Annotated in this window: 42 protein-coding genes and 1 pseudogene (1 of these 43 cut by a window edge); 21 read left to right on the top strand and 22 right to left on the bottom strand. The window is 66.5% G+C overall.

What is annotated here, in order from left to right:
- The 4 genes in view from QFZ23_RS02615 to QFZ23_RS02600 are tightly spaced (at most 32 nt apart) and all read left to right on the top strand, a layout consistent with a single transcriptional unit that may run on beyond the window.
- Nucleotides 1-1,057 carry the 3' portion of a Gfo/Idh/MocA family protein gene (locus QFZ23_RS02615; protein WP_306920388.1) on the top strand. Its footprint begins 137 nt before the window's first position, so 1,057 of the gene's 1,194 nt are visible here — the last part of the coding sequence; its start codon lies beyond the left edge, outside the window; the stop codon is at nucleotides 1,055-1,057.
- 29 nt (nucleotides 1,058-1,086) lie between these two features.
- Complete coding sequence (locus QFZ23_RS02610) at nucleotides 1,087-2,091, top strand: sugar phosphate isomerase/epimerase family protein (protein WP_306926623.1); 1,005 nt, start codon at nucleotides 1,087-1,089, stop codon at nucleotides 2,089-2,091.
- Nucleotides 2,092-2,123: 32 nt separating this feature from the next.
- A complete protein-coding gene (locus tag QFZ23_RS02605; RefSeq protein ID WP_306920387.1) occupies nucleotides 2,124-2,822 on the top strand; it encodes a ThuA domain-containing protein in 699 nt (232 codons plus the stop codon).
- Nucleotides 2,807-3,937: a Gfo/Idh/MocA family protein gene (locus QFZ23_RS02600; RefSeq protein ID WP_306920386.1), complete on the top strand. Its 1,131-nt coding sequence runs from the start codon at nucleotides 2,807-2,809 to the stop codon at nucleotides 3,935-3,937. The genes QFZ23_RS02605 and QFZ23_RS02600 overlap by 16 nt, the downstream gene beginning before the upstream one ends.
- Nucleotides 3,938-4,094: 157 nt before the next feature.
- Here QFZ23_RS02600 and QFZ23_RS02595 read toward each other — a convergent pair whose 3' ends face one another.
- The 4 genes from QFZ23_RS02595 to xylA all read right to left on the bottom strand — a co-directional run bounded on the left by QFZ23_RS02595 (nucleotide 4,095) and on the right by xylA (nucleotide 8,863).
- Complete coding sequence (locus tag QFZ23_RS02595; RefSeq protein WP_306920385.1) at nucleotides 4,095-5,810, bottom strand: HNH endonuclease; 1,716 nt, start codon at nucleotides 5,808-5,810, stop codon at nucleotides 4,095-4,097.
- A 146-nt stretch (nucleotides 5,811-5,956) separates the two neighbouring features.
- The gene (locus QFZ23_RS02590; protein ID WP_306920384.1) at nucleotides 5,957-6,115 is read right to left on the bottom strand and encodes a hypothetical protein; all 159 of its coding nucleotides are present in this window, start codon (nucleotides 6,113-6,115) and stop codon (nucleotides 5,957-5,959) included.
- Nucleotides 6,112-7,653: a xylulokinase gene (locus QFZ23_RS02585; protein WP_306920383.1), complete on the bottom strand. Its 1,542-nt coding sequence runs from the start codon at nucleotides 7,651-7,653 to the stop codon at nucleotides 6,112-6,114. The genes QFZ23_RS02590 and QFZ23_RS02585 overlap by 4 nt, the downstream gene beginning before the upstream one ends.
- 19 nt (nucleotides 7,654-7,672) lie before the next feature.
- Entirely contained in the window at nucleotides 7,673-8,863 is a 1,191-nt protein-coding gene (gene xylA, locus QFZ23_RS02580; protein ID WP_306920382.1) for a xylose isomerase, read from the bottom strand.
- 196 nt (nucleotides 8,864-9,059) lie between these two features.
- Here xylA and QFZ23_RS02575 point away from each other — a divergent pair, with 196 nt between their 5' ends.
- Together QFZ23_RS02575 and QFZ23_RS02570 are read left to right on the top strand one after the other, a co-directional pair.
- Nucleotides 9,060-10,346 (top strand): FAD-binding protein, encoded by a 1,287-nt coding sequence (locus QFZ23_RS02575; RefSeq protein WP_306920381.1) that lies wholly within the window; start codon nucleotides 9,060-9,062, stop codon nucleotides 10,344-10,346.
- 10 nt (nucleotides 10,347-10,356) lie between these two features.
- The gene (locus QFZ23_RS02570) at nucleotides 10,357-11,568 is read left to right on the top strand and encodes an ROK family protein (protein WP_306920380.1); all 1,212 of its coding nucleotides are present in this window, start codon (nucleotides 10,357-10,359) and stop codon (nucleotides 11,566-11,568) included.
- Nucleotides 11,569-11,588: 20 nt separating this feature from the next.
- Here QFZ23_RS02570 and QFZ23_RS02565 read toward each other — a convergent pair whose 3' ends face one another.
- From QFZ23_RS02565 to QFZ23_RS02545, 5 genes are all read right to left on the bottom strand, one after another.
- Nucleotides 11,589-14,819, bottom strand: a complete 3,231-nt coding sequence (locus QFZ23_RS02565) for a glycoside hydrolase (RefSeq protein ID WP_306920379.1) — start codon at nucleotides 14,817-14,819, stop codon at nucleotides 11,589-11,591.
- A 49-nt stretch (nucleotides 14,820-14,868) separates the two neighbouring features.
- Nucleotides 14,869-16,896 (bottom strand): beta-galactosidase, encoded by a 2,028-nt coding sequence (locus tag QFZ23_RS02560; RefSeq protein ID WP_306920378.1) that lies wholly within the window; start codon nucleotides 16,894-16,896, stop codon nucleotides 14,869-14,871.
- Between the two features lie 91 nt (nucleotides 16,897-16,987).
- Nucleotides 16,988-18,331, bottom strand: a complete 1,344-nt coding sequence (locus QFZ23_RS02555; RefSeq protein WP_306920377.1) for an ABC transporter substrate-binding protein — start codon at nucleotides 18,329-18,331, stop codon at nucleotides 16,988-16,990.
- A gap of 42 nt (nucleotides 18,332-18,373) precedes the next feature.
- Nucleotides 18,374-19,324, bottom strand: coding sequence for a carbohydrate ABC transporter permease (locus tag QFZ23_RS02550; protein ID WP_306920376.1), 951 nt, complete (start codon nucleotides 19,322-19,324; stop codon nucleotides 18,374-18,376).
- Between the two features lie 2 nt (nucleotides 19,325-19,326).
- Entirely contained in the window at nucleotides 19,327-20,259 is a 933-nt protein-coding gene (locus QFZ23_RS02545; protein ID WP_306920375.1) for a carbohydrate ABC transporter permease, read from the bottom strand.
- Between the two features lie 124 nt (nucleotides 20,260-20,383).
- Here QFZ23_RS02545 and QFZ23_RS02540 point away from each other — a divergent pair, with 124 nt between their 5' ends.
- From QFZ23_RS02540 to QFZ23_RS02530, 3 genes are all read left to right on the top strand, one after another.
- Nucleotides 20,384-21,466 carry a LacI family DNA-binding transcriptional regulator gene (locus QFZ23_RS02540; RefSeq protein WP_306920374.1) on the top strand — a complete coding sequence of 361 codons (1,083 nt, stop codon included), beginning with the start codon at nucleotides 20,384-20,386 and terminating at the stop codon, nucleotides 21,464-21,466.
- 102 nt (nucleotides 21,467-21,568) lie between these two features.
- Nucleotides 21,569-22,030, top strand: coding sequence for a MarR family winged helix-turn-helix transcriptional regulator (locus QFZ23_RS02535; RefSeq protein WP_306920373.1), 462 nt, complete (start codon nucleotides 21,569-21,571; stop codon nucleotides 22,028-22,030).
- Complete coding sequence (locus QFZ23_RS02530; protein ID WP_306920372.1) at nucleotides 22,027-23,313, top strand: MFS transporter; 1,287 nt, start codon at nucleotides 22,027-22,029, stop codon at nucleotides 23,311-23,313. The genes QFZ23_RS02535 and QFZ23_RS02530 overlap by 4 nt, the downstream gene beginning before the upstream one ends.
- A 20-nt stretch (nucleotides 23,314-23,333) precedes the next feature.
- Here QFZ23_RS02530 and QFZ23_RS02525 read toward each other — a convergent pair.
- The 5 genes and pseudogenes from QFZ23_RS02525 to QFZ23_RS02505 all read right to left on the bottom strand — a co-directional run.
- A pseudogene (locus tag QFZ23_RS02525) lies at nucleotides 23,334-23,729 on the bottom strand (GNAT family N-acetyltransferase); the annotation flags it as partial.
- 170 nt (nucleotides 23,730-23,899) lie between these two features.
- Nucleotides 23,900-26,155, bottom strand: a complete 2,256-nt coding sequence (locus QFZ23_RS02520) for an immunoglobulin-like domain-containing protein (RefSeq protein WP_306920371.1) — start codon at nucleotides 26,153-26,155, stop codon at nucleotides 23,900-23,902.
- Between the two features lie 96 nt (nucleotides 26,156-26,251).
- On the bottom strand, nucleotides 26,252-29,164 hold the full coding sequence (locus tag QFZ23_RS02515; protein ID WP_306920370.1) for a beta-L-arabinofuranosidase domain-containing protein: 2,913 nt from the start codon (nucleotides 29,162-29,164) through the stop codon (nucleotides 26,252-26,254).
- Nucleotides 29,161-29,328: a hypothetical protein gene (locus tag QFZ23_RS02510; RefSeq protein WP_306920369.1), complete on the bottom strand. Its 168-nt coding sequence runs from the start codon at nucleotides 29,326-29,328 to the stop codon at nucleotides 29,161-29,163. The genes QFZ23_RS02515 and QFZ23_RS02510 overlap by 4 nt, the downstream gene beginning before the upstream one ends.
- Before the next feature lie 104 nt (nucleotides 29,329-29,432).
- On the bottom strand, nucleotides 29,433-31,976 hold the full coding sequence (locus QFZ23_RS02505) for an alpha-L-arabinofuranosidase C-terminal domain-containing protein (RefSeq protein WP_306920368.1): 2,544 nt from the start codon (nucleotides 31,974-31,976) through the stop codon (nucleotides 29,433-29,435).
- Nucleotides 31,977-32,307: 331 nt separating this feature from the next.
- Between QFZ23_RS02505 and QFZ23_RS02500 the strand changes: the two genes are divergently transcribed.
- The 5 genes from QFZ23_RS02500 (at nucleotide 32,308) to QFZ23_RS02480 (ending at nucleotide 38,448) form a co-directional block, all read left to right on the top strand.
- The gene (locus tag QFZ23_RS02500) at nucleotides 32,308-33,291 is read left to right on the top strand and encodes an ABC transporter substrate-binding protein (protein ID WP_306920367.1); all 984 of its coding nucleotides are present in this window, start codon (nucleotides 32,308-32,310) and stop codon (nucleotides 33,289-33,291) included.
- A 79-nt stretch (nucleotides 33,292-33,370) separates the two neighbouring features.
- Entirely contained in the window at nucleotides 33,371-34,897 is a 1,527-nt protein-coding gene (locus QFZ23_RS02495) for a sugar ABC transporter ATP-binding protein (protein WP_306920366.1), read from the top strand.
- Nucleotides 34,894-35,925: an ABC transporter permease gene (locus QFZ23_RS02490; RefSeq protein ID WP_306920365.1), complete on the top strand. Its 1,032-nt coding sequence runs from the start codon at nucleotides 34,894-34,896 to the stop codon at nucleotides 35,923-35,925. The genes QFZ23_RS02495 and QFZ23_RS02490 overlap by 4 nt, the downstream gene beginning before the upstream one ends.
- Nucleotides 35,925-36,941 (top strand): galactofuranose ABC transporter, permease protein YjfF, encoded by a 1,017-nt coding sequence (gene yjfF, locus QFZ23_RS02485; RefSeq protein ID WP_306920364.1) that lies wholly within the window; start codon nucleotides 35,925-35,927, stop codon nucleotides 36,939-36,941. The genes QFZ23_RS02490 and yjfF overlap by 1 nt, the downstream gene beginning before the upstream one ends.
- Nucleotides 36,942-36,993: 52 nt before the next feature.
- On the top strand, nucleotides 36,994-38,448 hold the full coding sequence (locus QFZ23_RS02480) for a family 43 glycosylhydrolase (RefSeq protein ID WP_306920363.1): 1,455 nt from the start codon (nucleotides 36,994-36,996) through the stop codon (nucleotides 38,446-38,448).
- A gap of 52 nt (nucleotides 38,449-38,500) precedes the next feature.
- On the opposite strand, the gene QFZ23_RS02475 is transcribed toward QFZ23_RS02480, so the two are convergent.
- Nucleotides 38,501-39,559 carry a DMT family transporter gene (locus QFZ23_RS02475; RefSeq protein WP_306920362.1) on the bottom strand — a complete coding sequence of 353 codons (1,059 nt, stop codon included), beginning with the start codon at nucleotides 39,557-39,559 and terminating at the stop codon, nucleotides 38,501-38,503.
- On the bottom strand, nucleotides 39,556-40,149 hold the full coding sequence (locus QFZ23_RS02470) for a TetR/AcrR family transcriptional regulator (RefSeq protein ID WP_306920361.1): 594 nt from the start codon (nucleotides 40,147-40,149) through the stop codon (nucleotides 39,556-39,558). Before QFZ23_RS02470 ends, QFZ23_RS02475 begins: the two co-directional genes overlap by 4 nt.
- A 364-nt stretch (nucleotides 40,150-40,513) precedes the next feature.
- Here QFZ23_RS02470 and chvE point away from each other — a divergent pair, with 364 nt between their 5' ends.
- From chvE to QFZ23_RS02450, 4 genes are all read left to right on the top strand, one after another.
- Entirely contained in the window at nucleotides 40,514-41,638 is a 1,125-nt protein-coding gene (chvE, locus tag QFZ23_RS02465; RefSeq protein WP_306920360.1) for a multiple monosaccharide ABC transporter substrate-binding protein, read from the top strand.
- Nucleotides 41,639-41,723: 85 nt separating this feature from the next.
- Entirely contained in the window at nucleotides 41,724-43,253 is a 1,530-nt protein-coding gene (gene mmsA / locus QFZ23_RS02460; RefSeq protein WP_306920359.1) for a multiple monosaccharide ABC transporter ATP-binding protein, read from the top strand.
- Between the two features lie 6 nt (nucleotides 43,254-43,259).
- The gene (mmsB, locus tag QFZ23_RS02455) at nucleotides 43,260-44,594 is read left to right on the top strand and encodes a multiple monosaccharide ABC transporter permease (protein WP_306920358.1); all 1,335 of its coding nucleotides are present in this window, start codon (nucleotides 43,260-43,262) and stop codon (nucleotides 44,592-44,594) included.
- A gap of 33 nt (nucleotides 44,595-44,627) precedes the next feature.
- Nucleotides 44,628-44,837, top strand: coding sequence for a hypothetical protein (locus QFZ23_RS02450; RefSeq protein ID WP_306920357.1), 210 nt, complete (start codon nucleotides 44,628-44,630; stop codon nucleotides 44,835-44,837).
- Between the two features lie 225 nt (nucleotides 44,838-45,062).
- Here QFZ23_RS02450 and QFZ23_RS02445 read toward each other — a convergent pair whose 3' ends face one another.
- The 6 genes from QFZ23_RS02445 to QFZ23_RS02420 form a co-directional block, all read right to left on the bottom strand.
- On the bottom strand, nucleotides 45,063-46,076 hold the full coding sequence (locus QFZ23_RS02445) for a LacI family DNA-binding transcriptional regulator (protein WP_306920356.1): 1,014 nt from the start codon (nucleotides 46,074-46,076) through the stop codon (nucleotides 45,063-45,065).
- A 13-nt stretch (nucleotides 46,077-46,089) separates the two neighbouring features.
- Nucleotides 46,090-47,004 (bottom strand): aldose 1-epimerase family protein, encoded by a 915-nt coding sequence (locus tag QFZ23_RS02440; RefSeq protein WP_306920355.1) that lies wholly within the window; start codon nucleotides 47,002-47,004, stop codon nucleotides 46,090-46,092.
- Nucleotides 47,001-48,521: an L-arabinose isomerase gene (gene araA, locus QFZ23_RS02435; protein WP_306920354.1), complete on the bottom strand. Its 1,521-nt coding sequence runs from the start codon at nucleotides 48,519-48,521 to the stop codon at nucleotides 47,001-47,003. The genes QFZ23_RS02440 and araA overlap by 4 nt, the downstream gene beginning before the upstream one ends.
- A gap of 45 nt (nucleotides 48,522-48,566) precedes the next feature.
- A complete protein-coding gene (locus tag QFZ23_RS02430; protein WP_306920353.1) occupies nucleotides 48,567-49,277 on the bottom strand; it encodes an L-ribulose-5-phosphate 4-epimerase in 711 nt (236 codons plus the stop codon).
- Entirely contained in the window at nucleotides 49,274-51,028 is a 1,755-nt protein-coding gene (araB, locus tag QFZ23_RS02425) for a ribulokinase (protein WP_306920352.1), read from the bottom strand. The genes QFZ23_RS02430 and araB overlap by 4 nt, the downstream gene beginning before the upstream one ends.
- Nucleotides 51,029-51,134: 106 nt before the next feature.
- The gene (locus QFZ23_RS02420; RefSeq protein WP_306920351.1) at nucleotides 51,135-52,145 is read right to left on the bottom strand and encodes a LacI family DNA-binding transcriptional regulator; all 1,011 of its coding nucleotides are present in this window, start codon (nucleotides 52,143-52,145) and stop codon (nucleotides 51,135-51,137) included.
- An 83-nt stretch (nucleotides 52,146-52,228) separates the two neighbouring features.
- Here QFZ23_RS02420 and QFZ23_RS02415 point away from each other — a divergent pair, with 83 nt between their 5' ends.
- The 3 genes from QFZ23_RS02415 to QFZ23_RS02405 all read left to right on the top strand — a co-directional run bounded on the left by QFZ23_RS02415 (nucleotide 52,229) and on the right by QFZ23_RS02405 (nucleotide 57,510).
- Complete coding sequence (locus QFZ23_RS02415) at nucleotides 52,229-53,842, top strand: FG-GAP-like repeat-containing protein (protein WP_306920350.1); 1,614 nt, start codon at nucleotides 52,229-52,231, stop codon at nucleotides 53,840-53,842.
- A 300-nt stretch (nucleotides 53,843-54,142) separates the two neighbouring features.
- On the top strand, nucleotides 54,143-56,350 hold the full coding sequence (locus QFZ23_RS02410; protein ID WP_306920349.1) for a multicopper oxidase family protein: 2,208 nt from the start codon (nucleotides 54,143-54,145) through the stop codon (nucleotides 56,348-56,350).
- Nucleotides 56,347-57,510 carry a hypothetical protein gene (locus QFZ23_RS02405; RefSeq protein ID WP_306920348.1) on the top strand — a complete coding sequence of 388 codons (1,164 nt, stop codon included), beginning with the start codon at nucleotides 56,347-56,349 and terminating at the stop codon, nucleotides 57,508-57,510. Before QFZ23_RS02410 ends, QFZ23_RS02405 begins: the two co-directional genes overlap by 4 nt.
- Nucleotides 57,511-57,671 lie beyond the last annotated feature (161 nt).

Raw genomic sequence — 57,671 nt, 5'->3', positions numbered from 1 at the left:
GAATGCCAGCGGCGTCAGGGCAGCCGCGGACAAGCTCGGCTGGGAGTCGACTGAAACGGACTGGCACCGGCTGATTGAACGCGACGACGTCGATCTGATCGACATCTGCACCCCCGGCAACACCCACGCCGAGATCGCGGCCGCCGCCCTCGAGGCCGGCAAGCACGTGCTGTGCGAGAAGCCGCTGGCCAACTCCGTCGAGGAGGCGGAGCGGATGACCGTTGTAGCAGAGGCGGCAGCGAAGCGGGGTGTCTTTGCGATGTGCGGGTTCAGCTACCGCCGCACGCCGGCCTTGGCACTTGCCAAGCGCATGGTGGACGAAGGCCGGCTGGGCACCATCCGCCATGTCCGCGCGCAGTACCTTCAGGACTGGCTGTCCGATGCGAACGCCCCCATGACCTGGCGGCTGGACAAGAGCAAGTCCGGATCCGGATCCCTGGGGGACATCGGAGCGCACAGCATCGACGCGGCCCAGTGGATCACCGGGCAGAAGATCACCGGAGTCTCCGCGCTTCTGGAGACGTTCGTTCCCGAGCGGCCCCTGGCCGGAGACCTGGTGGGCCTGGGCGGACACGGCGACGTCGGCCAGGACGCTCCCCGCGGGGCCGTCACCGTTGATGACGCCGCAATCTTCAGCGCCCGGTTCGACGGCGGCGCTGCCGCAGGGGGCGCCGTCGGCGTCTTCGAGGCGACCCGCTACGCACTGGGGCGGAAGAACGCCATGCGGCTGGAACTAAACGGCACCAAGGCTTCCATCGCCTTCGACTTCGAGGACATGAACGCCCTCTCCTTCTACGATGCAGCCGAATCGCCCGACGCCGGCTTCCGCCGGATCTTCGTGACCGAACCTGAGCATCCGTACGTCGGCAACTGGTGGCCCACCGGGCACGGGCTCGGGTACGAGCACGGCTTCACCCACCAGGTGGTGGACCTCGTTCACGCGCTTGCACAGGGCAGTCAGCCGGAACCGTCCTTCGCGGATGCCCTGCAGGTCCAGCGCGTACTGGCCGCCGTGGAGGGCAGCGCAGCCAACTCCAGCCAGTGGCAGAAAGTCTGAAACCCATGACTGCAGAACAGGGAAACCCGATGACACGACCCATAACACTCTTCACCGGCCAGTGGGCCGATCTGCCCTTCGAGGAGGTGGCCCGGCTCGCCGGAGAGTGGGGTTTTGACGGCCTGGAGATCGCCTGCTGGGGCGATCACCTTGATCCGCGCCGCGCCGCAGAGGACGACTCTTATCTCCAGGGACGGCTGGACATCCTGGAGAAGAACAACCTCAAGGTCTTCGCCATCGCCAACCACCTCACGGGGCAGGCTGTTTGTGATGACCCGATCGACGAGCGCCACCAGGGCATCCTGACGTCCGAAGTTTGGGGCGACGGCGATCCGGAGGGCGTCCGCACCAGGGCGGCGCAGTCCATCATGGACACCGCCCGGGCCGCCGCCAGGCTTGGCGTGAAGACCGTGACCGGGTTCACCGGCTCCTCCATCTGGAAGGCCGTGGCGATGTTCCCGCCCGCTTCGGAGGCCATGATCGACGCCGGGTACCGGGACTTCGCTGACCGGTGGAACCCTATCCTCGACGTTTTTGACGAGGTGGGTGTCCGTTTCGCCCTCGAGGTGCATCCCTCCGAGATCGCCTACGACTACTGGACCACCAAGCGCACCCTGGAGGCCATCGGGCACCGGGCCGCCTTCGGCCTGAACTTCGACCCGTCCCACTTCATCTGGCAGGACCTGGACCCGGCGATGTTCCTGCAGGACTTCGCTGAGCACATCCTGCACGTGCATGTGAAGGAGTCCGTCCGCCAGCTTGACGGGCGCAACGGCCGGCTCGGCTCGCACCTGGCCTGGGCCGATCCGCGCCGTGGTTGGGACTTCGTCACAGCAGGGCACGGGGATGTGCAGTGGAACAGGATCTTCCGCACACTGAACGCCATCGGGTACGCCGGCCCCACCAGCATCGAATGGGAAGACGCCGGCATGGACCGGCTGACCGGTGCGCCGCAGGCACTGGCCCTGGTCAAGAACCTCGCGGCCATTGCCCCGCCCGCCGCGGCATTCGACGCCGCCTTCGCCACCCGCTGAACCACCAATCCTGTAACCAAAGGAGCTTTGTTATGACCGGAAACAAGTCCGCCCTGGTGGTGCGCGGCGGCTGGGACGGCCACCAGCCCTTCGAAGCCACCGAACTTTTCATCCCGTACCTGAAAAGCAACGGGTACGACGTGCGGATCGAGGAATCGCCCAAGGCCTACGCCGACACCGCCTACATGGCGGGAGTGGACCTGATTATGCAGTGCATGACCATGACCACGATTGAAAGGGACGAGTTCGAGGGACTGCGGGCCGCCGTCGAGAACGGCACGGGTCTGGCCGGCTGGCACGGCGGGATCGCGGACTCCTACCGCAACAACTCCGACTACCTGCACCTAATCGGCGGCCAGTTCGCGTGCCACCCCGGCAAGCATCCGGACGAACGCATCGGGGAGCAGTCCGACAACTACGTGCCGTACACCGTGAACATGCTCCCGGCCGCCGCCCACCATCCCATCACCGAAGGCATCTCCGACTTCGAACTTGTCACCGAACAGTACTGGGTGTTGGCCGACGACTACATCGACGTCCTCGCCACCACCACGCAGAAGGTCCGCGAGTGGGACCCGTGGCATCGCGAGGTGACCTCACCGGCCATCTGGACCCGCAAATGGGGCAAGGGCCGGATCTTCGTCACCACCCCCGGCCATCACGTCGACATCCTCCAGGACACCAATGTCCGCACCATCATCGAAAGGGGCCTGCTGTGGGCAAGTCGCTAGACACAGGAGAGCACACAAGAGTAGGAATCATTGGCTGCGGCGCCATCATCGCCCAGTACCTCGCGAATTTCCGCCGGCTGGACCAGATCGAATTGGTGGCGGTGGCCGACCTGGACCCCACGCGCGCCCAGGCTGTGGCGGACGACTACGACGGCGTCCGCGCACTTTCCGTGGAAGGCCTCCTGGCCGCGGGCGACGTCGACCTGGTCCTCAACCTGACCATCCCCGCGGCCCACGCCGACGTTGCCCTGAAGGCCATTGCCGCCGGAAAGAGCGTCTACGGGGAGAAGCCGCTCGCGGCGACCACCGCCGAGGCGCGGCAGGTGCTCGAGGCGGCACGCGTGGCGGGCGTCGTCGTCGGCTGCGCTCCCGACACGGTGCTCGGCACCGGGATCCAAACCGCCCGCAAGGCGATCGACGACGGCCTGATCGGCGCGCCGATCAGCGCAACAGCCACCATGGTGACGCCCGGCCATGAACGCTGGCATCCCAACCCGGACTTCTACTACCAGCCCGGCGGCGGACCCCTGCTGGACATGGGCCCGTACTACGTCAGCGCGCTGGTCACGCTGCTCGGCCCTGTGGTCTCCGTGGTCGGTGCCGCCAGCCACACCCGCAACGAGCGGACCATCGGCTCCGGGCCGCGCGCTGGCGAGACGGTGCCGGTGGCAGTCGACTCACATGTCACTGGGGTGCTCGTTCACGCTTCCGGTGCACTGTCCACGCTGCTCATGAGCTTCGACGCCGTGAAGTCCAAGTCGCCCAATATCGAAATCCACGGTGAACGCGGCTCCTTGGCGGTGCCCGACCCGAACCATTTCGACGGCGATGTCCAGGTCTTCCCGCTGGGCGCGGACGACTGGCAGAACTTGCCAGTCTCAGCGGGCTACGTCGACTCCGGACGCGGTTTCGGGATCGCCGACCTCGCCGCAACACCACAGGGCACCGAGCCGCGCGCCGGCGGCCAGCTGGCCTACCACGTCCTCGAGGTGATGGAGTCCATGCTGGCTTCGGCCCGGACGGGTTCCGCAGTGCAGATCAAGAGCATGGCGGCCCGTCCGGAACCGGTGGAACTGACGACGCTGGCCGCGCAGGTCGCCGAGGTCAGCTCGTAGGAGCCAACTCCTCCCCTAACCGGGTTCCGCGGCGGCGGTATTTCCGCCGCCGCTTCACCGGTTGCGGCTTCGCTTCTAGTGTTCCGGCTGGCTGGTTCCGGACAGGGTGGTTACGGGCAGGGTTGGTTTCACTCCTGCCGGTTTCGCGCGCCCAGGTTCAGGTCGGTCCAGCGCCGGGTAGCGGTGGTGCGGTGGAGTGGTAGGTGTGGCCGGTGGGTGTGGTGAGTTCGATGGTGTGCCGTGGGCCGGGTCTGGGTTGGGCTTTCCAGCCGGGCAGTTCCTTGGTGTGGTTGCACGCTTCGCAGAGCCCAGCGCCGTTGGCCAGGGACGTTGGGCCGTTCTCGTGCCAAGGGATGATGTGGTCGTGGTGGCGGATGGGTGCGTCGCAGTAGGGGGTCCGGCAGGTGTCGTCGCGTATTTGGATGAAGCGGCGCAGCTTTGGCGGGAAGAGCCGCCTTCGGGAGTCCATGGCCACCGGGTCGCCGGTCCCGGGGGCGGTGTAGAGCCGCCGGACCCAGGTTTTGAACTCCTTCATATCGGCGGTGGAGCCGCTCGCCGCGGGCTGGAGGCGATCCGGCCAGCCAGGATCCTGGAACTGGGTCGGATCTTGTCTCCGTCCCGCTCCCTGCTCCTGCGTTACCAGGGTCCGTGCCCAGGCGGCGGGGACGATGCCGTAGCCGGGTATCCGGGCGGGTTCGCTGTCGGCTTGGAGGAGGGTGCGGTCGGTCATGACGAGGCTGATCTCTACGCCTGCGATGCCGCCGGGGGTGCCGGTGGTCCGTTCGACGAGGGTGTCGGCCATGGCCTGGTTCCGGGAGCGCGCGTCACCGGCGGACTTGAGGGTGTCCGCTTGCCGGGTCAGGGCCGCGTAGACCGCGACGCCCTCATGGGCGGGCAGCAGCGCCGTCAAATAGGTCATGCAGTCCGGGGCCGGGCGCAGGCTCACGGACCGCTCCGACGCGGCATGGCTCGCGCGTTGGGTGACCGAGCGGGAGTCCCGCCGGATAGCGGCGGCCTTCACAGCGGCGATGACGGCCCGGGTTCCGGCGCCCGTGAAGGTTCCGGTGTCTGCGGCGAGCTCCTCATCGACGGCGGCCCGGTCATCCACCGACAGGCAGGCTGTCTCTTTCACGACATGCATGACGCGCTCTTCGTTCAGCTGTCCGGTGTCCAGAGCGCCCAGGGTGTGCGGCGGCATCTCGGTCACCAGTGCCTTCGCCGTGCCGAGCAGCCGGCCGCCGCGGTGCGGGGACTCGCCGCGGGCCAGGGCGATCTGCTCGGCTGCGCCCATGCTGTGGTCTTTGGGGCGTTTCTTGCCCAGGTCCTCGACCGACAGAGGGGTGAGGTTGGTCTGCGCCCCGTGTTCGGCGTGTTCCTGGCGGTGCCGGATCTCGAAGGCGACGGCAAGCCTCGCCTGTTGCCCGGCAATCAGGCACTTGATCTTCTCCCATGCCTGCATCTGGTCGATCAAGCCCGCACAGTCGGTGCTGAGGTCCGCCCGCAAAAGGACCCTTGCCGCAGCGACCCGGTCCCCGATATTCGGCCGGGGTGTACCCGCACCGGAGGCAGCGCCGTCGGGACTAGGGGCATCGGCGAACAGGACATTGGCAAACAGGGCCTCGGGAAACGGGTCCTCCGGAATAGATGCCGGATACGCGGCGTCGAGGTCATCGTCGTATGGAGCTCCGTCCTCCAGGAACTCGTCATCTGCGAATTCGTCGAAGGGAATAGCCTCGTCCGTGAACCAACCGTGGGGAATCGCGTCAAGGGGAAAAACTGCGTCCGGAAAAAGGGCGTCGGGAACCGCGGCAGCGTGCAGGGTGTCACCGTGCGGCGCTCCTGCTGTCAGTGCTGAATTCCCGATGCCTTCCATGAACACAGTCTGCCAAGGGGGTACGACATTAAAGCGCTGATCCGGCACCAACCGAGGTCGTGATCCAAAAGTTTCTTGAATCCACCCGAGAACGAAAACTAAGTAGCAGCTCACGGCCTTCCCGGCCCTGGGAACGCCCTGAAGTGCTACCCAGTTGGGCGCCCGGTCCCTGAGCCTGCGTCGGCGTCGGCTTCGACGTCGGCGTCGGCTTCGGCTTCGGCGTCGGCTTCGGCTTCGGCTTCGGCTTCGGCTTCGGCTTCGGCTTCGGCAAGCTCAACCAGCGGCTCAGGTTTCGACAAACTCAACCAGCGGCCTGCTCCACCTTGCGCTGCTCCACCCTGTATTGCTCGAGAATCGCAGGACGGAAGTCCGGCTCGGGGTGGCCGTCCAGCGCCACCTTCCAGTTCGGCCGCTCGCCGGTCAGCGCCCAGGCCGCCTGCACAGCCGCACCTCTGGCCACGTACTCGCCGGGGCTCGGAACCAGCACGGGCAGGTCGAAAACCTGGGCCGCAATCCGCTGGACCGCAGGGTTCTGCACGGCGCCGCCGATCAGCAGGAGCCGCTCGGCCGGGTGGCCCAGGCCGCGGAGGGCATCGAGTCCTCCCGCCAGCCCGCACAGCATCCCTTCGATGGCGGCCCGGGCAATGTTGCTGCGTGTGGTCGAGGCGATGGTGAGCCCGGAGAAGCTGGCCCTCGCGCGGGGCAGGTTGGGCGTCCGTTCCCCCTCGAAATACGGGACCAGCACCACGCCGCCCGCCCCCGGTTCTGCGTCCAGCGCCAGCCGGGACAACTCGCCGAAGTCCACGCCCAGCAGCCCGGCGACCGACGTCAACACCCGCGCTGCATTAAGGGTCACGGCGATCGGCAGGAAAAGGCCGCTCGCGTCCGCGAAGCCCGCCACCGTCCCGCCCGGGTCGCCAATCGGCCCATCGGAGACGGCGAACACCGTCCCGCTGGTGCCCACGGACACGACGACGTCGCCCGCCCTGGCGCCCAGGCCCAATGCCGCAGCGGCGTTGTCCCCCGCACCGGCACCAAGTCTTATGGGCGGCACTGGCAGCACGAACTGTTCCGTCGGCACGACCTCCCCCACCACGGAAGGATGGACCTCGCCGGGTGAGGCGCCGGGCGCCAGGACCCGGGGCAGGATCACTGCATCGCTGGCCCCTGGACTGTCACTGCCCGACCCGGACGCACCAAACGTATCCGGGCCGGCTTCGACGGCGGGCCGGCCAAAGGCGAGGCTGAACAACTCCAGATCATAGGTGCCCGCTGCCGGGTTCCAGTAGCCGGTGCCGCTGGCGTCGGAGCGGTCGGTGGTGAGCTGCCCCAGGTCGGGTCCCAGGGGGCTGGCATCGGCGGGGCCATAGCCCCGCAGGCGCCACGTCAGCCAGTCGTGCGGCAGGGCGACGGCGGCGACCCGGCTGGCGATCTCCGGCTCATGGTCCCGGACCCAGCGGACCTTGGTGACCGTGAAGGAGGCCACAGGCACCAGGCCTGTCCGCTTCGCATAGTCCTCGGCACCAACCTCTTCGGTGAGGGCCGCGGCCGACTCTGCCGAGCGGGTGTCGTTCCAGAGCAGCGCCGGCCGCAGCACGTTGCCCTCCCGGTCCAGCAGCACCATGCCGTGCTGCTGGCCACCAACGGAAAGCGCGCCGACCCCGGCGAGTCCGCCGGCGTCGTCGAGCGCTGCGGAGAGCGCCCGCCACCAGTGGTCCGGGTGAACCTCGGTGCCGTCCGGATGGCCGGCACGGCCCTCCCGGACCAGTGCGCCAGTCTCAGCATCCAGCACTACCACCTTGCAGCTTTGGGTCGAGGAATCGACCCCGGCAACGAGTGACATGGGAGCGGCCGTCACAGTATCAGCGGGCGCCGAGCAGGTGCTCGATGAAGAGCTGCTGAAGCTTGACGAAGCCGAAGCCCTTGCCGCCGAAGTAGGCGTCGGCGTCGAAATCCTCGTACGCCGACCTGTCGGCGAGGAGCTGCTCGTAGCCTTCGCCGGGGTTCAGGGTGGGGACGTTGATCTCGGAAACCCTCGACGCCTCCAGGGCAGCCTGCACCTCGGGGTCGGAACGGAAGGCTTTGGCGCGCTCCTTGAGCAGCAGGTAGGTCTGCATGTTGGCGGCCGCCGAATCCCAGACGCCGTTGATGTCCTCGGTCCGGCTGGGCTTGTAATCGAAGTGGCGCGGGCCGTCGTAAGCGGGGCCGCCCTGCGGACCGCCGTTTTCCAGCAAGTCGACCAGGGAGAAAGCGTTCTGCAGGTCGCCGTGGCCAAACACCAGGTCCTGGTCGAACTTGATGCTGCGCTGGCCGTTGAGGTCGATGTGAAAGAGCTTGCCCTGGTACAGCGCCTGGGCGATGCCGTGCGTGAAGTTCAGCCCGGCCATCTGCTCGTGGCCGGTTTCGGGGTTGATGCCCACAAGCTCCGGGCGCTCGAGGGTCTCGATGAACGCCAGGGCGTGGCCGAGCGTGGGCAGCAGGATGTCGCCGCGCGGTTCGTTGGGCTTGGGCTCGATTGCGAAGCGGATGTTGTAGCCCTTGTCCGTCACGTAGTCGCCCAGCAGGTTCACGGCCTCGCGGTAGCGCTCGAGGGCCCCACGGATGTCCTTGGCGGCGTCATACTCGCTGCCTTCGCGTCCGCCCCACATCACGAAGGTTTCAGCGCCCAGCTCGGCGGCGAGGTCGATGTTCTCCAGGACCTTGCGCAGGGCAAAGCGGCGAACACCCCGGTCGTTGCTGGTGAAGCCGCCGTCCTTGAAGACCGGGTGGCTGAACAGGTTGGTGGTGACCATGGGCACCACCATGCCGGTGGTCTTCAGCGCGCCGGTCAGGCGGTCGATCTCCCGCTGCCGGTCAGCCGCGGAGCAGCCGAACGGGAAGAGGTCGTTGTCGTGGAAGGTGATGCCGTAGGCGCCCAGATCGCTGAGCCGGTTGATGGCTTCCACGGTGTCCAGCGGCGGGCGGGTCGCGGAACCGAACTGGTCCTGCGCCTCCCAGCCGATGGTCCACAGGCCGAAGGAAAACTTGTCATCACGCGTGGGCTGAATCGCCATTGAGTGCTCCCGTTTGGTTTGGAGGGACCTGTCCCGCGGGAAGATCCCTAAAATGTTCCACAACCAAACATATTAGGTTTTGACCACCTGTCAACCGCTTTTCGGGGGTGGATTATCAGGATCTGCGGTCGGATACCCTATCCTCGCGGCCGACTGGAGTGTTATGTTCTCTAAAACACCAAACGAAGGGCAGGCAATGGCCAGCGAAGCAGGAACTAAGCTGCACACCGAGGAGTACAACTGGGCCGGCAACCTCAGGTACGCCGCCGCCGAGGTGCGGGAACCCCGGACCGTGGCGGAGCTTCAGGACCTGGTTGCGGGCGCGTCCCGGCTTCGCGCGCTTGGCTCGCGGCACTCCTTCAACCGCATCGCCGACACCACCGGTGCAATGGTCTCGCTCGAATACCTCGCACCCGCCATCGACGTGGACTCCGCGAACATGACAGTGACTGTGAGCGGCGGAACCCGGTACGGGACCCTGGCGGCGGAGCTGCAGCGGCAAGGCTACGCGCTGCACAACCTGGCTTCCCTCCCCCACATCTCGGTGGCCGGGGCCGTCGCCACCGCCACGCACGGATCAGGCGACCGAAACGGCAACCTGGCCACCGCCGTCGCCGGCCTTGAGCTTGTGACAGCCGACGGCGGGATTCTCACCGCCCGCCGCGGCGAAACCCCGGACTTCGACGGAATGGTGGTGAGCCTTGGCGCCCTCGGCGTGGTCAGCAGCCTGACGCTGGACATCGAACCTGCCTTCCCGGTGACGCAGAGGGTCTTTGAGAACCTCCCGTGGGACCAGGTGCTGGAGGATTTCGACGGCGTCACCTCCTCGGCGTACAGCGTCAGTCTCTTCACCGACTGGAGCGGGGACCGGATCGGCCAGGCGTGGCTCAAGTCCCGGACGGAGGCGGAAGCCGCAGCGGAACCCGCCAGTTTCTACGGCGGCAGCCCGGCCACCGAAGCCCGGCATCCCATCGCCGGGGTTTCCGGCAGCACCTGCACGCAGCAGCTGGGCGTGGCCGGCCCGTGGTCGGACAGGCTGGCCCACTTCCGGATGGAGTTCACCCCCAGCAAGGGCGCCGAGCTGCAAAGCGAATACCTGGTCCCGCGCGGGCACGCCGTGGACGCCATCGAGGCCATGCGTCGGCTGTCCCATTTGGTGACTCCGCTACTGCTGGTCTCGGAAATCCGCACCATGGCAGCGGACCGCCTCTGGCTAAGCCCGAACTACGGAACCGACAGCATCGGGCTGCACCTCACCTGGCGGCAGGACCAGCCCGCCGTCGAGGCCGTGCTCCCGGTGATCGAGGCCGAGCTGGCGCCGTTCGGCGCCCGTCCGCACTGGGGCAAACTGTTCGACGCCGATGCCTCCCGCCTCGCGCCGCTTTACCCGCGCTTCGCCGACTTTAAGGCCCTCGTGGGCCGCCTCGATCCGGAGGGGAAATTCCGCAACGATTTCCTCGACACCAAGGTCCTCGGCAGCTGATATCGTTCCGATGATGCCTTCCCCTCGCCAACGGGCTGCCCCGACCGCCCCGCCCAGCGAGCTGGACCCCTCCAGGCGGAACAACCTGGCGCTGATCACGTCCCTGGTCCACCATCACCGCGTCCTCAGCCGGGCGCAGCTGACGAAAAGGACCGGGCTCAACAGGTCAACGGTCGGAACCTTGATCGGCCAGCTGGCCGCCCTCGGCCTGGTCTACGAGACGGCGCCCATCGGCGAAGCACAAGTGGGCCGGCCCAGCCCCGAGGTGCGTCCGAGCCCTTCCATCGCGGCGCTCGCCGTCTACCCGGAGATCGACGCCGTCACCATCGGGCTGGTCAACCTGGGCGGCATCGTCCAAAAGAAGATCCGGTTCGCCACCGAACGGATTCCCAGTGCACGGGAAGCGGTGAACATCGCCGCTGCCGTGATCGAGGGGATGCGCACGGAGCTGGACCACTCGTACCGGATCACCGGCATTGGTGTGGCGGTGCCCGGCCTGGTAAACCCCGACGACGGAACGGTCCGCCACGCGCCGCACCTGGGCTGGCGGGACGAGCCTGTTGCCCGGATGCTAAGCGAAGCCACCGGTTACGCCTGCCAGGCCGCCAACGACGCCTCGCTCGCGGCCGAGGCGGAACTGATCTTCGGGGCCGGTGCCGGGCGGGACAACCTCGTGTACCTCAACGGGGGCGCCAGCGGCATCGGCGGCGGGATCATTTCCAACGGCATGCTGCTCCGCGGCGCCTCGGGTTTCGCCGGGGAACTGGGCCACACGTTCGTCCGCACGTCCGGCGAACAGTGCCACTGCGGCGCCACCGGCTGCCTGGAAACAGAGGTGTCCCAAGGACGGCTCTTCGAAGTCCTCGGCCTCAGCGGCGGCGACACGCCCCAGCTGGAACAGGCCCTGAGGGCGTCAGGCAGCCCCGCCGTCGCAGAGGAGATCTCCCGGCAGCTGGGCTTCCTGGCCATCGCGCTCCGGAACGCCGTCAACACCTTCAACCCGGAGGTGATCATCCTCGACGGTTTCCTGGGGGTCCTTTACGCGCTCGCGCCGACCACCCTCGACGAGCTGCTGCTCTCCCAGGCGATGGACGGGCCGGCCGCCCAGGCCAAGGTGCACCCCGCGGCACTCGGGTCCAATCTGATGATGATCGGCGCCGCGGAACTGGGATTCGCCCGGTTCCTGGCGGACCCCACGGGGCTGGGTTCCGTCGCGGAATAGCGGCGACGGAACCCAGCTTCCTACCTGGCGAAAACGACCTCGTACGTCCGGGTCTGGCTTCCGTCTTCACTTCGAACCGTGACCACCGCGGTTCCGGATTGCGTGTCCGCCTGCTGCACTTTATTTGATTGCTGCACTGCGTCTGATTGCTGGACTGTGACCGTGGCGTAGGGGTCTGCCGCGGTGGCCGTGACCTCCTGGCGTGCCCCCTGGGCGCCGGTCCGGTAGGAGGTGACGCCCGGGTCGAAGCCGGCCAGTGGCTGGCCGTTGACGGAGATTCCCGCCGCGGCGGCGTCGGAGGACTTGCCCGGAGCCAGCGCCAGCACCTGCACTTCGCTGACCGTCATGTGGGTGTTCGGCCGGGCGGTGAGCACCACGCGGACGTCACTGGTGTCCACATTGGCAACCGGAACCGTAACCACCGGGGCCGGGCTGCCGCCGGGGACCGGGACCGGGCCGCCAGCGTTCTGCCACGTGCCGTCGGCTGCCTTGGTCTGCGCCTGGAGGCTTTGGGCGTAGCTGTCGGTGGATCCGTCGCGGTAGAAGTGGACCCTCACGCCGGTCACTGTTTTCTGGTTCGCGAGCGCCACGGACAGGGTGTCGGTGGTGTTCTTGGCACCCGACTTCCAGTTGGACCAGGCCTTGTCCGTCAGGTTGCCGTTGCCCAGCCCTGCCGTGCCGTAGCCCGGCTCGGTGAACGTGGCGCTGAACGTGGCCTCGGGGTCATCGGCCACGTTGTCGGCTGTTCCCGCCGTGACCTGGACGCGGACAGTGGCGGGCAGTGTCCGCCCGTCGGCGGCGTCGGCCCCGCCAGCAACTGTGGCCACGCCAATCTCGGAAAAACGTCCGGCGGCATCCCAGACAACCGGCCGCTCCACCTTGCTGCCGCCGGCAGTCACCGCTGTCACGGTGGCAGGGAGCGCGGGCGTTCCGCCGGCATAGGTCTTGGCCCGGGCCGGAAGCGTCGAGACGAGCTTGTCCACCGTGACTTTGGCCGTCACCGGATGCGCAACACCCAGGACGTCGGTCGCCGTTCCGCGAACGTCAACCGTTCCGGGTTTGCTCCACCGGTTCTCCGGCGGCATCGTCCAGGTCACCGGAAGTTCACCCCGGGCGCCGTCGCGGTAGACGGGGACCACCCTGGCGGGCAGCTGCGGAGCGGTCTCGGGCACGGTGAACGCCGTGACGTTCTGGAATCCCTGGACAGTTTCATCGATGACCCGCCAGCGCTGGTTCTCGCCGGAGTTGGCGGTCCACAGGGTCACTGGAGATCCGTCCCCGGTGGCATGCCCGCCCACCTCGAGAAGCCTGCCGGTTGCCGCGTTGACGAACGTGTAGGTGCCGTCTCCGGTGGTGGACATGGTCCACTGGGAGGCGTCAGCCGGCGTTGGCTCCGCCGGCGCCAGCTGGGGCGTTCCATCGACGACGGCGAGCTGCCGCCCGCCGTCGGGCGTTTCAATCGCGTAGCGGGCACGGCTGCTGTTCTCTCCGCTGAGGCGGCGGATGGTCCACTGCTGGTCGGCGCCCGCGGCGGAACGGATGACGGCGGCGTTGCCGGTTCCCTGGGTAAGGGACTTGCCGCTTTCGACGCCCTGCAGGCGGTAGACGTGGTCCGCCTGGACCAGGGCGGCGTCCTTGGCCACGCCGTGCACACCATTGACCAGGAACGTTGTGACGGATTCGGCCGCCACCGTGAGGACCGCCGTGCGGTCCTTTCCGACGGCGACCGGCTCTCCCTGCACCAGCGCGCCGGAGGCGTCGCTGGTCACCGGGGTCACGGTGGCGTTCCCCTGAATTGCACCGAACCCGGAGAGATCCAGGGCAACCTGGCGCTGCTGCTTGCTGTCGTTCACGTGCACCACGGTGGCTCCGGAGTCGGAGACGGCGGCCGCGCTGTTCGTGTCGTCCACCTTGACCAGGCGGTCCCCGGGCTTGATGTAGTGCGTGAAGTTCCGCGCGGTGTTGTATTTGGTGTTCGTGTAGATCGGGCAGCTATCGAGGTTGTCCCCGGCAGCGCAGTCGAAGGGCAGCTGGATCTCGCCCCAGTTGGAGCCGATGGCGCTTTCGCCGCCGGGCTTCATGTTGTTGTAGTCCTCAACGGGCTGCCAGAACACCCAGGCCTCGGGCTCGAGCTCGCGGAGGTCGTTGACCATGTGCTGGGCCAGGCCGAGCCCGGGCTGCATGCTGGTGAAGTTCTGCCCGTCCAGCCAGGAGCCGCCGGTTTCGCTCATCCACAGGGGCTTGTCCTCGCCCTTGGCGATGTCCCGGACGGCTGTCCGCTGCCCGGTCCCGTAGGTGTGGACGTTGAGCTGCCCGACGTTTGCCTTGGCGTCGGCGGAATAGCTGTTCCAGTTGCTGGCGAACGTCGAAGGGTTGGTCTCGTCCATGGCGCTGATGACGGCGCCGGTGTCGGCACTGGCCAGTGCCTTGGCCAGGGACTGGACCACCTTCTGCTGCAGTTCGGGGCCCATGTGGGCGCCTTCCTGCCGGCCACCGACGGGCTGGCCCGCCGAGTTCAGGCTGGTTCCCCAGTACGGGGTGTTCGGTTCGTTCATGGGATCGATGGTGTCGATCTTGATGCCGTGCGCCTTTTCCAGCTGCTTGATGACGCCCACCAGGTAGGAGGAGAAGTCTTCAACGCTCTCGGTCCGCAGTTGGTCCTGCGAGGAGTTGAAGCCGCCCGAAACGTATCCGCTGACCGTCTGGAACCACGGCGGGGAATTGCTGAAGGCTTCCCAGTGCGTGATGTCGTTCTTGATCCGGTCCACCCACCAGCGCTGTGTCTGGTCGGCGTCGAGGTTCCAGTGGTCCGAATTTTCCGGATCCCACCAGTCTTTGTCCTGCCGGGTGGTGCCCTCGGGGGCCTTCCACCAACCTTCAACGGCGCCGCCGGCCCGGAGGTAGTCCTTCACGTCCGGCGCGTTTCCGCCGCCGACGTTGTACCGCGCGATGTTGAGGTTCAGCCCCTCGTCGCCGAAGACCATGTCAGCAAGCTTGTTGCGGATTTCATCCGGATAGTCGCCGGTGGCGTTGGCGAACCAGACCAGGCTGGTGCCCCACCCTTCGAAGGCGTCACCCTGGTAGGAGGGGTCCGGCCGCACGGTCACGGCGCCGGCCGGCACGGGTTCGTCGGCTGCCTTGGCCGGCACCGGGGCGGCGAGTGCGGGTCCGGCCACGAGCCCTGCGGAGAAGACCGCCGCGGTGACGCCGGCGGCGGTCACGGCCCAGGGCCGTCTGGATCTGTTCGTCATTGAATTCCCTTCGGTGCGGTGATACTGCTGATCTCTGGGGACTGCTGCTTTATTTGGGGCTTTTGAGAACGGCCACACCGCGGGCTGCGAGCTTGGCTTGCCCGGTGCCCGCGAGCACGGCGCCGGGGACTGCCGAGATGTCGACGGCCTGGTCCGTTCGGTTGATCAGGAAAAGGAAGCGTCCTTCCTCCCCTGCGCGGACGGCGAGTTCGACGGCGCCACACAGTTCTGCGGGCAGTTCAGACTCGACGCCGGCCAGGTCGGCGAATTCCCGCAGGACAGGGACCAGGCCGGCGGGTCCGAGTCGCGTCGCCACGTAGCCGGCGGATCCGCTGCCCACGCTGCGCCGGGTTACAGCCGGTTCACCCGCGTGGTCACCGGAGGTGAACCGGCGCAGGACCTTCGTGTCTCCGGAGGTGGTGGCCACCGAGTCCGCCCACAGCGTGCCGGCTGACCCGTCGTCGAGCGTGGCTTCTTCTCCGGGGGCCAGCGGGCCGAACTCTTCCACCCGGATCCCCAGCAGATCGCCGAGGGCGCCGGGATATCCGCCGAGCCACACGTGGTCGTTCTGGTCCACGATGCCCGAGAAGTAGGTGGTCACCAGGTGTCCGCCTGCTTCGACAAAAGCGGTCAACCGCGCGCGCAGCTCCGCCGGCACCACGTGCAGGACCGGTGCGATGACCAGGTGGTAGCCCTCAAGGGAGGCTGCCGCCGGGAGGACATCGGCGCGGATGCCGCTGGCCAGGAACGCCGAATACCAGTCGAGCGCCTCCTGCCGGTAGCGGAGCCTGTCGCTCGGATGGGAGTCCAGCTCGCTGGCCCACCAGGAGTCCCAGTCGAAGAGGATCGCGGCCCGTGCCGGCTCGCGCCGGCTTCCCGTGATCGCCGAGAGTTCGCCCAGCGTCCGTCCCAGCGCGGTGACGTCGCGGAAGAGCCTGCTGTCGCTGCCGGCGTGCGAAACCATCGCGGAGTGGTATTTCTCTGCCCCGGCGCGCGACTGCCGCCACTGGAAGAAGCAGACCGCGTCTGCGCCGTGGGCCACGTGGGTGAGCGAGTCCCGGGCGAGGGCCCCAGGCTTCTTGGGCGTGTTCACGGGCTGCCAATTGACGGCGCTCGTGGAGTGCTCCATGAGGAACCAGGGGTTGCCGCCGGCGATGTTGCCGGTCAGGTTCGCGGAGAAGGACAGTTCGTCATGGTCCTGCGGTCCCGGGACCACGTAGTGGTCGTTGGAGACGAAATCGACGTCGGCGGCCCAGACGGCGTAGTCCATTCCCTTCGTTTCCCCCATCACCATGAAATTGGTGGTGACGGGAATGTCCGGGGTGATGCCGTTGAGGATGTCGCGTTCGGCGCGGAGGTAATCCCCCAACGAGTCCGAGGAGAAGCGCTTGAAGTCCAGCTGCTGCGTGGGGTTCGGGTAGGACGCCGCCTTGCGCGGCGGGAGGATGTGGTTCCAGTCCGCGTAGCGCTGGGACCAGAAGTCGGTCCCCCAGGCGGTGTTCAGCTCCTCAAGTGTGCCGTAGCGGTCCTGGAGCCACCGGCGGAAGGCGGCTGCGGCGTCGTCGGAATAGTCATAGATGTTGTGGCAGCCAAGCTCGTTGGAAACGTGCCAGGCACAGACGGCGGGGTGGTCCTTGTAGCGTTCGGCCATGGCGCGCACGAGCGTCAGTGCGTGCTCGCGGAACACCGGCGACGTGGGCCGCCAGTGCTGCCGGCCGCCGGGCCAGAGGGTCTCGCCGTTCTGGGTGACCGGAAGGATTTCCGGGTGTTCGGCCGCGAGCCACGGCGGCGGGGAGGCGGTGGCGGTGGCAAGGTCCACGGCAATGCCGTTGGCGTGGAGCAGGCCGATGATGTCGTCAAGCCAGGCAAAGTCCCAGCTGTCCCGCGAGGGCTGGATCCGTGCCCACGAGAAAATGGCCAGGGAGACGATGTTGACCCCGGCCTCCCTCATGAGCCGCACATCCTCTGCCCAGACCTCGCGGGGCCACTGCTCGGGGTTGTAGTCGGCACCGAAGGCCAGCCTCTTGGTGTCCGGGGACGGCCAGCGCAGCCAGCGGTGTTGGGCGGTGTGGGTCATGGAGTTCCTCTTTTTGGGCGCGTTTGGGTGGCCGCGGACGCGCCGGGCTGGCTGGCGCGTCCGCGGAGATGGGTGGGTTGCCTACGGGGTCTTATTCCTTGACCGTGAACCCCTGCTCGGTGCCGTACTTGACCGAGGCTTTCTGCCATGCGGCGAGGCCGTCCTTGAGCTTGGTGCCGGAGACGTAGGCCTGGCCGGCGGTGTCGTTGAAAATGCTGTTGGCGTAGACCTGGAACGGCAGGTAGGACCAGCCGGCGGGAACATTCTTCGCTAATTCGGCGAAGATCTGGTTGGCCTTTTGGCCGCCGAAGTACTTGAACTCGGTGTTCTGGAATTTCTCGGACGCCAGGTCCTTTGAGGTGGCGGGGAACGCTCCTCCGTCGATCCTGGCCTGGACGCCTTCCTCAACATTGGAGTACTTCAGGAAGCCGTAGGCCAGCGCTGCCTGGCTGCTGGCCGCAGGAATGGCCAGCGAGCTGCCGCCGTTTTCGGCGCTGCTGTTGGCGCCCTTCTCCCACTGCGGCAAGGGTGCGACCCGCCATTTGCCTGCCCCGTCGGCAACGCCGGAGACCAGGTTCCCGGGCATCCAAGCGCCGGTGGAAAGGGTGGCGATGGTGCCGTTGCCGAGGCCCTTGTACCATTCATCGCTCCACGAGCTGATGGGGGCCAGGAGGTCCTCGTCAATGAGCTTTTGCCAGGTCTCGGCGAACTTGGTGGACCCTTCGTCGGAGAAGTTCACGCCGACGTTGGTGCCGTCCACCTTGTAGGGCTTGCCGCCGGCCTGCCAGATCATGCTGGTGGTGAACCCGGCGTCCCCTGTGTCGTTGGCGATGTAGGCCTTCGGGTCAGCCTTCTTCAGCGCACGTCCGGCCTCGAGGAACTCATCCCAGGTGGTGGGCACTGCGATGCCGTGCTTGTCGAAGAGTTGCTTGTTGTAGAACAGGGCCATGGGGCCGGAGTCCATGGGAAGGCCGTAGACGCCGCCCTGCGCCTGCACCGAGGACCACGGACCGGCCGTGAAGGTACCGTCGAGGTCTGCAGCGCCGAACTGGCCGAGCTCCGCCAGTGACTTGCTGAGCGCAAACTGCGGAAGTGCGTAGTACTCAATCTGCGCCACATCGGGCACCCCGGAGCCGGCGGACATCGCGTTCTGCAGGGCGGTGTACTGGTCGTTTCCGGTGCCCGCGTTGACCAGGTTGACGTCCACGTTGGGGTACTTGGCCTCGAAGCCCTCGGCGACTTTCTTCAGCGACTGGTCCCAGGCCCACACTGTCAGCTTGCCGCCTTTTTGGAGGGCGGCTTCGACGGCGTCGCTGTTGACCGTTTGCTGCGGCGCTGCGTTGCCGCCGCCTCCGCAGGCGGTGAGCCCCAGGGCGAGTGCGGCGGCGACGGCGGAAGTCTGCAGCAGGCCGCGGCGGGTCAGGGTCTTGATCATGTCTTCCTTCTAACTGCGTTGTTGGTGAGGGTGGGACGGGCGTTATTCTTTGACGCTTCCGGCGGAAAGGCCGGACTGCCAGTAGCGCTGGAGCAGCAGGAACGCTGCGATCAGCGGCAGGATGGTGAGCAGGGAACCGGTGATGACGAGGTTGAAGATGGCTTCCCCGCCGGCGGTGCCGGCCTGCGCGTTCCAGGCGTTCAGGCCCAGGGTGAGGGGGTACCAGTCCGGGTTCTTCAGCATGATCAGCGGCAGGAAGTAGTTGTTCCAGGTGGCCACCATGGTGAAGAGCAGCACGGTGACAATGCCCGGGGTCAGCAGCGGAAGGCAGACCTGGAAGAAGGTGCGTGCCTCGCTGGCGCCGTCGATCCGGGCGGACTCCATGATCTCGGTGGGGATGGCCTCGGTGGCGAAGGTCCACATGAGGTACAGGCCGAAGGGCGAGATGAGCGAGGGGATGATCACGGCCCAGGGGGTGTTGGTGAGGCCCATCTGGCTGAACATGAGGAACGTGGGGACCGCGAGTGCCGTGCCCGGAATGGCCACCGCTCCGATGACGACGGCGAACACAGCCTTCCGGCCAGGGAAATCGAACTTGGCCAGCGCGTAGCCGCCGAGGACGGCGAGGAAAGTGGCACCGCCTGCGCCGAGCACGACGTAGAGGACTGTGTTGGCGAACCAGCGAAGGAAGATCCCGCCGTCGTAGGTGGCTGTCCGGGCGATGTTGTCCCAGAGGGCAAAATCGCCGTCGAACCACAGGCCGAAGGAGTTGAGCAGGCCGTCCTGCGTTTTGGTGGCGTTGACCAGGAGCCAGAACAGCGGGGCCAGGCTGTAGAGGAGGACAAGGCCCATCAGGAGAGTCAGTGCCAGGCTGCGGCGCGAGCGCCGGGACCGGGCTGCGCGTGGGAACCGCAGGCGCGGGGTGCGGATTTTTGGCTGGGACGACGTCCCTGCGCTGGAGCTGCTGGGGCGGGCGGCTGTCTGAACGCTCATGGTCAGCGCTCCTTTCGCATGCCGCGGACCTGGACGGCATAGGCAATGGCCATGGTGATCAGCCCCATGATGATCGCCACCGTGGCGGAGTAGTTGTACTGCTGCCCGGAGAAGGACAGGGAGAAGGCGTACAGGTTGGGCGTGAAGTAGGTCGAGATGGTGTTGGGTGAGAGGCTCTTGAGGATGCTGGGCTCATTGAAGAGCTGGAAACTGCCGATCACTGAGAAGATGTTGGCGACCACGATGGCGCCGCGGATGGCCGGGAGCTTGATCGCGGCGATGACCCTCAGCTGGCCGGCGCCGTCGATCTCAGCGGCCTCATAGAGGGACTTGGGGATGACGGTCAGCGCGGAGTAGAAGATCAGCATGTTGTAGCCGATGAACTCCCACGTGACGATGTTTCCGATTGAGGCCAGCACCAGTTCGGAGGAGAGCGGGCTGGGCAGGTTCAGGCCGAAGGCCTGGTTGATGTTTCCCACCAGTCCGAATCGGGTGCCGTACATGAAGCCCCACATGAGTGTGGCGACGACGGCGGGCACGGCATAGGGCAGGAAGATCGAGATCCGGAAGAACGACTTCCCGTAGAGCCTGCCGCTGTCCAGGGCGAGGGCCACAACGAGGGCGATCATCAGCATGACCGGCACCTGGACGGCCAGGAACAGCGAAACCCGTCCCAGCGCGGACCAGAACTGCGGGTCCCCCAACGCCCGGGCGTAGTTGTCCAGGCCCACGAACGCGGTGCCGCCGATGAGCTGGTTGCGAAAGACGCTCAGGTAGATGGAATACGCGATCGGGGCCAGGAAGACCACTGCGAAAACGGCCATGAACGGGCCAATGAACCACCAGCCGGCCCACGAACGGCGGCTGGCGCGGCGGCTCGTGCGGGCCGCCGGGGCAGCCGCTCCTGCTCGCGCTGCGACTTGCGGGGACGTCATTGTCATGAAAGGTCCTCTTTAGGGCTGCGTCACCTGGCTGGTGACCGAACGTGTTCTGTTTACGTAAACATGCCATGTGAGCTTTTGTTAATGTTTGCGCAAACATGATTGGTACGATGGTGACATGGAGCACGAACCCGGTCAACCCCCGGTCCGCAATATATCCCCTGCGAAGGAGGCCGCAGGCGCCGCGCCACGACGCAAGCAGCAGGTCTCCATGGCCCACGTCGCCAAGCTCGCCGGAGTCTCGTCCCAAACGGTTTCCCGCGTGTCCAACGGGAGCCCGGACGTCATCGAAAGCACGCGCCGCCAGGTGATTGCGGCGATGAACGAGCTGGGGTACCGGCCGAACAGTGCGGCCCGGGCGCTTAAGCGGGGCAGTTTCCGGACCATCGGGGTGATCACGTTCTCGCTGTCCTCGCTGGGTAACATGCGCACGCTTGAGGCCATCGCACTGCACGCAGCCCGGCAGGACTTCGCCATCACGCTGATCCCGGTGACGGCACCAACGCAGGCTGGGATCCAAGGTGCGTTCTCCCGGATGGGTGAACTCGCCGTTGACGCGGTGATCGCTATCATGGAGGTCCACCTCCTGGATGCTGCGACCGTGACGCTGCCTCCGGGAGTGAAGGTCGTCGTCGTCGATTCCGACGCCGGCGAGCAGTACAGCGTGGTGGACACAGACCAGGCCGACGGCGCCCGCAAGGCCGTCAAACACCTCCTGGACCTCGGCCACGAGACCGTCTGGCACGTCGCTGGCCCCGAAGAGTCCTTCGCCAGCGAACGCCGCGCCGCCGCCTGGCGCACCACCCTCACCGACGCCGGCAGGCCTGTCCCGCCGGTGCTCCGCGGCGACTGGTCGGCGGACTCCGGCTACGAGGCCGGACTCCGGCTCGCCGACGAACCAGGCTGCACGGCCGTCTTCGCCGCGAACGACCACATGGCCCTCGGCCTGCTCCGGGCCTTCCGCGAAAAAGGAAAAACAGTCCCCGAAGACATCAGCCTGGTCGGCTTCGACGACGTCCCCGAAGCCTCCTCCTACGCACCACCGCTGACCACGGTCCACCAGAACTTCGCCGACGTCGGCAACCAGTGCGTCGACAACGTCCTGCAGCAGATCCGCACCAACACCACCGAACCCGGCGTCACGCTGGTGCCTACCGACCTGGTGGTCCGCGCAAGCACGGCGGCCCCGAAAGGGAAATAGATCACATTCCCCTGGGCATGGGTTGCTGCCCGGAAAGGCCGGGTGGATAATGGTTAGACGAGCTAATTAGCGGTGCTAACTATCAGGAGGCGCACTTCCGAAATGCCTGCAAACGGAGCGGCACACCAAGAGACCCCTCAATCCATAAGGCCGGACATCCTGGCGATCGACCTTCGAACTGCGGTGATGCGGACCTCCCGCCGGCTCCGCGTTGAGGCCACCGGCGACATCATCACTCCGGGCCAGTACACGGTGCTGGCCCAGCTCCACAGCGACGGCCCGCGCACCCCCCGGGAACTTGCGGAGCGGGAACATGTGCAGGCGCCGTCGATGACCCGGATCGTGAATGCCCTCGCAGAGCTGGGATTTGTGTCCCGGTCAACGCATCCGGAGGACGGCCGCCAGATCCAGGTGGGCATCACGCCTGCCGGCGTGGACGTTCTGGAAGAGGCGCGGGGCCAGCGGACCGCCTGGCTGGCTCAACGGGTCGCTGGCCTGAGCGCGGAGGACAGGCTGACCCTGAGCCGGGCCGCGCACATCATGCAGGAGATGAGCGCCCGATGAGCGCCACCTTCCGGGCATTGCAGAACCCCAACTACCGGTTGTGGGCCAGCGGAGCCCTTGTGTCCAACATCGGCACCTGGATGCAGAGGGTAGCCCAGGACTGGCTGGTGCTGACCGTCCTCACGGACCATTCCGGCACCGCCGTCGGCATCACCACGGCCCTGCAGTTCCTCCCCATGCTTCTGCTTGGCCCCTATGCAGGCGTGCTCGCAGACCGGCACCGGAAGCGCGTGATCCTGCTGTGGACACAGTCGGCCATGGGTCTGTGCGGACTGGTCGTTGGGCTCCTGGTGGTTACCGGTGCGGCGCAGCTGTGGCAGGTGTACGCAGCCGCCCTCTGTCTTGGTCTGGCCAGCGCCATTGACGGGCCCGCACGCCAGGCCTTCGTCTCCGAACTCGTGCGACAGGACGATATCGCCAACGCGGTGTCCCTCAACTCCGCTTCCTTCAACACTGCCCGGCTGACGGGACCTGCGATCGCTGGAGTGCTCATCGCCTGGGTTGGCACCGGACCCGTTTTCCTGCTCAACGCCGCCAGCTTCGCCGCCGTCCTGATCTCGCTGGCCCGGATCCGCATAGCAGAGCGGGCCCCGACCACGCTGTCAGTCCGGAGCAAGCACCAGGTCGCCGAGGGACTGGGCTATGTGCGCCGGCGTCCGGATCTGGTGCTGATCCTCGTCCTGGTGGGCATCCTGGGGGCCTTCGGCATGAATTTCCCCATCACCAACGCGCTGATGTCCACAGCGGAATTCGGAATGGGGCCCGGTGAATTCGGACTCCTGGGCTCCATCATGGCTGTCGGGACGCTGGCCGGAGCACTGCTGGCAGCCCGCAGATCCGGCCCCCGGCTGCGTTTCCTGCTCGGCGGAGCGCTGGGCCTGGGTTTCTTCACGCTGATCGGCAGCGTCTCGCCGTCGTTCTGGCTTTACGCCGCCATCCTGGTCCCGGTCGGACTCGCCTCGATGACCTTCCTGAACAGCTGCAACACGAGCATCCAGCTCTCCGTGGAGCCACAGTTCAGGGGCCGCGTGCTGGCCCTCTATCTGGCAACCCTGCAGGGCGGAACCGCTCTGGGAGCCCCGCTCATGGGCTGGCTCGGCAGCACCTTCGGCGCCCGCTGGTCAGTGGCCGCCGGCGGCGCCGTTGTGCTGCTGACCGGATTGCTCGCAGTGATTGTGGTGGTCCGGAGCAGCCGGCTGACATTGCGGCAGCAGCTACTCGCCTCCTTCCCGAGGAGGCGGGCCGTCGTCAGCCCTTCCGCGGGAGGGCGCACTCCAGAATGAAGTCGCTCTCTGCTGTTGACCCCCAGCCAGACGCTTGCCGCACCCTGGGCCGCGGCCCAGTCCAAGGAGGCCCGCATGAGCGTGGAGGCCGCGCCCCGCCCGTGATGGTCCGGGTGCACGTAGCACTTGCTCAACTCAACGGTGCGCTTTGTGGCGAGGGCGCGGAGCACATCGGGGTCCGTTGACTGCCGGTCGACGAGCAGGGTGTACCCGTCAAGCCGGCCGTCCTGCTCCAGCACCAGGATGGCGATCCTGCTGTCGGCGAGGTACTCCGCGAACTTCTCCGCGCTGAGCGTGCGCTTGAGGTGGAGCTGGATGTCCTCAGGCGAGGAGCCGGGCGGGCATGCCAGCGGGAAAGTCGCCGCCGCCAAATCGGCAAGGGCGGCAGCGTCTCCGGCAACAGCCTTCCGGATCATTGAAACTCCAGGTGTGAGAGCGGGCAGAAATCAATAAAGGATTCTAGGCCGTCCCGGAGTTTGGCCGCAGGTCAGCGGCTGCCGGGCAGCTTAGGCACGGCGAAGGCTCCAAAGAACAGGGGCTCCGCCGGTACCGGCGGAGCCCCTGCCTTCAGCGAAGCAGAGCTAAATCACAGCTGGCTGTGCAGGCGCTCCAGCTCCGTCCTGGTGACGGGCAGGACAGTGCCGTGGCGCGGCGCGCGGGGCAGTTCGTAGTTGGTGGACAGCTTCCAGTCCGGGTTTTCCAGGCTGGTGCTTTCCAGCGGGATGTAGCCGCGGCCGCCGAATTCGTCGACGAACAGGTAGTACTTCTCCTCGGTGTTCGACTTGAAGATGGTGGGCCCTTCCACGCCGCCCGTTCCGGCCTTCTTGCCGATGCAGTTGGCCATCAGCGTCCAGTTGCGCGGGTTCGTGGCGGGCACGTCGACGGCGAGCAGGTCGTTCGACTTTTCCTGCATGATGTCCAGGCAGCCGGAGACCTGCCCTTCATCCTTGGTGAAGCGGTAGTAGGTGTCGCCCTCCTTGATGACGGTGGAATCAATAACCGAGTTGCCCGGGTCATTCCACACCTTGGCCTCGGTGAAGGTACGGAAGTCCCTGGTGGTGGAGTACATCATCTTGTTGTAGGTGCCGCCGGTGTGGTTGGGATCGTTGTCGGCGTAGAGCTTGGAGGCCCAGTACACGACGTAGGCGCCGATCTTTTCGTCATAGTGGGCTTCCGGAGCCCAGGTGTTGCCCGCGGTGTCCGGCGAGACCTTCACGTGCCGCTGCCCGGACCAGTTCACCAGGTCGGTCGATTCCCAGACCTCGATGTACTGGCTGCCCTTGCGCTGCGAGGAGTCCCAGCTGGTGCCGCTGCCGATGGAGAGGTCCGTGGCGATCATGTAGAACTTGTCGCCTTCCGGGGAGCGGATGATGAACGGATCGCGCAGGCCCTTGGTGCCGAGGCCGGACTTGAGGACGGGATGTCCGCCGTTCAGTTCGTCCCATTTGAGTGCGTCGTTTCCGCGGCTGGCGGCCATGTAGATGTTCTCGCCGGCGAGATCGTTGCCGGTGAAGTACGCGAAGGCGTAGCCTTCCTTGGCCTCGGTCTTGGGCAGCGGCAGCACCGTGACGCGGAATTTCTTCTTGGTCTTCGCCTTACCGAGGGTGACGGTTGCCTGCAGGTTGAGCACGGCGGACTTGCTGCCGTAGGCGGGCCGGGTGACCTCGCCGGTGGAGGTGATGACGGCGTCGTCGTTCGACTTCCATTCCACGGCGGTTCCGTACAGCCCCGCCGTGGGAAGGGTGATGTTCCCCCGGATCGCGTCGGCATCCCACACGGTCAGCGCTGCGGTGGCCTCAGTGACCTTCTGGTCGTCGCTGATGTCTTCCGGCACCGTGACGGTGAACGTTTTCGACGCCGATGCCTCACCGGACGTGGCCGTGGCGGTCAGTGTCACGGTGGCATCGCCGGTTCCGTTGGCCGGGCGGGTGACCGCCCCCTGGGCGGAGACCGTGGCCGGGTCCGAGGACGACCAGGTGTAGGCCGAGCCGTTGGGCCCGGTGGCGGGCAGCAACAGGCGCGCTGTCACTGCGGAGGTGTCCCCCAGCGACAGGTCCTGCAGGTCGAGGGCAACGCGCTGTTCCGGGGAAACGTACCCGAGCTCCCGCACCTCGTCGGCCGAGAGTGCACGGTTGTAGATGCGGAAATCGCGGACCTGGCCCTTGAGGTACTTGTCCCCGCTGTAGACGGACCGCCCGAGGTAGTTCGCCGTCGTCGTTCCTCCGCCAATGCTTCCCGGCGTGATGGTGACGCCCGTCTTCCGGGCGACCTCGGTGCCGTCCTCATAGAGGACGGCGGTCCCGCCGCTCAGGGTGTAGGTGATGGTTTTCCAGGCACCGCGTGCCAGGTCCCGGTTGGCGCTGGTGGTCTGCTCGGTGGCCCAGTTGCCGGTGGCGATGGAGGTCCGGTACGAGTTGCCCGTGGTGAAGAGGTAGCCGTTGCCGGTGCCGCTGGTGGTGTTTCCGAGGCCCCAGATGAAGTAGGGGGTGCCCTGGTCGGCCGCGATCTTTACGTCCGTGGACACTGTGATGGAGTCAAGCCCGCGCATGATGTCGTTCGGGAGCCGGACGTGGGCGTCCGTGCCGCCGAGCTGGAGGCCCTCGCCGCCCAGCCTGGTGGCGTCACCGCTGATCGTTCCGTTGCGGCCGTTGCCGGAGCTGTCCTCCGCCACGGTTCCGGCGGCTTCCGTCAGGTTGTACTTGAGGACCAGCCCGTCATCGACGGCGGAATGGGCCGGCGCCGCGGCGATCAGGCCGCCGAGTGCCAGCGCAGCCGAAGCGGCCAGCGCAGCCGCCGTCGTCAAGGCCGGGCCAGTGCGGGCCCGTGAGTGTGTAGGGAGCATTGAGACACTTTCGTTCGGGCGGCCCGGAGGCCGCTGCTTGGAATGACGCGGTGGGAATGGAAGCGAATCGGAACGGACGACGTCGGACTGGCCGGCTCAGGCGTTCAGCCTGACCACCAGCGCCTGCGCGCCGCTGACCAGCAGGTCCCGCAGGGACTGGTCGGCAATATCCCGGGTGGCGCCGTCGATGTATTGCCCGAGGTAGTGCACGGCCTTGGCCGTGGTTTTCCGGGCGAGCGCCTTGGTGGCCGATTTCAGCCGGGCGCCGAGCATGTCGCCCGTTTCCGCCGTGATCCGGCCGGCCGCGAGCGCCGCGGCCGCAATCTGCTGCAGGTCGTCGATCTCGCCTTCGGGGCTTCCGAATGCCGCCCGCTGGGCTGCGCCGTAAATGCGGTCTGCGTCCGCGCGGCTGAGCGACCGTTCGGAAAGCCACGCGTCCGTCACCTGGGTGACGCGCCGCAGCAACTCCGGCTTGTTGGCGAAGGGGGCTGACTGCCAGACGTCGTCCAGGAGCGTGGTCTTGTTGGCCCGCGCCGGGTTGGCCACGCCGCAGTCCACTCCCCCGAACACCACAGACGGCTCGGCGCGCCGGAAGTACGAGTGGAAGGCGTCCTCGGTTCCTTCGAGGAACGGCGCCAGTTCGACGCCGGCCTGGGTGAAGTGCAGGGGCTTGCCCTGGATCGGCTGGGCGGCCGGGGCGAGATCACCGTTGAGCCTTGCAGCCCCGTACAGGCTGAACGGGAGAAGATCCGTGCGGGCGTCGCGCGCCACGAGGTGCACCGGCCCGTACATGAGGGTCTGCACGGAAGGATCGTCCAGGGCCTGCTCGGCGCGGAGGGTGAACGCCATCTCGACGTCCACAGTGTCCCCGTTCTTCCAGGTCCTGGCGATGCTGAGGTAGCTGCCCGGCGTGGCCGTCGCTTCAGCGGCCGCACCATTGACCCTGACGGTGAAGCCGGCCGTGGCCCACGCCGGAACCCGCAGCCGCAGCTCGAACTGCCCGGAGCCCGCAACCTGCAGCGTTGTGCGCTGTTCGAAGGGGTAGGACGTCGTCTGGGTGACAGTGATGTTCTTCGCGGCCCAGCGGAGGGTGGACGGAATGTAGAGGTTGACGTAGAGCGCGCTGCCGTCCTCGGCGGTGAAGTAGACGGAATCCTGGTACTTCGTTGCCGACTCGAGGCCGGTGCCTTCGCAGCACGTGGTGCCCTGCTTCGGCGTGAAGTCGCGGACGGCGCCGGGCTGCAGGCCGATGAAGTAGGTGGCCAGCGGCAGCTCCGCGCTCTCCTGGTCCTGCTTTGACCCGAGGACCTGGTTGAAAAGCGCCCGCTCGTAGTAGTCCATGTACGCGGGGTTCTGGTCCTTCAAGAACAGCTCGCGCGACAACTTGAGCATGTTGTAGGCGCAGCAGGATTCGGCGTCTGTCGCGTTCAGGAATGCCGCGATCCGGTCCCGCTCCTTCCAGAACTCGCCCTGGCTGGTTCCGCCGATGCTGAACATGCGCGTGGGCACCACCATGCCCCAGAAGTTGCGCGCGGCGGTGAGGTACCGCTCCTCGCCGGTGGTGTTGTACATCAGCACCAGGCCGGTAAAGATCGGGATGTGCTGGTTGGCGTGCAGGCCGGCGAGGATGTCCTTATTCTGGGCGCACGCATCGATGAGGGAGTCGAGGTCGAAGTACTTGGCGAGCTCAAGATGCTCCGGTTTGCCGGTGTGGCTGTGGGTCTCCAGGATGGCCTCCACAATGCCGCCGTATTCGCCGCTCGAGAAAATTCCCCACATCCGCTGGCGTACCGCAGGCGTGAGTTTGCCCAGGCGGGAGTGCATCCAGTCGCAGAGCCCCGCCGCCAGATCCAGGGCCTTCGGTTCCGCTGTCGCCGTGTAGGCGTCGAGGAGCCCCTTCAGGATCTTGTGGGCGGTGTAGTAGGGAGCCCAGACCCGGAGGTAGTCCGGTGTGGTCCTGCTCTCCAGCTCGATGAACTGGGTCTCAGGGTACGCGGCCAGGAAGCCGGGGTGGCTGGGCAGTCCCCAGGTGCGCCGGAGTGTGGCGTTGCGGTCTTTGCCGGAGGCGTCCGCCAGCACGGAACCGCTGGTTTCGCCGCAGGCGAGGGAGACGACGTCGCCGTTCCCGGCCGAGGTGCCCGACGCGCGGGCTGCCGCCAATTCCGCGACCTGCGCCGCGCGGAGTGCTGACCGCCAGATGTTGACGTCCTGATAGGCGCCGGCGAAATTGGGATCGTTGTACTGCGACCGGCCAAGCCACACGTTGGCGAGGCTTCCCAGCAGGGCCGGGGTCAAGGTCAGGGCAGCATTCCTGCCGGCCTGCTTTCCGTTGACGTACAGCGTTCCGGCCTGGCCGTCCAGGGTAACGGCAACGTGGCTCCACTCGTTGACCGGCAGCGGGGCCGTGCCCACGATCGTCTGCTCACCCCCGGCAAAGTTCCGGGTGATGGCGAACCGCGGCAGGCCGGCGCCGTCGCGCTGGGCGAGGAACGCGTAGGTCCTTGTGTCGTTGCCGAAGTCGAAGATCCGCGCCCAATTCGCCGCCGCCGTCGGACGCACCCACGCGGCGAAGGTCATGCCTGTCAGCCCGTCCACGGAGCCGGCGGGCAGCTGGCCGTAGACGTAGGAGCCGCGGGCGAGGTCGACGGCCGTCCCCGGGAGGCGGCCTCCGACGGTCTGGATGGCGGGTTCCCGGGAGAGCCCTTCGCGGCATTCGTGCAGGGAGCCCACGAGGTTCCGCAGTTTGGTGCCGAAGACCTCCTCCCCCGTGCCCGCGTAGGCCTGGGCCAGCATGGACATGTGGTGCCCGGTGAAGTGCCCGCGCAGATTGCCGTTGGCCTCGCCGTCGAGTCCTTCCCAGCCCCCGGCAGGCAGCGGCACCACCCCGGCCACTGGCTGCAGGCCGGCATTGGCACGGAAGACGTTGAGGTAGCGCCGCTCGTCGTACCCGCGGGCGAAGTTCAGGATCAGCTCACGCTTCCGGGCAAACACTCCCGGCCCCAGGCTCACGTCGGACAGTTTGAACGGGTGAGCGCAGCCGCGGCGGCGAGCGCCGCACCCGCAGCGGGGCCCTCCGCGTTCGCCGCCCCGGCGGCGAGCGACGGCAGCCAGGGCAGAACAGCGGTGGCTGCTCCGAGCCGAAGGATATTGCGTCTGGAAACGTGATGCGTCATTGGATCTCCTCAGGAATGGTCGGCGTAGGGGACGCCTAAGGGAAGGCCCGGCTGCGCGATCCAGCCGGGCCTTCCCGGTCAAAGCCAACGCTTCAGCGTGTTGCCTACTTGCGTGCGCCGGTGTCCGCCAGCCGGATGAAGGTCACCGACTTCGGCTCGAACTCATACGTGAATTCGGTTCCCGCGCCGCCGAAGGTGCTCGCGGCCGGGGCCAGGTTCTGCCCGTCGGCGGTCTGGGTGAGGGTGGTGACGGCGGCAGAGCTGCTGATGTTGGCCGCGCCCGCCACCTTGATGTCCACCGGCGCCTTGTCCGCTGAGGTGTTGACCACCTTCACGATGGTGTCGCCGGACTTCGCGTCCTTCGTGACAACGGAGTAGACGGGATCAGCCTGCGTATCATCCACCGTGCCCCACAGGACGTTGTCCAGGTAGAGCTTGGCCGTGCGCCCGGAGACCTCGATCCGGATGTCGTATTCATGCCCGGTCTGGATCACGGTGTTCTTTTCGATGACGTTCGTCTTGCCGCCGTTGACGGCCTTCTCGACGACGGACTTCGAGTTGTTCCAACCGCCCAGGTTCCACCAGAAGTAGTTGCCGGTGTCCTTGACCCCGAAGGAGACGAGGAAGCCTTCCGAGCCGGCCAGCTTGGTGGCCTTGGTGCTCAGCGTGTAGTTGCTCCAGTCGGCGCTGCCGGCGGTCACCATGGTGTTCTGCGCCGTGGTGCTCGACTGGACGTAGCCGCCGTCCTTGATGGACCAGGATCCGGTGCCGTTGCCGGTCCAGGCAGCCGCCGTTCCGGAGAAGTCGTCGCTGAACAGTGTGGCGCCGTCCGCCCCGGTGACTTTGACGTCGTCGTAGCGGGCTGACGTCGCCCACGTGGACAGGCCGATCTTGCCGGAGATCGGTACCACGGTGGAAGCCGGGTTGTCCTGCGTGCTGGGCACCACCTGGTTTCCGACGTTGTTCATGAACAGCTTCTGGACCTCGTAATTGGGGGTGGTCCGCACGGAGGTGCCGTTGAAGAACATCATGTCCGGGCTCCACTGTGTGTTGGCCTCGTTGGCTATCAGCGGCGCGTAGGACGCCATCTTGACCACGTCGGCGTTCCGCTCCAGGCCGGTCATGTAGGAGGCTTCCGCCAGGGCGTTCTCCGGCTTGTTTCCCTGCGACGCGTATTCGCCGAGGAACACCTTGTAGCTGTTCCGGTCGTAGGAGTCGTAGCGGTGGTTGTTGTTCAGGAACCACGACGGCGTGTTGTAGTAGTGCTCGTCCACCAGGTCCACGCCTGTTTGGGCGTTGAAATTGGCGAGGTCGTCGAATTCCGGGCCCTGGCTGAACGGGCCGGTGTTGCCGATGATCTTGATCTCGGGGTGGGCCTTGCGGACGGCGTTGTAGAACTGGGTGAAGTACTGCTTGAACTCCGGCTTGTACTCCTCGTTGCCCAGTGAGATGCGGTCGAGGTTGTACGGTGCCGGATGGCCGTAGGCGATGCGCTTGGCGCCCCACTCGGTGCTGGCGTCGCCGTTCGCGAACTCGATCAGGTCCAGCGTGTCCTGGATGTACCGGTCGAGTGTCGCCTGGTCCGGGGCTCGGTTGGTGTCGCCGCAGCCGGTCACGCCGACCGGTACCACCGGCACCGGAACGGCCCCCATGTCCTCGGCCCACTGGAAGTACTCCATGTAACCCAGGCCGTACGTCTGGTTGTAGCCCCAGAAGTTGCGGTTCGCGGGGCGCTGCTCCACCGGGCCGATGGTGTCTTTCCACTGGTAGGTGCGGGCACGCGTGTAGTTGGGCGCCGAGTAGGTGTCGTAGCTTCCGGTGTTGACGATGCAGCCGCCGGGGAAGCGCAGGAATCCGGGGTGCAGGTCATTGATCTTCTCGGCGAGGTCCTTGCGGAGGCCGTTTTCCCTGCCGTTCCAGGTGTCCTGGGGGAACAGCGACACCATGTCGAGGCGGACCGTGCCGGTGCCCTGGACAAGGGTGGTGAGCCGGCCGGCGCCGGTGGAGGACTTGGGCGAGAGGGTCACCTCGTATTTGGTCCAGCGGTCACCCTTGACCTTGATGGTGGCGATGTCCAGGCGGGTGCCTTCGGGCGTCTCCAGCGTCACGGCGAGGGTGGAACCGGACGGGTTGGAGGTGCGCGCCCACACAGAGTAGTTGTACTTTTTCTTCGCTTCGAGTTTCTGCCCGGCGTTCCAGCCGCTGTTGCGCACGCCCACTCCGGCGCCGCTTCCCGCGCCGGCCGCGGTGGCGTCGATCTGCAGGTAGTTCCGGTTGTTTTCGTTCAGCCGGTTGCTGTCATTGACGACGGCGACCGTTCCGTCGCTGCCCCGCTTCAGGGTTTCCCAGCCGGTCATCGGGGTGTAGGTGCGGTTGTCGGCGGAGTTGAACTCAAACGACCTGTTCTGGACGAGCTCCGCGTAGATGCCGCCGTCGGCGCCCTGGTTGATGTCCTCGTAGAAGGCTCCGTACATGGTGGGGTCGATCGAAGGCCCTGACCCGGCGGCGTTGATGCTGATGGTCCGGTTCTCGCTGGACTCGGCATTGGCGCCGAGGGCAGGGGCCAGCGTCAGCAGCGCGGCTGCCAGGGACCCGGTGAGCACCAGGGTGCAGGTCCGTTTGGCGGAACTTGAGGGTTTTGATGGCATGGAAGGGATGGCCTTTCTCCATTGAACGGTTCGCCGGCGACCGGTTTGAACAGGCTGCGTCGCAGAACAACAGCTGCTTGGAAAACAGCCTGATGTGAACGCTAACAAAGTGCCGACCGGAGTCGAGTATTCGACATCTTCTCGCTCTTGTAAAGGGCATTCTCAAAAATCGACAGACCTTGCACGGCTCCCACGAAATTGTGACCGAGGCTACTTGACGGGCCAATTGTTAGCGTTCACAATGATTCGCAGAGCGCATCAGCTCACTTGCAGCAACGGCGGTGTATGAAGTCTCCCGCCTGCATGTAACTAACGCTTCCGGGAGGATGTTGTGTTTAAGAAATCCCTGCTTGCGGTGGCCGCCGCATCAATGCTTACCCTCACTGCCTGCGGTGGAACCGCTGGCGCCGGCAGCGCTGGCGGCAGCTCCGGCGGAGACAAAATCACCATGGGCTTCGCCCAGGTGGGCGCCGAAAGCGGCTGGCGCACCGCCAACACCAAGTCGGTCCAGGACTCCGCCAAGAAGGCCGGCGTCGACCTGAAGTTCTCCGACGCCCAGCAGAAGCAGGAGAACCAGATCAAGGCCATCCGCTCCTACATCCAGCAGAAGGTCGATGTCATCGCGTTCTCCCCTGTGGTGGAGTCCGGCTGGGACACTGTGCTGAAGGAAGCCAAGAACGCCAAGATTCCGGTCATCCTGACGGACCGCGCGGTGGACTCCTCGGACAAGACGCTCTACAAGACCTTCCTCGGCTCTGACTTCGTTGAGGAAGGCAAGAAAGCCGGCGACTGGCTGGTCAAGGATTCCAAGTCAGCAACGGACACCGTCAACATCGTCGAAATCCAGGGCACCACCGGATCCGCACCCGCGAATGACCGGAAGGAAGGCTTCGCGGAAGCCATCAAGGCTGACCCGAAGCTGAAGATTGTCGCTTCGCAGAGCGGCGACTTCACCCGCAGCGGCGGCAAGCAGGTCATGGAGGCCTTCCTCAAGAACAACGCCGACATCGACGTCGTGTTCGCCCACAATGACGACGAGGGCCTCGGCGCCATCGAGGCGATCGAAGCCGCCGGCAAGGTTCCCGGCAAGGACATCAAGATCATCACCATCGACGCCGTAAAGGACGGCATGACCGCGCTGAGCAACGGCAAGATCAACTACATCGTCGAGTGCAGCCCCATGCTCGGTGACCAGCTCATGGATCTCGCGAAGAAGGTCATTGCCGGCGAGAGCGTGCCCGAACGCGTCGTCACCGAGGAGACGACCTTCACGCAGGAGCAGGCCAAGCAGGTTCTCGCCAGCCGCCCGTACTGAGGCGCGGCGCCCCTGAACGTCCGTGCGGCGGCGGATGACCGCCGCCGCACGGCACACCAATCACAGGAAAGACACGAGGATGAACGAAATCGTTCCGGTCGTCGAGATGACCGGCATAGCTATTGGATTCCCAGGGGTTAAGGCGCTCGACGGCGTCGACTTCCGCCTTTTCCAGGGTGAGGTCCACGCCCTGATGGGTGAGAACGGTGCCGGAAAGTCAACGCTGATCAAGGCCCTGACCGGCGTGTACACCATCGACTCCGGCACCATCACGGTGCTCGGCGAACCGAAGCGGTTCTCGTCCCCCGGGGAGTCCCAGGCGGCCGGCATCAGCACGGTCTACCAGGAAGTCAACCTCTGCCCCAACCTCACCGTTGAGGAAAACGTCCTGCTGGGCCGCGAGCCGCGCCGCCGCGGCTCCATCGACTGGAAGGGCGTGCGGACGCGGACGAGGGAGGTGCTGGCAGAACTGCAGCTGGACCACATCGATCCCGGCTCGCTGCTGTCCACGCATTCCATCGCGGTCCAGCAGCTGATCGCCATCGCCCGCTCCGTGGAGATCAACGCCAAGGTCCTGATCCTGGATGAACCGACGTCGAGCCTGGACGCCGATGAAGTCAGCCAGCTCTTCCGGGTCATCAGGGACCTCCGCGACCGGGGCGTCGCCATCCTTTTCGTCTCCCACTTCCTGGAACAGGTCTACGCGATTTCCGACCGCATGACGGTCCTGCGCAACGGCAAGCTCGTGGGCGAGTACCTGACCCGGGACCTCTCCCGGATGAGCCTCATCTCCAAGATGATCGGCAAGGACATGGAGGCCCTCGCCGAACTGGACCAGGCCCCCGCCCGTACCCGCGCCGCCGCCGGCACCGGCGACACCCCCTTCATCGAAGCCCGCGGCCTCGGCCGGAAGGGGTCGGTTTCCAACGTGGACCTGGCCATCCATCCGGGCGAGGTCGTGGGCCTGGCGGGCCTGCTCGGGGCCGGCCGGACTGAAATTGCCCGGCTCTTCTTCGGCGCCGACAAGGCCGACGAAGGCTCCATCAAAATCAAGGGTGCGGGGCAGAAAATCCGCTCCCCGCGCACCGCCATCGACAAGCGCATCGGATTCTGCTCGGAGGACCGCAAGGAGGAAGGCCTCATCGGCGACCTCACCGTCCGCGACAACCTGGTGCTGGCCATGCAGGCCAGCAAGGGCTGGGCCCGCCGGATTCCCCGCAAGGTCCAGGACGAGCTGGTGGCCGAATACATCAAGACCCTCGACATCCGCCCGGCCAACCCTGACGCACTCATCCGGAACCTCAGCGGCGGCAACCAGCAAAAGGTGCTCCTCGCCCGCTGGCTGGTCACGCATCCCGAACTGCTGATCCTCGACGAGCCCACCCGCGGCATCGACATCGGAGCCAAGACCCAGATCCAGAAACTCGTCAGCCAGCTCGCGGCCGACGGCATGTCCATCCTCTTCATTTCCTCCGAGCTCGAGGAAGTCCTGCGCGTGAGCGACCGCGTCGCCGTCATCAAGGACAGGGCGATGGTCGCCGAAATTAATAACGACGGCGTCTCCGTGGAAGACGTCATGACGGTCATCGCCGGAGGCGCCCAGTGAAATCCCTTCTGAAACACCGCCTCGCGTGGCCGGTGATCGCCCTGGCAGCGCTGCTGCTGCTCAACCAGATTTTCCGGCCCGACTTCCTGGGCCTGCGGATGCAGGACGGCCACCTCTACGGCAGCCTCGTCGACATCATGCGCAACGGCGCCCCCACGATCCTCATTGCGCTCGGCATGACCCTCGTCATCGCCACCCGCGGCATTGACCTGTCGGTCGGCGCTGTGGTGGCGATCGCAGGGGCCGCCTCGTGTGCTTACATCGCCGCCTCCCCTGACCCCGGATCCCCGGTGACGGCCGCGACGGCAGTCGTTATCGCCGTCGTCGCCGCCCTTGCCCTGGGTGTCTGGAACGGTTTCCTGGTGTCCACCATCGGCGTGCAGCCGATTATCGCCACGCTGGTTCTCATGACGGCCGGCCGCGGCATCGCCCAGCTCATCACCGGCGGCCAGATCATCTCGGTGTCCAATGACCACTACAAATCCATCGGCGCGGGATACCTGTTCACCTTGCCGATCTCCATCCTCATTACCGCCGCCGTGTTCGTCCTGGCCGCCGTGCTCACCCGCCGCACCGCGCTGGGGACCCTGATCGAGGCGGTGGGCATCAACCCGGTCGCCAGCCGCCTCGCCGGGCTCCGGTCGCGGAACATCATCTGGATCGTCTACGTCTTCAGCGCCGTCTGCGCCGCGGTTGCCGGCCTGATGATCAGCTCCAACGTCACGGCGGCCGACGCCAACAATGCCGGGCTCTACATCGAAATGGACGCCATACTGGCGGTGGTTATCGGCGGCACCTCACTGGCCGGCGGGCGGTACACCCTGGTGGGAACCGTCGTCGGGGCCTTCATCATCCAGACACTGACCACCACGGTCTACACCCTCGGGATCCCGCCGGAGGTGACCCTTGTGTTCAAGGCGCTGGTGGTCATCACCGTTTGCCTCCTGCAGGCGCCCAAGGCACGGACCCTGCTCAGCAGCCTCAAGGCAGCACCCAAGCCCGCCGCAAAGGAAAAGGTCGCCATCTAATGTCCCCGCTGTCCACGCTTACGCCCCTGACCGTCAAGAAGCCGTCGCCGGCGCGCAGCCGCCTGCGCGGCGGTGCCCGCTACGCGCCGACGCTGGCCACGGTGGGGCTGTTCATCGCCATGTTCGCCGTGGGGGCGGGGATGTACCCGAGTTTCCTCTCCGGCCAGGTCTTCCTCAACCTCTTCATCGACAACACCTTCCTCATCGTGCTCGCCGTCGGCATGACCTTCGTGATCCTCACCGGGGGCATCGACCTCTCCGTCGGGGCCGTCGTCGCACTGTCCATGATGGTGAGCGCCACGCTGCTGCAGCAGGGCTGGAACGCAGGCGCCGTCATCGTCCTCGTGCTCCTGATCGGCGGCGGCCTGGGACTCCTGATGGGTCTGATCATCCAGTACTTCGACATCCAGCCGTTCATCGTGACCCTGGCCGGCATGTTCCTGGCCCGCGGCCTCTGCTACGTCATCAGCCTTGACTCGATCCCGGTCACCGAGGGGTTCTTTACCGGCATGGCGCAGGCCCAGATCCCGCTCCCGGGCGACCTCTTCGTCTCGCCGGGCGTCCTCCTGGCCCTTGGAATCGTGGCCATAGCCTTCTTCGTCCTGCACCACACCCGCTTCGGCCGGACCGTCTACGCCATCGGCGGCAGCGAACACTCCGCCATGCTGATGGGCCTGCCGGTGAAGAGCACCAAGATCCTTGTCTACGCACTCAGCGGCCTCTGCTCGGCCGTCGCCGGCATCCTGTTCTCCTTCTATAGCCTCTCCGGCTACAGCCTGGCGGCGCAGGGCATGGAGCTCGACGCCATCGCGGCGGTGGTCATCGGCGGCACCCTGCTGACCGGCGGCACCGGCTATGTCCTGGGCTCCGTCGTCGGCGTACTGGTGCTGGGGATTGTCCAGACCTTCATCGCCTACGACGGCACCCTCAGCTCCTGGTGGACCAAGATCGTCATCGGCGGCCTGCTCCTCGTCTTCATCCTGCTGCAGCGGCTCTTCGCCCGGAAAGCCGGCTGACTCTTTACCTATCCCGCACGTCAATTCCCGCACGTCGAAAGGACTTTTCAGCATGAATGATTCCGTCAACCGCCAGTTCTCCCGCCGGTCCTTCCTTGGCACCGGAACCGCAGCAGCCGCAGCCTTCGCCGTCGCGGGTGCGGGAGGCGGGGCCCTGGTGGCGGCACCCGCCGCTTCCGCAGCCGCCGATTCGACTCCACTGATCAACCCGGTGGTTCCGCAGCGGGCGGACCCGTGGCTCATGAAGCACACGGACGGCAAGTACTACTTCACCGGTTCCGTGCCCGAGTACAACCGCATCATCGTCCGTTCCTCCCCCACTATCGCGGGGCTCGGCAGCGCTGCGGAAGCGGTGGTCTGGACACGGCCCGCCTCCGGAACGATGGGCGGCCACATCTGGGCTCCCGAACTGCACCACTTCGACGGCCAATGGCACATCTACTTCGCCGCCGGCGACAGCAGCGATGTCTTCCGGGTGCGGATCTACGTGATTTCCACTGACGACGCCGATCCGGCCACCGCCGTGTGGGGACCGCCGGTCCGCGTGTACACGCATGCTGACACCTTCTCCCTGGATGCCACCACGTTCGAGCACGGGGGCACGCGCTACCTGCTGTGGGCTCAGAGCGACACTGGTGTGAACTCCAGCCTGTACATCGCGTCCATGTCGTCACCGTCAACGCTCTCCAGCACCCCGGTCCGCATTGCCGTTCCCACGCTGGACTGGGAGACCCGGGGCTACAAGGTGAACGAAGGCCCAGCGGTGATCAAGCGGAACGGCCGCATCTTCGTGACCTTCTCCGCCAGCGCCACGGACGCCAACTACTGCGTGGGCCTGCTGACGGCTGACGCCACTGCCGACCTGCTCAACGCTGCATCATGGAACAAGACACCCGTTCCCGTCTTTGTGACCACCGAGGGCTCCAAGCAGTACGGACCGGGACACAACTCCTTCACCGTGGACGAGGCCGGCAACGACGTGCTGGTGTACCACGCCCGGTCCTACCGCACTATCGTCGGCGACCCGCTGTACGATCCCAACCGGCACGCCCGGGTGCAGCGGCTGTACTGGAACGCGGACGGCACACCGAATTTCGGCGTACCGGTGGGCGACGGCGAACTGCCGGTGCGCCTGGAACCCGCCTCGGGCCCTGGCACGTTCCTGGCGCACGACGGCGCCACCGTCACCGCTGCCCCCTCCCCCGCACTGGCGGCATCCCAGTTCCGCATCGCGCCGGGCTACGCCAAGAAGAACTCGGTGGTCATCGAGCCGGTCCTGGCCAAGGGCCGCTACCTCCGGGTACAGGGATCAGCGGTGAGCATAGCGACTACGGAGGGGTCGTCGTCGGCCTTCCTGAAGCGGGGCGGCCTGTCGGATGCTGCCGGCGCCTCCTTCGAGTCGGTGGACGTCCCGGGCTCCTACCTTGTCCTCCGGCAGGGTGCCCTGGCGCTGGCAAAGGTGGGCAAGGACGAGCGGCCGGCTGCCACATTCTTCCTGCGTTCCTAGTCCTTCATGGATCCCGAGACCCCCGCGCGCTGGGCGCGTGGGTGACTGCGAATCACTGGTGATGTGGTGGTTGTGCATTTGGGCAGGGCCGGCGGTTTCTCCGCCGGCCCTGCTGTTCTTTGAGGCTTTCGAAAGCCTTGGCACCGCTGCCATCGGAATCATGGATATCACGCAGAAAGGCCCCGGGCTGCGGCAGGGCGGGCTGGCCGGGAGTCAGGACGAACAGGCTCGCCAGCACCATGACGACACCGACCCAGCCCAGCACGGGCAGCCGCTCCCCCACCACCACAACTGCCAACACGGCGGCGACAACGGTTTCCATGAGGGAAAGACCCGTAGCTGTGCTTGCGCGGACGCGCGCCAATCCCCAACCGAACAAGACGTAGCCTGCGAACATCGGGACAAGCGCCATGTAGGCGCCCACCGTGAAATTGCCCCAGGACTCAAGGAGCGGCCGGCCGGTCGCGGCGAGCACCGGCATCAGGAGCACTCCGCCGAGCCCGAATACTGCACCCATGGCGGCCCGGGATGACACTCCCCCGCTGATCAGGCGGTGGGCAGCCCACGAGTACAGCGCGTAGGTGACACCTGCCACGAGCCCCAGAACGATTCCCCCCGGCACGGCCCAGGGTTCGGCAAGGGCGCCCGGGCGTTCCGCACTGTCACCGGCGAAACTCAGGAGTCCGGCGCCCGCCACCCCGATCAGCGCGCCGAGCATCCAGCGGCGGGTCAGCACTTTCCGCTCCGCCAGCCGCTCGATGACAGCCGACGCCAGAGGGGCCGAGCCGATCGAGACCACCGTTCCGAGCGCAACGCCGGAAAGGTGCATGGAGCTGTAGAAGGCAAGAGGGTACACGGCGACCGCTACAGCACCCAGGGAGACAAGCAGCCACCGGCCGCGGAGGCTACCCCAGTGGCCAGCAATCGGCTGCACCGCGTACAGGGCTTGCAGCAATCCGCCCACGCCCATTGCCACGGCACCGATAGCCAGCGGACTCACCGACGGCGCGAATGTGGCGACGGTTCCGGTAGTGCCCCAAAGCGCCGACGCGCCCACAACAAAAATCGCACCCAGGAGGGGCCCGTTCAATCGGCCAGGCGCCGCTTTCATAGCTCCTCCAGCATCTGGGCAGCGATCATCCGGGCCTCGTGCAGGCAACGGTCTCCGCCTTCAAGGCCGGCCCTCGCCATGGAGCCCTCGAGCACGAACGCCAGATGCCGGGCCATCCTGCCCGCCGCCTCGCCCTGCCCCGGCTGCAGTTCCGCCACATGCTTGAGCAGGAGGTCCTCAACTTCCTCCTTATGCTGCCTTACGGCCTGCCTTCCGGGAGCGCCCGCCGGCAGTTCCGCGGCCGCGTTGAGTAGGCCGCACCCCCTGAAACCGCGCTCATAGGCGAAGTTCGCGTGGTCGATGTAGGCGTCGAACACCGCCAGGACACGGCCCTGCGGAGTAACCGCCGCCGCGACCCGCTCCCGGTACATGGCGAGCCATTCCTCATGCCGGGCGGCAAGGTAGGCCGCCACCAGGTCCGCCTTGGAAGCGAAGTTGTTGTAGAGGCTCTTCTTGGCCACGCCTGCCGCCGCGGTGATGGAGTCGATGCCCGTGGCCGTCACGCCGTCGGCATAGAAAAGGCGCGCCGCAGCCTCAAGGAGCGACGCACGGGCGGGGCGCTTTGTCGATCGGCTTTCAGGTGAAGCCACCGTTGAAACCTCCTGCAGAAAAGCAGTGAGTAGGTAGACCAGTCTACGTACTCTGTTCCGGAACGGACATCGGCCGCAGCCCCCGGCGGCGCACGGTGAAGCTTCGCCAGGCACCGCCGCCATTGTCATCAATCTGTGTCTTGCTTCACAGCCGGGGCAGGGATAATATTATCCATGATTGTTAGCGCTAACAGACATGTTGGGGCAGCCGGGGCCTCCGCTCCGGTGATGACAGCCTCCGGTGCCGGTCCTGCGGAACGGCCTCGGTACGCCGGACATAAGTGGCCGGCACTGGCGGAAAGTACTTACGCTTTGCGCTCAAGCACCGATTCGTGGCCCGACCAGGCCACGGAAGGAGAATAACGTGAGAATCAAGAAACTCCTGGGCGCCGTCGCCGTCGTCCTGGCTGTTACGGTGGGGGCCACCGGCTGCGGCAGCCGTCCCGGCACCGCCACCAGCTCCAGCAGCGCCGACGCTGCCGGTGCCCTGGTGGGGATCTCCATGCCGACGCAGACGTCGGAACGCTGGATCGCGGACGGCAAGAACGTCTCCGAATCCCTGGCCAAGCTCGGCTACAAGACGGACCTGCAGTACGCCAACGACGACATCCCCACCCAGGTCTCGCAGATCGAGAACATGCTGACCAAGGGGGCCAAGTCCCTGATCATCGCCGCCATCGACGGCACCACGCTGACGGATGTCCTGGCCAAGGCCAAGGAACAGAACGTCAAGGTCATCGCCTACGACCGGCTGATCAATGGCACCCCGAACGTGGACTACTACACCACCTTTGACAACTATGAGGTGGGCGTCCAGCAGGCCACGTCGCTGCTGACCGGGCTGGGCCTGGTGGATGCCTCCGGCAAGAAGGTCGAGGGCAAGGGCCCGTTCAACGTGGAACTCTTCGCGGGCAGCCCGGACGACAACAACGCCAACTTCTTCTGGACCGGCGCCATGGACACCCTGAAGCCGTACCTGGATGCCGGCACCCTCAAGGTGCCCAGCGGCCAGACGAAGTTTGAGCAGGCCGCCATCCTACGCTGGCAGGCGGCAACCGCCCAGAAGAGGATGGAAGACATCCTCACCGCCGCTTACGGTTCAGGCAAGAAGCTCGACGGCGTGCTGTCGCCCTATGACGGCCTCTCCATCGGCATCATCTCGGCACTGACCAGCACCGGCGGCTACTCCAAGGGCGCCCTGCCGGTCGTGACCGGCCAGGACGCGGAAAAGGGCTCGGTGAAGTCCATCGTTGCCGGCGAGCAGTACTCCACGATCTTCAAGGACACCCGCAAGCTCGGCGAGCAGGCCGTGAAAATGGTGGACGCGGTCCTGAAGGGCCAGCAGCCCGAGACCAATGACACCAAGACCTACAACAACAAGGTCAAGGTGGTCCCGGCCTTCCTGCTGAAGTCCGTAATCGTCACCAAGGACAATTACAAGCAGGAACTTATCGACTCCGGTTACTACACCGACGCCGACATCAAGTAGCAGTATTGCGGGGGTGCCTGCAGCGGCAGGCACCCCCGTCCCTCGAACAGATCAGCTCATCGAACAGATCAGCGGGAATTAACCAATGAACGTACCCATTCTTCAGATGCGCGGGATCACCAAGACCTTCCCCGGCGTCAAGGCCCTCCAGGATGTCACCCTGGATGTGAACCGCGGCGAGGTCCACGCGATCTGCGGCGAAAACGGGGCAGGCAAGTCCACCCTGATGAAGGTGCTCTCCGGCGTGTACGCCCACAACACCTTCGAGGGGGACATCCTCTTCGAGAACGAACCGTGCGACTTCGCATCCATCAGCGACAGCGAGAAGCGCGGCATCGTGATCATCCACCAGGAGCTGGCCCTGAGCCCGTACCTGTCCATCGCGGAAAACATCTTCCTGGGCAACGAAATGGCTTCCCGCGGCTGGGTCGACTGGCGCAAGACCAACCTGGAAGCGGCCAAGCTGCTGGCCCGGGTTGGCCTGGATGAAAACCCGATCACCCCCATCCAGCACATCAGCGTGGGCAAGCAGCAGCTCGTCGAAATCGCCAAGGCGCTCTCCAAGGAAGTGAAGCTGCTGATCCTGGACGAGCCCACCGCGGCCCTGAACGACGAGGACTCGGACCACCTGCTGGACCTGATCCTGCACCTGAAAGGCCAGGGCGTCACCAGCATCATCATCAGCCACAAACTCAACGAAATCCGCAAGGTCGCGGACGCCGTCACCATCATCCGCGACGGCAAGTCCATCGAGACCCTGCGCGTGGACGAGGGCCAGATAACCCAGGAACGCATCATCCGCGGCATGGTGGGGCGGGACCTGGACAGCCTCTACCCGGAGCGGGAACCGCAGATCGGCGAAGAAGTCCTGCGCATCGAGGACTGGACGGTCCAGCACCCGCAGGACCACAGCCGCACCGTGGTGCACAACGCCAGCCTTAACGTCCGCAAGGGCGAAGTGGTGGGGCTCGCCGGCCTGATGGGTGCCGGCCGCACCGAACTGGCCATGAGTGTCTTCGGCCGCACGTACGGACGCGCCGTCTCCGGGAAGGTGTTCAAGTACGGCAAGGAAATCAACACATCCACCGTCCCCGAGGCCATCCGCCACGGCATCGCCTACGCCACCGAGGACCGCAAGCACTACGGGCTGAACCTGATCGAGGACATCAAGCGGAACATCTCCATGGCTGCCCTGCCCAAGCTCGCCAAGCGCGGCTGGGTGGACAAGAACAAGGAAACCACGGTGGCGAACAGCTACCGGAAGAGCATGAACATCAAGGCCCCGTCGGTCGCCGCCATCACCGGTAAGCTCTCCGGCGGCAACCAGCAAAAGGTGGTCCTCAGCAAATGGATGTTCTCAGACCCCGACGTGCTGATCCTGGACGAGCCCACCCGGGGCATCGACGTTGGCGCCAAGTTCGAGATCTACACGATCATCGCCGAGCTCGCCGCCCAGGGTAAGGCCGTCATTGTGATCTCCTCCGAGCTCCCCGAGCTCCTGGGAATCTGCGACCGGATCTACACCCTTTCCGCCGGCCACGTCACGGGTGAAGTCCCGATCGCCGAGGCCTCCCAGGAAACCCTTATGCACTACATGACCCAAGAGAAGGAATAACGAGCCATGTCCGCCCTACGAGAATCCCTCGGCTTCCTGGCAAGCCGCCTCCGCCAGGTCGGCATCTTCGTCGCCCTGATCCTGATCGTCCTGCTGTTCCAGGTCCTCACCGACGGGATCCTGCTGGAGCCGCAGAACGTCACCAACCTCGTCGTCCAGAACAGCTACATCCTCATTCTGGCCATCGGCATGGTCATGGTCATCATCGCCGGCCACATCGACCTCTCCGTCGGTTCCATCGCCGGCTTCATTGGCGCCGTCGCCGGCGTCATGATTGTCCACTGGGGCTGGGCCTGGTGGGCAGCGATCCCGGCCTGCCTCCTCGTCGGCGCTTTGGTAGGCGCGTGGCAGGGGTACTGGATCGCCTACGTCGGCATCCCCGCCTTCATCGTTACCCTGGCCGGCATGCTCATCTTCCGCGGTCTGACCCTGATCACCCTCAAAAACCAGCAGATCACCCCGTTCCCGGACGAGCTCCGTGCCCTCGGCGGCGGGTTCCTGCCGGACATCTCTGGCGGTACCTCCGTGCTCGAGTGGCTCACCGTGATCCTCGGCGTTGGCGGCACCGCGGCCCTGCTCTTCCAAGCCATCAAGGAACGTCGCATCCGCACCAAGTTCAACCTGGAAAACGAGCCCATGGCCTGGTTCGCCACGAAGACCGCGTTCATCGCCCTGCTGATGCTGGTCATCACGTTCCTGCTCGCCAGCTACCGCGGCACCCCGATCGTGCTGATCGTCCTCGCTGTGCTGGTCATCGCGTACTCCGCGCTGATGAACAACAGCATCTTCGGCCGGCACACCTACGCCATCGGCGGGAACCTGCACGCCGCCGAGCTCTCCGGCATCAAGACCAAGGCTGTGACGTTCCGGCTCTTCGTGAACATGGGTGTCCTCGCCGCACTCGCCGGCCTGATCTTCACGGCACGCCTGAACTCGGCACAGCCCGCTGGCGGCACCGGCTTCGAACTGGACTCCATCGCCGCCGCCTTCATCGGCGGAGCAGCGGTCCAGGGCGGCATCGGAACGGTGGCCGGAGCCATGATCGGCGGCCTCATCATGGGCGTCCTCAACAACGGCATGTCCATCCTCGGCCTCGGCACCGACTACCAGCAGCTGATCAAGGGCCTGGTGCTCCTGATCGCCGTCGGCTTCGACATCTTCAATAAGAACCGTGCCAGCGGCGGATCCTCAATCGCCAAGCGCTTCAAGCTCAGGACCACACCGCCGGCCACCGAACAAACCACGGCACCGGCGCAAACCCAGCCGCCGGCATCTACCAAAGAAACAGCGGAACCTGCCGCGCCGGTGGCGGCCGGCAGCCGCGAATCAGGCAACGCATAGCCCACCGGCCACAGCCAGCAGAAAGGACATGCCATGACCGCACTCCTTGATTCCATCGACATCTGCGTTACGAGCCGGCACGCCCTGGAGGAGCACCTCGAAGCTGCCGTGAAGGACCTCCAGGAACTGGCGATGCTCACGGGTACGCACGGCATCCTGGTCACGCGCCATCGGCCAGGAAACTACACGGCCGCGCTTTCTGACCAGGTCCCGTTCGGCATGACGCGCGAAGTGATTCGCTGACCCGGTACTTACCAAGAGAGCTCACAGCAGAGCCCCTCCCCCGGTCAAAAACCGAGGGAGGGGCTCTGCTGGTTAAGGAAGCTAGCGTGCGGTGAAGGGCAGCATCCGGCGGGACTGGCGCGCGGCGCAAGGTGGAACCCAACCGCGAGCACGCCCTCGAAGTGCTCGCCGACAGCTGGCACCACCTGCTCTGCGACGAAGCCTGAGTTCGCCTGCCGACCGCACTTATGTAGGAGCAGCCGTGGACCCCCGCACCACGAGTTTGGGGTTGAGGACCGAGGCCGCTCCGGAAGGGCCGTGGGCCATGTCGGACAGGAGCATCCGGATGCAGCGCGCACCGAGCTCCTTGAAGCCCTGGTTCACCGTGGTCAGCGGCGGGACGAAGTAGCCGGCCTCCGGCTGGTCGTCGAAGCCCACCACGCTGATGTCCTCCGGCACGCGCAGCCCGGCCTCGTGGAAGGCGCGCAGTGCCCCGAGGGCCATCTGGTCGTTCGCCGCGAACACGGCAGTGACGTTGCCGGCAGCCGCCAGTTCCATTCCCGCGCGGTAGCCGCTTTCGGCACTCCAGTCGCCGGGGATCAGCACGCCCTCCGGCAGCCCGGCCTGCTCAAGGGCGCGGCGCCAGCCCTCGGTCCGGGCAGCGGCGTCAATCCAGTCCTGCGGACCCGAAACGTGGGCGATTGACGTGTGGCCGAGGTTCACCAGGTGCTGCACGGCGAGGCCCGCACCAACGCGCTGGTTCACGGCGGCGACCGTCAGGTGTTCATCCGCCCCGAAACCCACGGCAACCAGCGGGACGGACAGTGCGATGGCGTGCAGCGATTTCAGCATCGTCTCGTGCGGGACGATCACCACGATCCCGTCCACCGACTGCAGCAGGAAGTGTTCGAGGGCGTCGTGGATGCCGGCAGCCGTCACTTCGCTGAGGCTGGCCATGCTGACGGCATAGCCCTCGTTCCGGGCTGCGTGCTGGACGCCCAGCAGCGTGTTGGCTGGGCCGTAGTGTGCCGTGCCGGCGCCCAGGACTCCAATCGTCTGGGAACGCCTGGTGACGAGGCTGCGTGCCGCGGTGTTGCGGCGGTATCCCAGCTCGGCGATGGCGCGTTCCACACGTCTGCGGGTCCGGGCGCTGACGTTGGGATGCGTGTTCAGCACACGCGAGACGGTCTGGTGGGACACGCCTGCGAGGCGCGCCACGTCCTCCATGACGGGAGGACGTGGCGCGGTGTTTGCTGTCACTGCGTTGAACTGGTCACGTGGCGAAGATGCTCCAGGATGCCTCGTGCGTGGCGCCCGGTTCGAGCCGGATCAGGTCCACGCCGCTGTTGAAGGCATCGGGCGGGCAGGTCATGGGTTCCACGGCGAGGCCCAGCCGGTTGGGGGCCGGCGGCCGCTTGTCGGCGGTATGGATCTGGAGCCACTGGCAGGTGCGGTCCCAGGACATTCCGACGCCGGTTCCGCCCGGATCCCGGACCAGCACTCGCGCCCGCCCCCCGCCGTCGAACGCAATGTCCGTGAAGGCGTGATCGATCTCAGTGGCGCCGATGGCGCGCGGCGCGCGGAAATCAAACCCGTGGCCCTCCACGGTGCGCCTTTCCTTGGGCAGCAGCCTGTCCGGGGTGACCTCGAGGAACTCCCCGGCGGGGACTTCGAGGGTCCACTCATCGAGGGGCGACGGACCGGCAACCAGGTACGGGTGAGGGCAGACCCCGTAGGGCGCCACGGTACCGCCAACGTTCAGCGCCGTGACCCGGCTGTGAAGGCCGTCCCCCGACAGCCGGTATTCGACCCCGAGCCGCACCGTATGCGGGTAGCCCGGCGTCGGACCGGCGATGCAGGAAAGCGTCACTGAGGACTCGTCCTGCGACTCCAATTCCCAGTCCAGGGGGAACACCAGGCCGTGCAGGGCACAGCCGCGCTCCGGTTCGTTGACCGGCACCTCGTACTCGCTGCCGTCGAACGTGTACCGGCCGTCGGCGATCCGGTTGGGCCAGGGCGCTGCGACAATGCCGCGGTAGTCGGGGATGGGCCCGCCCGCCGGGAACGGAACGATGAGGTCCCGTCCCCGGTGGCGCAGCTCTCGCAGGGCACCTGCCTGTGCCGTGATGACGGCGGTGTACTCCCCCGCCCGGATGTTGAATTCGGTCCCAGCCCTGCTGTCGGTCACAGCCTGCCGGCCAGCCTGTAGTAAGCGGCGTTCCAGGCCAGTTCCTTCTTGAACTGCTTGAGGGTGGTGCCTTCGTCGATGGTGAGCAGCTCGGTCTGGGCGATTTCGGCGAAGTCCTCGAACACGTCCACGCCCACCTGGGTGGAAAGAACCGTGTGGTGCGCGGCCCCGGCGGTGAGCCAGGCGGCCGCGGAGGTGGCGAAGTCGGGCTTCGGTTCCCAGAGGGCGCGTGCGACCGGCAGGTTGGGCAGCGGCTCGTCGAGGTCGACGACGTCGACGGCGTTCGCCACGAGGCGGAAGCGGTCGCGCATGTCGGACAGTGCGACCACGACGCCGGGGCCGGCGTCGGTGTCGAAGACCATGCGGACCGGGTCCTCCTTGCCGCCGATGCCCAGCGGGTGGATTTCGACGCGCGGCTTGGTGGCGGTTAGCGAAGGGCAGACCTCCAGCATGTGGGCGCCGAGGATCCTCTCCTGGCCGGGCACCAGGTGATAGGTGTAGTCCTCCATGAGCGAAGCGCCGCCGGGCAGTCCGGCGCCCATGACCTTGGCCGCGCGGATCAGGATGGCCGTCTTCCAGTCGCCCTCGGCACCGAAGCCGTAGCCGTCCGCCATGAGCCGCTGGACGGCCATTCCCGGCAGCTGCCGCAGCTCGCCGAGATCCTCGAAGGAGGTGGTGAAGGCTGCAGAGCCGTTGGCTTCGAGGAAGCTGCGCAGCCCGAGCTCGATGCGGGCACTGTAGCGCAGTGACTCATGGCGGGCACCGCCGGAGCGAAGCTCCGGCGCCACGTCGTAAAGCCGTTCGTACTCGGCGACCAGGGTGTCGACGTCGGACTCCGCCGAGCCGTGGACGGCGTCGGCGAGTTCGTTGACCGACCAGGTGTTGACCGAGACGCCGAAGCGCAGCTCCGCCTCGGTCTTGTCACCTTCGGTGACGGCGACGTTGCGCATGTTGTCCCCGAAGCGGGTCAGCTTCAGGTTCCGGACGGCCGCCCAACCGGCGGAGGCGCGCTGCCAGACGCCCACCTGACGGGCCACGTCGGGGTTGGACACGTGGCCCACGACGGTCTTGCGCGGCACACCCAGCCGGGACTGGATGTAGCCGAACTCGCGGTCGCCGTGCGCGGCCTGGTTCAGGTTCATGAAGTCGAAGTCGATGTCCGCCCAAGGCAGTTCCACGTTGGCCTGGGTGTGCAGGTGCAGGAGGGGCTTGCGGAGCAGGTCCAGGCCCTGGATCCACATCTTCGCCGGGGAGAACGTGTGCATCCACGCCGTCACGCCGATCACCGAATCGTCGGAGTTGGCCTCCAGCGCGGTCCGGCGGATGGCGTCCGAATCCGTCAGCACGGGCTTCCAGACAAGCTTGACCGGCACCTCGGAGGATTCGTTCAGCGCGGCAGCGATCTCCTGCGACTGGGCGGCCACCTGCTTCAGCACGTCCTCGCCGTAGAGGTGCTGGCTGCCGGTCAGGAACCAAACCTCGTAGTGCTCGAGGGAGGTGTTGTTGGCGGTGGACATTGGTGTCTCCTTTTGAAGTCTTCGGGTGTGGTGCGGGGGGCCGGACTAGCGTCCGTATACGTTCTGGTAGCGGTCGTAGAGCGACTCGATCTGCCCCTGGTCGATGGGCAGCGGCTCGCCGAGCTGGCGCGAGATGTGGACCGTGCGGGCCACCTCCTCGCACATCACGGCGGCCTTGACTGCGGAGCGCGCGTCCTTGCCGATGGTGAACGGGCCGTGGTTCTGCATCAGCACCGCCGGCGAGTTGGATCCCCGCAGGGTGTCCACGATGCCGCGGCCGATCGAATCGTCGCCGATGAGCGCGAACGGGCCCACCGGGATGGGGCCACCGAACTCATCGCCCATCATGGTCAGCACACACGGGATCTCCTCGCCCCGCGCGGCCCAGGCCGTGGCATAGGTGGAGTGCGTGTGGACCACGCCGCCGACGTCGGGCATGTTCCGGTACACGTAGGCGTGCGCGGCGGTGTCCGACGACGGTGTGAGGTCCGGGTTCTCCCACTGGGCGGGTACGCCGTCGGCGTCGGCGCTCAGGCTGCTGACCGGGGTGCCGTAGAGATCGGTGACCACCATGGCTTCGGGGGTCAGGGCGTCGTACGAGACGCCCGAGGGCTTGATGACCATGAGGTCGTAGCCGGGGATCCGGCCGGAGACGTTGCCGGCGGTCCAGACCACCAGGTCGTACCGGGTCAGCTCGGCGTGCAATTCGCAGACCTCGCGGCGGACACGGGCAATGGTGTCCAGCAGGGCGCTCATGCCGAAACCTCCTCGGTAAGCAGGGACTGGACGTTGGTTGACCGGGCGTTGGCCGGCTGAACGGCGTTGCGCTGGATGGCCTTGAGCCGGTGCATGACGTCGTTGGTTCCCCTGCCGAAGTAATCGTGGAGGGTCCGGTACTCGCGGAACAGTTCGTCGTACGCTGCAACGTTTTCCGGGATGGGGGTGTAGACGGCGCCGGGGGCGGCGCCCATCGTCTCGGAGGCGGCCCGGACATCGGCATACTTTCCGGCGGCGACGGCCGCGTGGATGGCCGAACCCAGGGCCGGGCCCTGCGTGGAGCCGATGGTGGAGAGCTGGAGTCCGGTCACGTCCGAGTAGATCTGCATGAGGAGTCGGTTTTTCAGCAGGCCGCCGGCCACGATGAATTCCTTCACCGGGACGCCGGAATCGCGGAAGGCCTCCACGATGGTGCGGGTGCCGAAGGCGGTGGCCTCGAGCAGCGCCCGGTAAATGTCCTCCGGCCGGGTGGCCAGGGTCTGGCCGACGACCACGCCGGAGAGCTCGTGGTCCACCAGCACGGAGCGGTTGCCGGAGTGCCAGTCGAGCGCGATCAGGCCGTGCTGGCCGATCGCCTGCCCGGAGGCCAGGTCCGTCAGGTATTCATGGATGCCCTGTCCAGCTGCGGCCGCGGCCTGGTGGTATTCCGGCGGAACGCCGTACTTGGTGAACCAGCCGAAGATGTCGCCAACGCCGGATTGTCCGGCCTCGTACCCCCAGAGCCCGTCGACAATGCCGCCGTCCACCACGCCGCACATTCCCGGCACCTCATGGAGTTCGGCGCCGTTCATGACGTGGCAGGTGGAGGTGCCCATGATGGCCACGAGCTGGCCCGGCTCCACTGCCTTCGCTGCCGGGGCGGTGACGTGTGCGTCCACGTTGCCCACAGCGACGGCGATGCCCTCCGGGAGCCCGGTCCAGGCGGCGGCCTCGGCGGTCAGGTAGCCGGCGGCGTCGCCCAGGCGTCCGATGGTGTGGTCCAGCTTGGCGCTGACGAAGTCCTTGAACTGCGGGTTCAGGGCGGCGAGGAAGTCATCGGACGGGTAGTGCCCGTCCTGGTAGATGCCCTTGTACCCGGCGGTGCAGGCGTTGCGGACGTAGTTTCCGCAGAGCTGCCACACAATCCAGTCGGCGGCCTCCACCCAGTGGTCCATTTCGGCGTAGGCCTCGGGGTCCTCCTCCAGCAGCTGCAGCCCCTTGGCGAATTCCCACTCGGACGAGATCAGTCCGCCGTACCGCGGCAGCCAGGATTCGCCCAGCTCGGCGGCGAGCGCGTTGATACGGTCCGCCTGGCCCTGCGCGGCGTGGTGGCGCCACAGCTTCACATACGCGTGCGGGCGGTTCGCGAAGCCCGGCACCTCGTTCAGCGGGGTTCCGTCAGCCTTGACGGGCACCATGGTGCAGGCCGTGAAGTCCGTGGCGATCCCGACGACGGCGGCCGGGTCGATTCCGGCGTCAGCGATTGCGGCCGGAACGGCGTGCCGGAGCACGTCGCGGTAGTCGTTGGGCACCTGCAGCGCCCATTCCCCGGGCAGGCGGGCGGCTGTTCCTTCGGCCGTGTCCGCCACGTCCGCCGGAAGCGTTTCGGTGACTACCGCGTGCGGGTAGTCGAACACGCCGCTGCCGAGTTCCTTGCCGTCCCGGACCCGCACAACCACGGCCCGGCCGGACAGGGTGCCGTAGTCCACCCCGATGACATAGTTTTCGCTGCCGTCTGCTGTGACGTCCATGAATCCTCCAAATGATGGCCCGCTGCTTATCGGGCTGACACCATTGTGAGCGCTAACAACTTACTCCGTCAAGTGCTGCGGATCACCGGTTTGGGGATCTATGCCGTCAGGCCGGGGCGGACGTGCTCCGGCGGACTACCAGCTCGGGCTCCACCACCGTGGTGCTGACGGTGTCCCCGTTCTCAATGGCGCTCAGCATCAGGTCCATGCAGCGCCTGCCCAGCTCCTCGAAGTCCTGGCGCACGGTGGTGAGCGGCGGCGTGAAATAGCCCGACTCCGGCTGGTCGTCGAAGCCCACCACCGAGACATCCTCGGGGACCCTGACGCCGGCCTCGTTGAAGGCACGGAGCAGGCCCAGGGACATCTGGTCGTTGCCCACGAACAGCGCGGTGGCAGTCCGTTCGGCAGCCAGCTTCCGGCCGATCTCATAGCCGCTGCCCGCGCTCCAGTCCCCCTCGACCACCAGGCTGTCATCCAGCCCGGCCGCGCGAAGTGCAGCACTCCAGCCCTCGGCACGCGCCACCGCATCAATCCAGTCCTGCGGACCGGCAATGTGGCCGATCCGGCGGTGGCCCTGCTCAATCAAATGCCCGACGGCGAGCTCGGCCCCCCGCTTCTGGTCCACCATGGCGCCACTGACCCCCTCACTGCCCAGCGACCCCACGGCCACCACCGGCACGCCGGGATTCAGTTCCGCCAGGGCGAGGAGCGTCTCGGAATGCGGCACGATCACTACAATGCCGTCCACGGACTGGTCCAGGAAGTGCCGGATGGCATCGAAAATCGCCTCCCGGCTCACCGACCTCAGGGCCGCGATGCTCACGAAGTAGCCGGCGTCGCGCGCGGCCTGTTCGACCCCGAGCAGCGTGTTGGCGGGACCGTACTGGGACAACTCGCTGCCAAGTACGCCGATGGTCTGCGACCTCCGGGTCACCAGGCTCCGCGCCGCAGTATTGCGCCGGTAGCCCAGCTCGGCAACGGCGGCCTCGACGCGCTCACGCGTGGCCTTGCTGACGTTGGGATGGTTGTTGATCACCCGGGACACAGTCTGGTGCGAGACTCCCGCGCGCTCCGCCACATCCTCAAGCCGGGGCAGCCGGGCATTGGTTTTTGCCATGGGGTAATTGTGCGTGACCCACCGCCCCGAGGACGAATAGACGCGGCCCGACGTAAACTGATGGGAGCAAAGGAGCGCTGGCGATGGACGGCAAAGTTCATCATTCTGGGGGCGGATCTTCCGCACGGCACATGCTGACGGACCTCCTGCTCCTGCTCGCCTTATTCCTTGGTTACTTGCCCGGTGCCACGCCCGCGCGCGCCGTATCGCTCAACGGCCACGACATTTCCTGGCCCCAATGCCCGACGGCGGTGGGCGGCTTCGGCCTGCCGCTCCCGCCGGCGTCGTCCCAGTTCGTGGTGATCGGCCTGACGAAGGGACTGCCCTTCACGGAGAACCCGTGCCTGGCCAGCCAGGTCGCCTGGGCATCCAGCAACCGCAAGCCGGCCCAGGCGTACACCATGGCCGCCTTTCCCAAGGCCGCCCAGCTCACCACCTACCGGTCCCAGGGACCGTGGTCAGCAGCCACCCGGGCGGGGCAGCTCTCCAATGTCGGCTACGCGGAAGCACGGTTCGCGGTGGCAAGCCTGGCGCGGGTCCGGTTTGCGCCGCGCGTGGTGTGGATCGACGTCGAGCCCCGACCGGCCCAGCCGTGGCCCACCGCGACTGCGCCGCAGCAGCGCGAAAACCGTTACATCGTCGAGGGCCTAATGCGCGGCCTGCGCGATTCCGGCTACTCCTACGGCGTGTACTCGTTCGCTTCGGGCTGGGCCAGCATCACCGGTTCCTGGCGGCTCTCCGGCGTTCCGGTGTGGGCCACCGCCGGCCGGCTGGATTTCCCCGGCGAAGCCCAGAACCTCTGCCGCACCGCCAGCTTCTCCGGCGGCCGCGTGTACCTCTCGCAGTGGTACGACGACGTCCGGGACTACGACCTGACCTGCGACCCCTACGCCTTCACTCCCCTGCCTGTTCCGGCGTCCACCCTGTCCCGGTCGACGGGCGACTTCAACGGGGACTGGAACACCGACATCCTGGCCCGCGTGAGCGCGACGGCCGAACTGCGGCTGTACCGGGGGAACGGCCGCGGCAGTCCGCTCCCCGGCGTGCGGATCGGTAATGGCTGGCGGGGCTACAGCGCCCTTGAGACGCCCGGCGACTTCAACGGCGATGGCCCGCTGGACGTCCTCGCCCGGGAGGACGCCACCGGCATCCTCTGGCTGTACCGCGGCAACGGCACCGGGGGGTTCCTTCCGCGGATTAGGATCGGCGCGGGCTGGAACATCTTTAGCGCGATCATCGGCCCCGGTGATTTCAACGGTGACCAGCGCGTGGACATCCTTGCCCGAGAGTCTGCCACCGGCTTCCTCTGGCTGTACCGCGGCAACGGCACGGGCGGGTTCCTGCCCCGGGTCAAAGTGGGCGCCGGCTGGAACGCCATCAATGCTTTGGCAGGCCCAGGCGACATGAACGGCGACGGCACCGTCGACGTCCTGGCACGCGAGCGCGCCAGCGGCGTCCTGTGGCTGTACCGCGGCAGCGGCACCGGCGGCTGGCTCCCCCGCGTCCGGGTGGGCGCCGGCTGGAACGTCATGACCGCCGTCGTAAGTCCCGGCGATTTCAACGGCGACCGCAACCCGGACCTGCTGGCGCGCGATGCCGCCGGCGTCCTGTGGCTCTACCCCGGGCTTGGCACAGGTCTGTTAGCCTCCCGCGTGCGCATCAGCGCCGGGTGGAACGGACTCGCCCCGCTGTTCTAGCTGTTACATCTAGCGCGCCCGCTGGACCGATTTTCTGGCCACGGCCCTTTGTTACTTTGCCGTAGCCCTATGACGGCCACCCCCCTTATACCCATCTCATTGAGGGGTATGTACAGCACTCGTCCAATGTTTTCCCAAGCCCCGGCCCGCACTGTAGTTGCGCGGGGCAACGACAAGCGCAGCCGGCTTCCGCAAAGGCCAGGATTTCCCGGTGCAGAAACCGCCGGGGAAAGACCCTGAGAAGGCTCGAATACCGGGGCCACCAGGCCATTCGTTTTGCCCCGAAGGAGGCGCATACCCATGTCAGAAGAAACCGCAACCACTAACGAAGTGTCCCGCCGCAATCTCTTGCGGCTCAGTGCGGCCGGAGGCGCCGGCGCGGCCCTCGTCGCCGCCCAGGGCTGGGCGGGCCCGCTGCTCGCGCAGAAGGGACTCCTTTCGCCCGACGGCGCATTCGCCGCTTCGTCCACCGCCCTCGGGGACCTGTTGTTCTACATCGAGGCGTTCCCAACCAGCCCGCTGATCCTGACGCCGTTCAAGGACCAGCTGCCCATTCCCAAAGCCCTGGCCCCCACCCCGGCCTTCGGCGACGGCTTTGCTAAGGGCTACACCGAGTGGAGCGACCCGCCCGGCCCGGGGGATGGCCAGCAGAGTTCCTTCAAGAATGAGCGGCACCAGATCTGGTCACCAACTCCTGGCGGTCCCGACCCGCTTGTCTACAAGATCGACATCCTGCTGCGGCAGCACGCGTTCACCACGTCGCAGGTGCTGCCTATCGATGCGAACGGCCGCCCCACGATTTCCTTCGATGACAAGCGTAAGACGTACCCGGCCGGGACCAAGCGCACGCTGCCGCTGAGCACCATCTACGGCTTCAACGGAACCTTCCCCGGCCCGATGATCAACGCCGAGTACGGCAAGCCGGCGCTGGTGCGGTTTGAGAACCACCTGGACGAGAACCCGCTGAACCTGGACCGGCAGGACTTCGGCTCGCCGGACTGGTCCTTCCTGACCCACCTGCACAACGGCCACACGGCACCGGAGAGCGACGGCAACCCGCACTACACCATGGTGAGCGGGCCCAAGTATGAGGGCTACATGCCGAAGACGTTCTGCGACAACCTGTACCTGAACTGGCCCGCCGGCGGCGACGACCGGGAGAAGCAGAGCTTCTTCTGGTTCCATGACCACCGGATGGACCACACCGGCTCCAATGTCTACAAGGGCATGGTGGGCCTCTATCCGATCTACGACCCGAAGAACGGCATGGACATGGGCGACGAGCGCCAGGGCCTGCGGCTGCCGGGTGTCCGCAGGGACAACCCGGACGGGTCCTTCGACGTCGACTACGACGTCCCGCTGGCCTTCTACGACTGCCGGCTCGACGACGGCGTCACCATGCACAAGGACATCCACGACGTGCAGAAGGAGTTCCCGGCCGCCAAGAACCCGGCAAAGCATCCCGAGTGGTGGGGCAAGACCTTCTACAAGCACTTCCCCAACCATGGGTTCGTGGGCGACATCTTCACCGTGAACGGCACCGCCTACCCGGTCATGGAGGTGAAGCGGCGCAAGTACCGCTTCCGGTTCCTGGACGCCTCCATCGCACGGATCTACGAGTTCAAGCTGATGAGCTCCACGAAGGGTCCCAAGACCTCCGTCTCGCTTGGTTACAAGGGCGACGAGCTCGAGGGGCAGTACCGCATCCCGGACGCGCAGCAGTGCATGCAGTTCACCCAGATCGCGTCCGACGGCGGCCTGTTGCCGTTCCCGATCAAACGCGACTCCTTTGAGCTGTGGCCGGCCAAGCGACGCGAGGTAGTGGTCGACTTCACGCGGTACCAGGACGGAACGCCCACCACCAAGGGTGACGTCATCTACCTCACCAACGTGATGAAGATGCCCAACGGCCGGATGTGGACCAACTCCTCCCGGTTCGCGCCCGACCCCGCTTACAAAGTCCCGGTGCTCAAGTTCGTGATCGGCGAAGACGCTCCGGACGACAGCGAGATCCCCGTGAAGATGCGCGACCTTCCGCCGCTGCCGAGCAACTGGCAGAGCATGCTGGACAACCGGTTGATCTTCGAAGTGGAGCGCGGATCCGGAGGCGGCGAAACCGAGTGGCTCATCAACGGCAAGCCCTTCACCCCGAATACCGTTGCCACCAGCCTCAAGAACCGTGCTGGCCGCTCGCCGCTCGCCCAGCAGAAGAAAGGCAGCTACAACCTTTGGGAAATCCGCAACGGCGGCGGCGGCTGGGTCCATCCCTTCCACCTCCACATGGAGGAGCACCGGACCGTCATGCGCAACGGCAGGGACGTCACCCGTGGCGGCGACAAGGGTCATCCCGACGATGTGTCACGTGAGGACCTGGTGGCCCTGGATCCGGGCGAGTCGGTGATCATCTACCGCGGGTTCCGGGACTTCGTCGGACCGTACGTGGCCCACTGCCACAACCTGGCGCATGAGGACCACGCTATGATGTTCGGCTGGGAAATCACGCCATGACAGCGGTACCGGCCGGCATGGTCGGCGGGAACAGCAGCGGGACCGGCGCCCAGGCGCCGGCCCGCCCCGCGGTCCCGTGGCTCACGGTCATCCCGCTGGCGGCGATGATGGCCTACGCCGACGGCTTCTGGATGGTGTCGCTCAGGGGCGCCGTCGGGGCCATCGAACGCACCCAGGAGCCGTTTCTAAGCTGGCTTCGGGAATCAACGGTGCTGCTCCCGGCGTTTGTCCTGGCCGTCATTGCGGCCGTGACGCTGGCGCTGCGGTGTTTTGGGCCGGTACTGGCGGGCAGGAAGGCTTTCTTCACGACCGCGCTGTTGATAGCCGGGGCCGGCACCCTGGCCGGGACTCTCACGCTGGCCGCCAGCCAAGCCTGGGACTACGCCCTGCAGCACGATCTGATGAGCATCCTGCACCATGCGTCCTCCGCCCAGTCGGTGGAGCAGCTGGACCAGTCCTCGCTGGGCCTCCAGCTGGCAGCCTTGGGCTATGGCGTCGGCCTGCTCCTGGTCACCAACCTCGTGGTGACCGGGTGGACTGTGGCCATCCGGGGCGGGCGGCTGGACGTCAGCCGGCAGCAGCAGGCGACGCCGGAGCGCACCCCACACCGGGTGGGGGCCGGCGCCCGGACGGGCGCCAGGGACCTCAGGCAGACGCTGGCGGCGGTGGCACTGTTCGGCTGCGCCGCCATCCACCTCGCACTCATACCGGACCACATCAACCACTGGGTCGTTGCCAGCGCCTTCTTCCTTACCCTGGCGATGGCGGAGATAGCCTGCGGGGTCCTGTTGCTGGGACGGGCGGGTTTGAACGTCCTCGTTGCCATCGCCGCCGCCGCCGTGGTTCCGCTGGCACTGTGGGCCTGGTCCCGCACGTCCGGGTTGCCGTTCGGCCCCAACTCCAACGTGCCCGAGCCTGTGGGCCTGGCTGATGTGGCCGCGGGTCTCCTCGAGCTGGGCACCCTGGTGATCGCCGTCGTCCTGCTCCGCGCCAGGCGCACCGTCACGCCGGAGAAGCGGACGACGCTGTCTCCCCACCTCCGCGCGCTGGCCGTGGTGGGGGCAATCGCCATTGGCTCCCTGGGCGTGGCTGGAGCCGTGCCCGGCTTGCTCGGCGATGTGGACACCTCAGGGAACACCACCCACAGCAGCACGCATTAGGAGCTCTTTCTCTCCAGACACGACTCAACACTGACGCGACGGCGGCGGGCCCTGACGGGGCCCGACGCCGTCGTTTTAACGAGCAAAAGTGATGATCGGCAACAGTGGTAACAAGCAATTTACATGCCCGAAACCTACCGCGGATTCCGGCGCTCTATGTT

The sequence above is a fragment of the Arthrobacter globiformis genome, assembly GCF_030818015.1.
GTDB classification, from domain to species: domain Bacteria; phylum Actinomycetota; class Actinomycetes; order Actinomycetales; family Micrococcaceae; genus Arthrobacter; species Arthrobacter globiformis_C.
Note: the sequence above shows the minus strand (reverse complement) of the source record. Positions and strands in the feature narration are given on the sequence as shown.

Coding starts and splice junctions, on each gene's coding strand:
- QFZ23_RS02610 (WP_306926623.1), top strand. CDS start 1,087: ATGACACGACCCATAACACTCTTCACCGGCCAGTGGGCCGATCTGCCC.
- QFZ23_RS02605 (WP_306920387.1), top strand. CDS start 2,124: ATGACCGGAAACAAGTCCGCCCTGGTGGTGCGCGGCGGCTGGGACGGC.
- QFZ23_RS02595 (WP_306920385.1), bottom strand. CDS start 5,810: ATGGAAGGCATCGGGAATTCAGCACTGACAGCAGGAGCGCCGCACGGT.
- QFZ23_RS02585 (WP_306920383.1), bottom strand. CDS start 7,653: ATGTCACTCGTTGCCGGGGTCGATTCCTCGACCCAAAGCTGCAAGGTG.
- xylA (WP_306920382.1), bottom strand. CDS start 8,863: ATGGCGATTCAGCCCACGCGTGATGACAAGTTTTCCTTCGGCCTGTGG.
- QFZ23_RS02575 (WP_306920381.1), top strand. CDS start 9,060: ATGGCCAGCGAAGCAGGAACTAAGCTGCACACCGAGGAGTACAACTGG.
- QFZ23_RS02570 (WP_306920380.1), top strand. CDS start 10,357: ATGATGCCTTCCCCTCGCCAACGGGCTGCCCCGACCGCCCCGCCCAGC.
- QFZ23_RS02565 (WP_306920379.1), bottom strand. CDS start 14,819: ATGACGAACAGATCCAGACGGCCCTGGGCCGTGACCGCCGCCGGCGTC.
- QFZ23_RS02560 (WP_306920378.1), bottom strand. CDS start 16,896: ATGACCCACACCGCCCAACACCGCTGGCTGCGCTGGCCGTCCCCGGAC.
- QFZ23_RS02555 (WP_306920377.1), bottom strand. CDS start 18,331: ATGATCAAGACCCTGACCCGCCGCGGCCTGCTGCAGACTTCCGCCGTC.
- QFZ23_RS02550 (WP_306920376.1), bottom strand. CDS start 19,324: ATGAGCGTTCAGACAGCCGCCCGCCCCAGCAGCTCCAGCGCAGGGACG.
- QFZ23_RS02545 (WP_306920375.1), bottom strand. CDS start 20,259: ATGACGTCCCCGCAAGTCGCAGCGCGAGCAGGAGCGGCTGCCCCGGCG.
- QFZ23_RS02540 (WP_306920374.1), top strand. CDS start 20,384: ATGGAGCACGAACCCGGTCAACCCCCGGTCCGCAATATATCCCCTGCG.
- QFZ23_RS02535 (WP_306920373.1), top strand. CDS start 21,569: ATGCCTGCAAACGGAGCGGCACACCAAGAGACCCCTCAATCCATAAGG.
- QFZ23_RS02530 (WP_306920372.1), top strand. CDS start 22,027: ATGAGCGCCACCTTCCGGGCATTGCAGAACCCCAACTACCGGTTGTGG.
- QFZ23_RS02520 (WP_306920371.1), bottom strand. CDS start 26,155: ATGCTCCCTACACACTCACGGGCCCGCACTGGCCCGGCCTTGACGACG.
- QFZ23_RS02510 (WP_306920369.1), bottom strand. CDS start 29,328: ATGACGCATCACGTTTCCAGACGCAATATCCTTCGGCTCGGAGCAGCC.
- QFZ23_RS02505 (WP_306920368.1), bottom strand. CDS start 31,976: ATGCCATCAAAACCCTCAAGTTCCGCCAAACGGACCTGCACCCTGGTG.
- QFZ23_RS02495 (WP_306920366.1), top strand. CDS start 33,371: ATGAACGAAATCGTTCCGGTCGTCGAGATGACCGGCATAGCTATTGGA.
- yjfF (WP_306920364.1), top strand. CDS start 35,925: ATGTCCCCGCTGTCCACGCTTACGCCCCTGACCGTCAAGAAGCCGTCG.
- QFZ23_RS02480 (WP_306920363.1), top strand. CDS start 36,994: ATGAATGATTCCGTCAACCGCCAGTTCTCCCGCCGGTCCTTCCTTGGC.
- QFZ23_RS02475 (WP_306920362.1), bottom strand. CDS start 39,559: ATGAAAGCGGCGCCTGGCCGATTGAACGGGCCCCTCCTGGGTGCGATT.
- mmsA (WP_306920359.1), top strand. CDS start 41,724: ATGAACGTACCCATTCTTCAGATGCGCGGGATCACCAAGACCTTCCCC.
- mmsB (WP_306920358.1), top strand. CDS start 43,260: ATGTCCGCCCTACGAGAATCCCTCGGCTTCCTGGCAAGCCGCCTCCGC.
- QFZ23_RS02450 (WP_306920357.1), top strand. CDS start 44,628: ATGACCGCACTCCTTGATTCCATCGACATCTGCGTTACGAGCCGGCAC.
- araA (WP_306920354.1), bottom strand. CDS start 48,521: ATGTCCACCGCCAACAACACCTCCCTCGAGCACTACGAGGTTTGGTTC.
- QFZ23_RS02430 (WP_306920353.1), bottom strand. CDS start 49,277: ATGAGCGCCCTGCTGGACACCATTGCCCGTGTCCGCCGCGAGGTCTGC.
- araB (WP_306920352.1), bottom strand. CDS start 51,028: ATGGACGTCACAGCAGACGGCAGCGAAAACTATGTCATCGGGGTGGAC.
- QFZ23_RS02420 (WP_306920351.1), bottom strand. CDS start 52,145: ATGGCAAAAACCAATGCCCGGCTGCCCCGGCTTGAGGATGTGGCGGAG.
- QFZ23_RS02415 (WP_306920350.1), top strand. CDS start 52,229: ATGGACGGCAAAGTTCATCATTCTGGGGGCGGATCTTCCGCACGGCAC.
- QFZ23_RS02410 (WP_306920349.1), top strand. CDS start 54,143: ATGTCAGAAGAAACCGCAACCACTAACGAAGTGTCCCGCCGCAATCTC.
- QFZ23_RS02405 (WP_306920348.1), top strand. CDS start 56,347: ATGACAGCGGTACCGGCCGGCATGGTCGGCGGGAACAGCAGCGGGACC.